The organism is Streptomyces sp. NPDC092369, from assembly GCF_044755245.1.
Lineage (GTDB): Bacteria > Actinomycetota > Actinomycetes > Streptomycetales > Streptomycetaceae > Streptomyces.
Map to the genome: position 1 here is coordinate 420663 of NZ_JBIVQP010000002.1, position 56114 is coordinate 476776.

Consider the following 56114-nt stretch of genomic DNA (forward strand, 5'->3'; position numbering starts at 1 on the left):
CTCGACACCGGCGCACCCCTTCGGCTCACTCGCCGACGTGTTACTGGCGCCGGTGCGAGGCGATCGCCTCGTACACCATGCCGACGAGCAGGTCGTCGGCGTCCCGGCGGCCGAACTCGGCGGCGGCGCGGGACATCTCGTACAACCGGTGCGGGTCGGCGAGCACGGGCAGCACGTTCGCCCGGATCCAATCGGGCGTCAGTTCCGCGTCGTCGACCAGCAGTCCGCCGCCGGCCTTGACCACCGGCTGGGCGTTCAGCCGCTGTTCGCCGTTGCCGATGGGCAGCGGGACGTAGGCGGCCGGCAGTCCGACGGCGGAGAGTTCGGCGACGGTCATCGCGCCCGCGCGGCAGAGCATCATGTCGGCCGCGGCGTACGCGAGGTCCATCCGGTCCACGTAACTTACCGGGATGTACGGGGGCATTCCCGGCATCTGCTGTACGTGCGGCAGTTCGTTCTTCGGGCCGACCGCGTGCAGGATCTGGATGCCGGCCTGCTGGAGCCAGGGAGCGACCTGCTGGACCACCTCGTTGAGGCGGCGGGCGCCCTGCGAGCCGCCGGAGACCAGCAGCGTGGGCAGGTTGGGGTCGAGGCCGAACAGCTGCCGGGCCTCGGGGCGGGCCGCGGCCCGGTCGAGGGTGGCGATCGTGCGGCGCAGCGGGATGCCGATGTAGCGGGCGTCCCGCAGCTTGCTGTCCGGAGTGGAGACGGCGACCTTGGCCGCGTAGCGCGAGCCGATCTTGTTGGCGAGGCCGGGACGGGCGTTGGCCTCGTGGATGATGATCGGCACACCCAGGCGCTTGGCGGCGAGATAGCCGGGCAGGGCCACGTAGCCGCCGAAGCCGACGACCGCGTCCGCCTTCGTGCGCTCCAGGATCTGCTCGGTCGCCTTGATCGTGCCGCGCAGCCGGCCCGGGACGGTGATCAGTTCAGGGGTGGGCTTGCGGGGCAGCGGGACGGCGGGGATCAGCGCCAGCTCGTAGCCCCGCTGCGGTACGAGCGTGGTCTCCAGGCCGCGCTCGGTGCCCAGGGCCGTGATCCCCACGGTCGGGTCCTGCCTGCGCAGGGCATCCGCGAGGGCGAGCGCCGGCTCGATGTGGCCGGCGGTCCCCCCACCGGCGAGTACGACATGCACCGAAATTCACCGCTCTCCGGACGAACGCGCCCCCGGGGCACGCCGTCGCATCGTGTTCCATCTCCGAGGCCCCCGGTCCCGCACGGTGCCTCCCGCCCGCTTTCTACCAAAGCGGGGTTGCCGCATGGAAAGCGCCGCCCGCGCAGCGGGATCGTCACGCGCGAACGCGATCAGCAGCCCGATGGCGAACATGGTCGGCAGCAGGGCGGATCCTCCGTAGGAGAACAGCGGGAGCGGGACTCCGGCGATCGGCAGCAGGCCGAGCACCGCACCGATGTTGATCACCGCCTGAGCGGTGATCCAGGTGGTCACGCCTCCAGCGGCATACCTGACGAAGGGATCCTCCGTGCGTCCGGCCACGCGGATACCCGCATAGCCTAGAGCCGCGAAGAGGGCGAGCACCGACAGCGTCCCCGCCAGACCCAGTTCCTCACCGGTGACGGCGAAGATGAAGTCCGTGTGCGCTTCCGGGAGTTGGCCCCATTTTTCCACACTCGCGCCGAGCCCCGATCCGAAGATTCCGCCGGAGGCCAGCGCGTAGATGCCGTGCACGGCCTGCCAGCAGTCCGCGACCCCGGTCTTCGGCTCGGTGGCGCCGATGCAGGACAGCCGGGCCATGCGGTTGGGGCTGGTCTTGATGAGGATGAAGCCCAGGGTGAGGGCGATCGACAGCACCCCGACGAAGAGCCGGGTGGGCGCCCCGGCCAGCCACAGCAGGCCGAACAGGATCGCCGTCAGGATGATCGCCGTGCCCATGTCGCCGCCGAGCATGATCAGACCGAGCAGCAGGAAGGCGACCGGGACCAGCGGCACCAGCATGTGCTTCCACTGGATCAGCATGCCCTTGTCCTGTTTGCGGGCCATCAGGTCCGCGCCCCACAGCACCAGCGCCAGCTTGCCGAACTCGCTGGGCTGGATCTGGAAGGAGCCGCCGAGCGAGATCCAGTTCTGGTTGCCGTTGACCGACATCCCTATCCCCGGCACCTGCACCAGGGCCATCATGAAGACGGCGCCCGCGAGGATCGGATAGGCCAGCGCCCGGTGCAGCTTGACCGGCATCCGGGAGGCCACCAGCAACAGCACCCCGCCGATGCAGGCCGCGAGGAACTGCTTGCGGAAGAAGAACGACCCGGGCAACGAAAGCTGCAGCGCGGTGATCTGGGAGGCCGAGTAGACCATCACCAGACCGAGCACGGTGATCAGCAGACTGCCGCCGAGGATCAGGTAGTACGCCGTCAGCGGCCGGTCCCAGGCGCGCCTGGCGTTGTCGTACAGGCGCTGTACGGGGTTCTCGCGGGGTGGCCGGGAGGCGGCGGGCCGCCGGACGGCCCGTTGGACCGGCGGACGGCCCGTACGGCTACTGGACATCACCGGCTCCTCGCACCCGCCGACCGAACCCGAGCCACATCCGCGTCATCCCGTCGTCCCTCCAAGGGTCCCGCAGCACCCTATGAGGCCGAGACCCGCCGTCAGGCGCCCGCGCCGAGTTCGCGAACCGCCGCCGCGAACGCGTCGCCGCGCTTGTTGTAGTTGGCGAACATGTCCATCGATGCGCAGGCGGGGGCCAGCAGCACCGTGTCGCCGGGGCGGGCGAGCGCCTGGGCCTCCTGGACAGCCGCGAGCATCGCCCCAGTGTCGGTCCGGTCGAGGTCGACGACGGGTACTTCCGGCGCGTGTCGCGCGAGGGCTTCGCGGATCAGGGCGCGGTCCCTGCCGATCAGCACGGCCCCCCGAAGTCGCTTTGCCGACTTGGCGACCAGTTCGTCGAAGGTCGCGCCCTTGGCGAGCCCGCCCGCGATCCACACGATCGACTCGTACGCCGCCAACGAGGCCTCCGCCGCGTGCGTGTTGGTCGCCTTGGAGTCGTCGATGTACGCGACTGAGTCGACATCCGCCACGTGGGCGATGCGGTGCGCGTCCGGCGTGAAGTTCCTGAGCCCGTCCCGTACGGCGCTCGCGGGCACCCCGAACGCGCGCGCGAGGGCCGCCGCGGCAAGGGCGTTGGCGATGTTGTGCGGGGCCGGCGGGTTGACGTCGGAGACCTCGGCGAGCTCCTGGGCGTTCTTCTGCCGGTTCTCCACGAAGGCGCGGTCGACCAGGATGCCGTCCACGACGCCGAGTTGGGAGGGGCCCGGTGTGCCGAGGGTGAACCCGATCGCCCGGCACCCCTCCTCGACGTCCGCCTCGCGCACCAGTTCCTCGGTGGCCTTGTCGGCCACGTTGTAGACGCAGGCGACGCGATTGCCTTCGTAGATACGGCCCTTGTCGGCGGCGTACGCCTCCATGGAGCCGTGCCAGTCGAGGTGGTCGGGGGCCAGGTTCAGCACGGCGGCCGAGTGGGCGCGCAGGGAGGGCGCCCAGTGCAGCTGATAGCTCGACAGCTCCACGGCGAGGACGTCGTAGGTCTCCTCGCCCAGCACCGCGTCCAGGAGCGAGACGCCGATGTTGCCGACGGCGGCCGTGCGCAGGCCCGCCGCCTTCAGGATGGACGCCAGCATCTGGACGGTCGTGGTCTTGCCGTTGGTGCCCGTGACGGCCAGCCAGGGGGCCGCGTCGGGGCCGCGCAGGCGCCACGCCAGCTCGACGTCGCCCCAGATCTCGACGCCGGCCGCGCGGGCCGCCGTGAACAGCGGCTTGTCCGGCTTCCAGCCGGGCGCGGTGACCACGAGTTCGGTGCCCTCGGGCAGGGTCGCCCCGTCGCCCAGGCGGACGGTGATGCCGAGCGCCTCCAGCTCCGCGGCCTGCTCACGCGCGCGTGCGTCGTCGCCGTCGTTGACGACGGTGACCTTCGCTCCGCGCGCGTGCAGCGCCTTGGCCGCGGGGAGTCCGGAGACGCCTAGTCCGGCGACGGTGACGTGCGTGCCCTGCCAGTCGGTCACTTGTCCGCTGCCCATCCCGCGTAGAAGAGGCCGAGGCCGACGATCACGCAGATGCCCTGGATGATCCAGAAGCGGACCACCACAAGGACCTCGGACCAGCCCTTGAGTTCGAAGTGGTGCTGGAGTGGCGCCATGCGGAAGACGCGCTTGCCGGTGAGCTTGAAGGAGCCGACCTGGATGACCACCGACATGGTGATCAGGACGAACAGGCCGCCCATGATGGCGACGAGGAGTTCCGTGCGGGACAGGATCGCGAGGCCCGTGACGACACCGCCGAGCGCGAGTGAACCGGTGTCACCCATGAAGATCTTGGCCGGCGAGGTGTTCCACCACAGGAAGCCGAGGCAGGAACCCATCAGCGCGGAGGCGATGACCGCGAGATCCAGCGGATCCCGTACCTGGTAGCAGGCGTTGGGGTTGGTCAGGGTCATCGCGTTGGCGCAGGACTCCTGGAACTGCCAGACGCCGATGAACGTGTAGGCGCCGAAGACGAGCACGGAGGCACCGGTGGCGAGACCGTCCAGGCCGTCCGTCAGGTTCACGCCGTTGGACATCGCAAGGATCATGAACAGCGCCCAGACCACGAACAGCACCGGGCCGATGGTCCAGCCGAAGTCCGTGATGAAGGACAGCTTGGTGGACGCCGGGGTGTTGCCGATGGCGTCCGGGAACTGCAGCGAGAGCACCGCGAAAGAGATGCCGACGATCAGCTGGCCGGCCATCTTCGCCTTGGCCCGCAGACCCAGCGAACGCCGCTTGACGATCTTGATGTAGTCGTCCAGGAAGCCGACCAGGCCCATCCCGCACATCAGGCCGAGCACCAGCAGGCCCGAGTAGGTCGGGGCGTAGCCGGTGATGACCTTGGACAGGAAGTAGGCGGCGACCGTGGCGAAGATGAAGGCGATACCGCCCATCGTCGGCGTACCGCGCTTGCTGGCGTGCTCGCGCGGGCCGTCGTCACGGATGTACTGGCCGTAGCCCTTGCGGGCGAGGAGCTTGATCAGCAGCGGGGTGCCGATCAGCGTCAGGAAGAGACCGATGACACCCGAGAAGAGGATCTGCTTCATCATCGGGCAGCGACCTCACCCTCGGCACCGGTCTCAAGGAGCGCCTGAGCGACACCCTCCAGGCCGACCGAACGGGACGCCTTCACGAGCACGACGTCTCCCGGGCGCAATTGGCTGCGCAACAGGTCGACCGCCGCCTGTGCGTCGGACACGTGCACCGACTCCTCACCCCACGAACCCTCGTTATATGCGCCCAGTTGGAGCCAGGACGCTTCCCTGCCCCCGACCGCGACGAGCTTGCTGACGTTGAGCCGGACGGCGAGCCGTCCGACCGCGTCGTGCTCGGCGAGCGCCTCGTCCCCGAGCTCGGCCATCTTGCCGAGCACCGCCCAGGTCCGCCGTCCCCGCCCCATGGCCACGAGCGCGCGCAGTGCGGCTCGCATGGACTCGGGGTTGGCGTTGTAGGCGTCGTTGACGACGGTGACGCCGTCCGGGCGCTCGGTGACCTCCATACGCCAGCGGGAGAGGGAGCCCGCCTCGGAGAGCGCGGTGGCGATCTCAGCTGCGGACATGCCCAGCTCATGGGCGACGGCGGCCGCGGCGAGCGCGTTCGACACGTGGTGCTCACCGTACAGGCGCATGGTCACTTCGCTGCACCCGGAGGGTGTGCGAAGGCTGAAGGCGGGCTGTCCGCTGTCCGTGAGTCGCACGTTCTCGGCGCGTACGTCCGCTTCGTCGCCCTCCCCGAACAGCAGCACCTTCGCCTTCGTCCGGGACGCCATGGCCCGTACGAGGGGATCGTCCGCGTTGAGGACCGCGACACCGTCCGCCGGCAGGGACTCCACCAGCTCGCCCTTCGCCTGCGCGATCTGCTCGCGCCCGCCGAACTCGCCGATGTGGGCGGTGCCGACGTTCAGGACGAGGCCGACCCTCGGCGGTGTCAGGTCCGTCAGGTAGCGGATGTGTCCGATGCCGCGGGCGCCCATCTCCAGCACGAGGAACTTCGTCTCCTCGGTGGCGGACAGGGCCGTCAGCGGCAGTCCGATCTCGTTGTTGAGCGAGCCGGGCGTGAACACGGTCGGCGCCTTGCGCGCCAGCACCTGGGCGATGAGGTCCTTGGTGCTGGTCTTGCCCGCGGAGCCGGTGAGGGCCACGAGGGTCGCGCCGAGCCGTTGCACGACGTGCCGTGCGAGGGCGCCGAGGGCCGTCTGGACGTCGTCGACGACGATCGCGGGCACCCCGACGGGGCGCTGCGCCAGCACGGCGACGGCGCCCGCGCGGACGGCCCCCTCCGCGTAGTCGTGGCCGTCGACGTGCTCCCCCACGAAAGCGGCGAACAGACTGCCGTCCGCCACCTTGCGGGAGTCGATGACGACGGGCCCGTGCACCTGCACCGACGGATCCGGTATGTCGTGAGTCCGCCCGCCGACGACTTCTGCGATCTCGGCGAGAGAGAGGGCGATCACAAGTTCATCCCTGGGTCTTCTGGATGGCTTCTCGAAGCACCTGGCGGTCGTCGAAGGGACGGACCACCCCGGCGATGTCCTGGCCCTGCTCATGGCCCTTTCCGGCCACCAGCACCGTGTCGCCCGGCTGCGCGCGGGCGACGGCCGCGGCGATCGCGGCGGCCCGGTCCTCGAAGACCTGGACCTCACCGCGCTCGTGTGCCGGTACGGACGCCGCGCCCTGGAGCATGGTTGCGAGGATCGCGAGGGGATCCTCGGAGCGGGGGTTGTCGGAGGTCAGTACGGCGGTGTCGGCGAGCCGGGCCACGGCGGCGCCCATCGGCTCCCGCTTGGTCGTGTCCCGGTCGCCGCCGCAGCCGAGCACGACGTGCAACTTGCCCTCGGTGACCTTGCGCAGGGCGCGCAGGACCGATTCGACGGCGTCCGTCTTGTGGGCGTAGTCGACGACCGCGAGATAGGGCTGTCCGGCGTCCACGCGCTCCAGGCGCCCCGGCACGCCCGGCACCGCGGCGACGCCGTCGGCGGCGGACTGCGGGTCGAGTCCGGCGGCGGCCAACGAGACGATCGCGGCGAGGGTGTTGGCCACGTTGAAGGGACCCGGCAGCGGCGCCCGGGCGTCGATCCGCTCGCCCTCGGGGCCGATCACCGTGAAGGTCGAGTCCAGTTGGCCGATCTCCACGTCCGCGGCGCGCCAGTCGGCGTCGGGGTGGCCCTCGGCGGAGTAGGTGACGACCGGGACGGTCGCCTCCCGGACCAGCCGACGGCCGTACTCGTCGTCGAAGTTGACCACGCCGAGTTTGCTGCGCTCCGGCGTGAACAGCCGCGCCTTGGCCCGGAAGTAGTCCTCCATGTCGGAGTGGAACTCCATGTGTTCCGGGCTGAGGTTGGTGAAGACGCCGATGTCGAAGACGCAGCCGTCGACCCGGCCGAGCACCAGTGCGTGGCTGGAGACCTCCATCGCGACCGCCTCGACACCGCGCTCGCGCATCACCGCGAACAGGGCCTGCAGATCGGTGGCTTCGGGGGTGGTGCGCTCGGACTTGATGCGCTCGTCGCCGATGCGCGTCTCGACCGTGCCGATGAGACCGGTGTTGTTCTTGGTCTTCAGACCGCCCTCGACGAGGTACGCGGTGGTGGTCTTGCCGGAGGTGCCGGTGATGCCGATCTGGAGCAGGTCGCGGCCGGGGTGGCCGTAGATCGTGGCCGCCAGTTCGCCCATCCGCCCGCGCGGGTCGTCGACCACCAGGACCGGTAGGCCGGTCGCGGCGGCGCGTTCGGCGCCGGTCGGGTCGGTGAGCACGGCGACCGCGCCGAGGCCGACGGCCTGCGTGACGAAGTCGGCTCCGTGCGCGCGGGCGCCCGGGAGGGCGGCGTACAGATCGCCGGGGCGGACGGCACGCGAGTCATGGGTGATGCCCGTGACGTCCGCGGTGCTGTCCGGCGTGGCGGCGGCCAGCTGATCGGCGAGCTCCGCGAGAGGTGTGGCGGAGACCTGGACCGGTCGTGGCGGCCCCGGATAGGTCACGGAAACGCCCTTCTGGGTGGTTTGGGACTGATCAGCGTGTGGCACGGCGGTGAGCGTACCGGGCGCACCGGCCCGGGAGCGAAGCGAGGGCGCGGGCGAAGCGTGGTTCCCGGGATCGGGGGTGATCATGGTCACGGAGCGTTCCTGGCTGGTAGCGCTGATCAGGGCATGGGGCGGTCGGTCAGGGCGTGAAACTGACGGGCAGGTTCGCGGCCTTGGCCCCGGTGGGCGGGACCTGAAGGGTCTTCAGCGCGAACTCCATCACCTCCTTGTAGATGGGGCCGCAGATCTGGCCGCCGAAGTAACTGCCCTTGGTGGCGTTCTGGATGGCGCAGTAGACGGTGATGCGAGGGTTGTCGGCGGGTGCGAAGCCGGCGAACGACGACGTATAGCCGCTGTACCTGCCGGTGGCCGGATCCACACGGTTGGCCGTACCCGTCTTGCCAGCGACGCGGTAGCCGGGGATGCGCGCCTTGGTGCCGGTGCCCTCCTGGTCGTCCACGACCGACTCCAGCATCTTGGCGAGCGTCTTCGCCGTCTTCTCGCTGACCACCCGGGTCTGCTTGGGCTTCGCGGCGGGCGTGAAGCGTCCGTCGGGGCCCTTCTCGCCGCGGACGAGGGTGGGTTCGACGCGGACACCGCCGTTGGCGATCGTCGAGTAGACGGAGGCCGCCTGCATCGCGTTGAGGGACACGCCCTGGCCGAAAGGAATCGTGTACTGCTGCGAGGTCGACCACTTGTCGGGCGGGGCGAGGATGCCTTTGGTCTCGCCGGGGAAGTCCAGCCCGCTGTAGCTGCCGAGGCCGAACTTGCGCAGGTAGGAGTAGAGGACCTGGTTGGCCTGCGGCTGGGTCTTGCCGAGCTGGCCGGTGGCCAGGATGGTGCCGATGTTGCTGGACTTGGCGAGCACGCCGTTGAGCGTCAGGTTCCAGGTGGCGTGGTCGATGTCGTCCTTGAAGAGGCGGTCGCCGCGGTGCAGCCGGTTGGGCACGACGACATGCGTCAGCGGGGTGGCGACGTTCTCCTCCAGGACGGCGGCCATCGACATGACCTTGGCGGTGGAGCCGGGCTCGTAGGCGTCCTGGAGGGCCGCGTTGCCGAGCGCGGCGGGGTTGGCGTCGGAGAGGTCGTTGGGGTCGAAGCCCGGTGAGTCGGCCATCGCGAGGACCTCGCCGGTGCGGGTGTCCTGCACTATCACGTAACCGCGGTCGGCCTTCGACTCCTTGACCTGCTTGGAGATGGCGTTCTGCGCGGCCCACTGGATGTCGCGGTCGATGGTGAGCTCGACGTCGCTGCCGGGCACGGCGGGCGTCTCCGTGGAGCCCACGGTGGGCACCAGACGGCCGCCGGACTGGGCGTAGCGGATCTTGCCGTCCTTGCCGGACAGCACCTTGTTGAGCTGCTGCTCGATGCCGCCGCCGCCCTTGCCCTCGTCGTTGACCCAGCCCAGTATCCCGGCGGCGAGGTCGCCGTTGGGGTACACGCGCTTGCTGCTGGGGTCGGCGAAGACGCCGGCGAGGACGTTGACGGTGGAGGAGTCGGTGTCCGCCTTCTCGTTGAGCGCGCTCTTCAGGTCCTTGATCTGCGTCCAGACCTGCGGGGTCTGACGGCGCGCCAGCAGGACGTAACGGCTCTCCTTGTTGGCGGGCCGCAGCTTCTTGACGAGGGTGGCCTGGTCCTGGCCGAGGATCGGGGCGAGCAGCGCGGCCGCCTGCTCGGGTCCGTCGTCGATGCCGAGCATCTTGCGGTTGAACATCGTCGGGTCGGCCGTGAGGTCGTAGGCGTCCACGCTGGCGGCGAGGGCGACGCCGTTGCGGTCGGTGATCCCGCCGCGCTCGGCGGCCAGCACATGGCCGACGTAACGGTTCTGGTCGGCCTTGGCGGCGTACGCGCTCGCGTCGACGGCCTGCACCTGGAGCAGGCGTACGACGAAGGCGATCAGCACCAGGGCCAGCGCCAGGCCGACCATGCGCAGCCGGGGCCGGGGGCTGCCCAGACGCAGGGCGTTGGGGGCCGCCGGGCGGGCCGGTGCCGGGCGCCGAGTCGGGCGGGCGCCGGGTCCCGGGCGCCGCCGGCCGGGGACGGGCCGCCCGGAGGAGGAGCGTGCGGGGCCGGGGACGCGTCGGCGCGGCGGTTCCCTGTCGGACACTTCCGTCACCTGCCGGGGGTCGTGGTCGGAGTCGGCGTCAAGGTCGGCGCGGCGGGAGTCGCCTCGGGCATCGCCGCGGGGGTGGTCGCCGTGGCCGGGGAGGTGGTGGCCGTGGCCGGGGAGGTGGTGGGCGCCGGTGAGTGCGTGATGGTCTCCGGCGGGCGCAGCACCAGCGGGATCTGTACGGCGGGCTCCCGGGCGGCGGCGGCCGAGGGGACGCCCTTCACGGTGCCGTCGCGGTTCAGGAAGGCGGGGTCGCCGCCGGGGACCATGCCCAGCTCGCGAGCGCGGCGCTGGAGGGCTTCCGGGGCGGAGTAGGAGTCGATGTCCCGCTGGAGGGCCTGCTCCTCGTCCGTGAGGTTCTTGGTGTCCTTCTGGAGGTCGTCCAGCTTGAACGAGCCTTCGCTGAGCGCCGAGTTCAGCACCAGGAGCCCGATCAGACCGCCGCCGAGGAGGAGGACGACGAGGAGGACGAAGGGTGTGCGGGCCGCCGCCCGGCCGCGGCCCGCGTTGCCCGGGAAGAGCCGCGCGAGCCGCGCGGCCCGCCCCCTCAGTTCGGGTTTCCTGCTCACTCGATGGCCTCCCTGATGCGCTCGGCGCCGCGCAGACGGGCCGGCGCTGCCCGCCGGTTGTCGGCGACCTCTTCCTCGGTGGGAAGTTCGGCACCGCGCGTGAGCAGCTTGAGCCTGGGCTGGTACTGCTCCGGGACGACCGGCAGCCCAGGGGGCGCGGTGTTGGCGGCGCCGGCCGCGAACACCTGCTTGACCAGGCGGTCCTCCAGCGAGTGGTACGACAGGACGGCGATCCGGCCGCCCACGGCGAGCGCGCCCACGGCGGCCGGGATCGCCCGCTCCAGCACGGACAGCTCGCCGTTGACCTCGATGCGCAGCGCCTGGAAGGTGCGCTTGGCGGGGTTGCCGCCGGTGCGCTTGGCGGCCTGCGGCAGCGCGTCGCGGATCAGCTCGACCAGCCGCGCGCTGTTGCTGAACGGCTCCTTCTCGCGCTCGCGCACCACGGCGGAGACGATCCGCTTGGCCTGCTTCTCCTCGCCGTAGGCGCGCAGGATCCGCACGAGTTCGCCCGCCGGGTAGGTGTTGAGGACCTCGGCGGCGCTGACGCCGGTCGTCTGGTCCATGCGCATGTCCAGGGGTGCGTCCTGGGCGTAGGCGAAGCCGCGGTCGGCCTCGTCGAGCTGCATGGAGGAGACGCCGAGGTCGAAGAGAACGCCCTGCACGCGCGCGATGCCGAGTCGGTCCAGCACCTCTGGCAGCTCGTCGTAGACGGCGTGCACGAGGGTGGCGCGCTCACCGAAGGGGGCGAGCCGCTCGCCGGACAGGCGCAGCGCTTCCTTGTCGCGGTCGAGGGCGACCAGGCGGGCCTCGGGGAACTGCTCCAGCAGGCCCTCGCTGTGGCCGCCCAGGCCCAGGGTGCAGTCGACGACCACCGCTCCGGGCGCCTCCAGGGCGGGTGCCAGAAGGTCCAGGCACCGCTGGAGCATCACCGGAACATGTCGACTCTGGCTCAAGGGGCCCTCTCAGGTCCGGCGCGGCCGGCCCGCACCGCCGGGTCCCCGCCCGCGGGGAGAATTCCGGCACTGCCGCCGGGCTCTCCTGGGGATTTCAGTCCAGCAGGGAACGCCTCGGCTCCCGCTTCGCGTCACTTTAGTCCACGGTCTCCCGCGGTCAATCAACCGGCCTGCGCGTCGCGGCCGGGCCGTCCGGTGAAGCCGCGAACCGGAAGAAATCACCCAACCGGGTCCAGCCGCCTCACCTGTGTGGCTTACCTCACACAAGGCGCGTGATGACGCTCTTTTTCCCTCCTCACCACAGGACCGGAACGGCCGTGACCAGTACCGTCGTAGTCATGACGACTTCCGCATCCCCTGCCCCCGCAACCGAAGGCGCCATATCCGGCAGCGGCACCGTGACCGACCGCCTCGTCGAGGCGAACGCACGGTACGCCTCCGCCTTCACCGACCCGGGTATGGACGCCCGTCCCGTCCTGCACGTCGCCGTCGTGGCCTGCATGGACGCCCGCCTGGACCTGCACGCCGCACTCGGCCTGGAGCTCGGCGACTGTCACACCATCCGCAACGCGGGCGGCGTGGTCACCGACGACGTGATCCGCTCGCTCACCATCAGCCAGCGCAAGCTCGGCACCAGCAGCATCGTCCTGATCCACCACACCGGCTGCGGCCTGGAGGCCCTGACCGAGGACTTCCGCACCGAACTGGAACTGGAGGTCGGCCAGCGCCCCGCCTGGGCCGTGGAGTCCTTCCGGGACGTCGACCAGGACGTACGCCAGTCCATGCAGCGCGTGCGCACCTCACCGTTCCTGCTGCACACCGAGGACGTGCGCGGATTCGTGTTCGACGTGAAGACCGGCCTGCTGCGCGAGGTCGACCCGGCGTAAATCCCCGGCATGCCGGATGCCAAGCACGGTAAAACCCGACATATCGCGGCCAGTTGTCCACAGTCGAGTGACACGAAACGGTAACGGCAGCAAGAATGCGGGTGTGGCGCCCCGGGGAACTTTTTTCGCGCGGTGTCCGTGTTTCGGGGTGGGCCGGTCCGCAGCACAGCGCGACGGCCCGGAGAAAGAACGGGCCGAGGAGGGCCGGGTGACGACCTATGACGATCGAGCGAGCCTCACTGATCTGACCGCCACTGTGGAGCGTGTCCGCAGTTCGGTGGAAGGAGTGATCGAGGGCAAGCCCGAGGTCGTACGGCTTTCGCTGACCGTGCTGCTCGCCGAGGGACATCTTCTGATCGAGGATGTCCCCGGCGTGGGCAAGACGATGCTGGCCAAGACGCTGGCACGGTCCATCGACTGTTCGGTACGGCGAATCCAGTTCACCCCTGACCTGCTCCCCTCGGACATCACAGGGGTGTCCATCTGGGATCAGCAGCGCCGGGAGTTCGAGTTCAAACCGGGCGCGATCTTCGCGCAGATCGTGATCGGCGACGAGATCAACCGGGCCTCGCCGAAGACCCAGTCCGCGCTCCTGGAGTCCATGGAGGAGCGTCAGGTCACCATCGACGGGACGACCTACGAGCTGCCCAGCCCCTTCATGGTGGTGGCGACCCAGAACCCGGTCGAGATGGAGGGCACCTACCCGCTGCCCGAGGCGCAGCGCGACCGCTTCATGGCACGGGTCTCGGTGGGCTACCCCAGCGTGGAGGCCGAGCTGCAGATGCTCGACGTGCACGGTGGGATCTCCCCGCTGGAGGACCTGCAGCCGGTGGCGCACGCGCACGACATCGTGAAGCTGATCGAGGCCGTCCGCGGCGTCCACGTGGCCGACACCGTCCGCAGGTACGCGGTGGACCTGGTCTCGGCGACGCGCACGCACCCCGACCTCAGACTCGGCGCCTCACCGCGCGCGACGCTGCATCTGCTGCGCGCGGCGAAGGCGTCCGCCGCCCTCAGCGGCCGTGAGTACGCCCTGCCGGACGACATCCAGGCGCTCGCCGTCGCCGTCCTGGCCCACCGGCTGCTGCCGACCGCCCAGGCCCAGCTCAACCGCCGCACGGCGGAGCAGGTGGTCCAGGAGATCCTCCAGCGCACCCCGGTGCCCGCGACGCCCCAGCAGCAGGGCGGCTACGGCATCGGCCACGGCTCGCCCGGATACGGCCAGCAGCCGCCGCGGAGGCTGTGATGTCCTCCGGGAGCACCGGGCATCCGGACGCCGAGCGCGACGAGAAGGGCGGCGTCCGTACGGCCCTCGCGGGTCTGACCACCCGCGGCCGCTCCTTCCTCGCGGCCGGGATCGCGGCCGCGATCTGCGCCTACGTCCTGGGCCAGAGCGACCTGCTGCGGGTGGGCCTGCTGCTCGCCGCGCTGCCCCTGGTCTGCGCGCTGTTCCTGTACCGCACCCGCTACCGGGTGGCCGGCAGCCGCCGGCTCTCCCCCGCGCGCGTGCCGGCCGGCAGCGAGGCCCGCGTCCACCTGCGGATGGACAACGTCTCCCGGCTGCCCACGGGCCTGCTGATGCTCCAGGACCGGGTGCCCTACGTCCTCGGTCCGCGCCCCCGCTTCGTGCTCGACCGGGTGGAGCCGGGCGGCCGCCGCGAGGTGTCCTACCGGGTCCGCTCCGACCTGCGCGGCCGGTATCCGCTGGGCCCCCTCCAACTGCGCCTGACCGACCCGTTCGGGATGTGCGAACTGACCCGCTCCTTCTCGACGTACGACACCCTGACGGTGATCCCGCGCGTGGAGGCGCTGCCCCCGGTGCGGCTGACCGGGGAGTCCAAGGGGTACGGCGAGGGGCGGCAGCGCTCGCTCGCCCTGGCCGGCGAGGACGACGTGATCCCGCGCGGGTACCGCTACGGCGATGATCTGCGCCGCGTCCACTGGCGGCTGACGGCCCGTTACGGCGAGCTGATGGTGCGCCGCGAGGAGCAGCCCCAGCGCTCGCGGTGCACGGTGCTGCTCGACACCCGGGGCCTCGCCTTCGAGGGGGCGGGCCCGGACTCGGCCTTCGAGTGGGCCGTCGCGGCCACCGCGTCGGTGCTGGTGCACATGCTCGAACGGGGCTTTTCCGTACGGCTGTTGACGGACACCGGCAACTCGGTGCCCGGCGAGGGCGCCGACGGGTTCGCGGGCGCCAGTCAGGAGACGGCCGACGCGGCCGGCCTGATGATGGACACGCTCGCGGTGATCGACCACTCGGACGGCACGGGCCTGTCCCGCGCCTACGACGTGCTGCGCGGTGGCAACGAGGGACTGCTGGTGGCCGTCTTCGGCGACCTCGACGAGGAACAGGCCGCGGTGGCCGCCAAGATGCGCCAGCGCAGCGGCGGCGCGGTCGCCTTCGTGCTCGACAGCGACGCCTGGGTGCGGGAACCGACCGATGTGCCCGGGGCGTTGGACAGGAGCGAGGACCGGCTGCGGATGCTGCGGGAGGCGGGCTGGACGGCCCTGCGGGTGCCGCGGGCGGCCTCGCTGAGCGAGCTGTGGCGCCAGGCCGACCGTGAGCGCACGGGCCTGACCGCCGCCGGCGGGACGATCGGTGAGGGGACGGGATCATGAGCGGACGGGCACGACTGGCGGTGTTCGCCTGGGCGGCCACGCTGCTGGCCTCCTGCGCCCTGCTGCCGTTGGTCGAGCCGGCCACCTGGATCCTCCAGGTGGCCTTCCTGCTGGCCGTGCAGAGCGGCGTGGGCGCGGCGACCCGGCGGGTGCCGCTGGCCCGGCCGCTGACCGTGGCCGCGCAGGCCCTGGTCACGCTGCTGATGCTGACCCTGATCTTCGCCCGGCAGCAGGCCCTCCTCGGGATCGTGCCCGGTCCGCAGGCCTTCCAGCACTTCGCGGACCTGCTGCGGCTGGGCGGCGACGACATCTCCCGGTACTCGATCCCGGCCCCGCTGGCGTCCGACGGCATCCGGCTGATGATCCTCGGCGGTGTCCTGGTGATCGGGCTCGCGGTGGACACCCTCGCGGTGACCTTCCGCAGCGCGGCCCCGGCCGGTCTGCCGCTGCTCGCGCTGTACTCCGTCGCCGCCGGGCTGTCCGAGGGCGGCGCCGACTGGCTGTGGTTCCTGGTCGCGGCGGCCGGCTATCTGATGCTGCTGCTGGCCGAGGGCAGAGACCGGCTCTCGCAGTGGGGCCGGGTTTTCGGCGCGGCGGCCCGCGCTCCGGGCGGCGAGCCCGGCGCGGTGGCGCCCGTCCGCGCGGGGCGGCGCATCGGCGTGGTCGCGCTCGGCCTCGCCCTGGTGGTGCCCGTCGCGCTGCCGTCGATGGACGGCGGCCTGCTGGACGGCGCCGGCGCCGGAGTCGGCGCGGGCAACGGCAGCGGGGGCACGATCTCCGCGGTCAACCCCCTCGTCTCGCTGCGCGACAATCTGAACGTGGACGAGGACCGCCAGGTCCTGACCCTGAAGACCAACAGCGACGACCTCTCGGACATGTACCTGCGGATCGTGTCGCTGGACGACTTCGACGGCAGCACCTGGAAGCCGGCCAAGCGTCACATCACCTCCGTACCGGACCAGTTGCCCACCCCGACCGGCCTCAGCGGCGACGTGAAGCGGGCGGAGATCGAGACCCGCGTCTCGGCCGCGGGCTGGTACCAGCAGGACTGGCTGCCGATGCCCTATCCGCCCAGCGGCGTGGACATCACGGGCAACTGGCGCTACGAGCCGGTGGGCATGACGCTAGTCGGCGACCACGGCCAGACCACCGGCGGAGAGACGTACACGGTCAAGAGCCTGGACGTGCAGCCGACGGCCGAGCAGCTCGCCGACGCGCCGGAGCCGCCCGCCGCGCTGAAGCGCGACTACACCAAGGTGCCGGACTCGGTGCCCGCGGTGGTCGCGAAGACGGCGCGCGAGGTCACCAAGGGGGCGACGAACCATTACGAGCAGGCGGTCAAGCTCCAGGACTACTTCACCCTCGACGGCGGCTTCGAGTACGACACCCAGGTGGACGTCGGCACCGGACCCAACGCGATAGCCAAGTTCCTCAAGGACAAGCAGGGCTTCTGCGTCCACTTCTCCTTCGCGATGGCGGCCATGGCCCGCAGCCTGGGCATCCCGGCCCGCGTCGCGGTGGGCTTCGCGCCCGGATCCCCGCAGGCGGACGGTTCGGTGACGGTGGGTCTGAAGGACGCGCACGCCTGGCCCGAGCTGTACTTCGAGGGCGTGGGCTGGACCCGCTTCGAGCCGACCCCGAACCGCGGTACGACTCCCTCGTACACCCAGACGGAGGCGCCCGGCAGCTCGCTCCCGGACGTGGCACGGCCCTCGACGTCCGCGGGCGCGTCCACCTCGGCGGCGCCCTCGGCGAGCACGAGCTGCGACGCGGCGGACAAGAAGCTGGAGGCCTGCGCGGCCGCGCTCCCGCTGGACACGTCGACGCCGGGCGACTCGGGCCCGCACTGGTACGAGATCGCGAGCTGGACGCTGCTCGGCCTGTTGGCGGTCGTGGCACCGCTGCTGCCCATGCTGTGGCGGCTGAGAAGGCGCCGGGTGCGGCTGGCCTCGGCCCAGCACGCCTCGTCCGGCCCGGGGCTGCCCCAGGGCCGGCGCAAGGCGGGAGCCCGGGGCACGGGCACCGCCGACGGTGTCGGTGTGGCGGTCCTGCCGGGCGAGGTCGTGCCCGCGTACTCCGCCGAGGTGGCCGCCGGGCATGTTCTGGCGGTCTGGCGCGAGCTCACGGACACGGCCTGGGACTACGGCATCGAGCCGGACGACGCGCTGACCCCCCGCAAGGCGGCCGCGCGGATCGTGCGGCTCGGGCAGCTGGAGCAGGAGCCAGCCGAGTCGGTGCAGCGGGTGGCGCATGCCGTGGAACAGGTGCTGTTCGCGCCGCAGCCGCGGGCCGTGCCAGGCCTGGCCGACGATGTGCGCAGGCTCCGGGTGGCCCTGCGGTCCAGGGCGAGCCGGTCGACGCGGCTGCGTGCGGTCCTGGCGCCCCGTTCGGCCGTCCGTGCGCTGTGGGACGCCTCGGACCGCTGGACGGCGCTCAAGGCCCGCTGGGCCGAACGGTGGGCGACCGCGCTGCGACGCCCGTCCGGACAAGAGCAGGGCGGCTGAACCGTCCGTGTGAGCGACACGGCCCCGGCCCTCCGGAGGAGATCCTCCGGAGGGCCGGGGCCGTCTGCTGTCAGCAGCAGCCCTGTGCCGCTGCCCGGGGCACGTTCCCGCGGCGCGGGGCACGGTCGTCGGCAGTCACCCGCAGGCGCCGGCCGCTGTTGCCCGGCCGCATGCCGCCGGCCGCATGCCGCGGGGCGAGCGCCGTCACTCGGCATCTGCCGTCGCAAGGCCTTGCCGCCCCGCTCCCGGCCGTCCCTCCGGATCGCCCTGCCCGCTAGCCGTGCCTGTCCCCGCGGACGCGTCACGCCGGGCCCACCGGCGTCAGGGCGTGCGTGAGGGGGTGACCACCCGTTCGGTGGTCACCCCCTCAACCGCGTGGTGAAGAGCGGCTCTAGAGCTATTGGCCCTGCTGTTCGTCGCGGCGCTTCTGCCAGCGCTGCTCGATCCTGTCCATCATGGAGCGCTTCTGCCGTCCCTGACGGCGCGCCTGCGGGGCACCGGCGGGCTGCTCACCTGGCTTGGGGGCCTTGCGCCAGCCGGTCACGGCGAGTACCGCACAACCCAGCATGACGAGGAATCCCACCACGCTGAGCCAGACCTGCTTGGCGACCATTCCAGCCATGAGGAGCGCGATACCCACGAGGAAGCCCGCGACCGCCTGGTAGACCCGTCGCCGGGTGTACGTGCGCAGCCCGCTTCCCTCAAGCGCTGTCGCGAACTTGGGATCTTCGGCGTACAGCGCTCGCTCCATCTGCTCGAGCATTCGCTGCTCGTGCTCCGAGAGCGGCACGGAGTCCTCCTCATCGTGCAGTCGCCGGGGCGACTAGGGGGTCCCTTCAGGATAGGCAGGGAATCGCCCCCGTGAAACCCGCCCCTCTGCGCCAATTGGCCAACCGGAATCCGCCATGAGCGTCCCGGTCCGCTGAATCTTCCATTCCCCAGCAGCCGACCCGTCATGCCGGGTGGTCTCCCTCGATCATACGGCGACGAGCGCCCGATCGGGGGGCCTGTGGCGTACTCCATGTGCAGCCAAGTCCCTGATCAGCGCCGCGGCACAGGAGGCCGCTCAGGCCTCGTCGGCCCCTCGCGTCTCACCGAGCACGTGGAGCTGGGTGGCGACCGAGTGGAAGGCCGGCAGCGCGGCGGCCGCCTCCTCCAGTTTGAGCAGCGCTTCAAGGGCGCCGGGCTCGGTGTCCACGAGCACGCCGGGGACCAGGTCGGCGAAGACCCGCACGCCGTGCACGGCACCGACCGTGAGGCCCGCGCCCTCGACCAGCGCGGTGAGCTGCTCGGCGGTGAAGCGGTGCGGGACGGGGTCACCCGTGCCCCAGCGGCCGTTCGGGTCGGTGAGGGCCTGGCGGGCCTCGTTGAAGTGGCCGGCGAGGGCGCGCGCGAGCACGGCTCCGCCGAGTCCGGCGGCGAGCAGGCTGAGGACGCCCTCCGCGCGCAGGGCGGCCACCACGTTGCGGACGCCCTCGGCCGGGTCGTCCACGTACTCCAGGACGCCGTGGCACAGCACCGCATCGTAGCCGCCGCGCTCGACCACGTCGAAGAGTCCGTGGGCGTCGCCCTGGACGCCCTGGACGCGGTCGGCGACACCGGCCTCGGCGGCGCGGCGCTCCAGCGCGAACAGGGCGTTGGGGCTGGGGTCGACGACGGTGACGCGGTGGCCGAGGCGGGCGACGGGCACCGCGAAGTTGCCGCTGCCGCCGCCGGTGTCGAGGACGTCCAGCGCCTCCCGGCCGGTGGCCTTGACCCGCCGGTCGAGGGCGTCCCGGAGGACCTCCCACACCACGGCGGTACGGAGGGAGGCGCGGGGCCGGGAGGGGTCGGAGCGCAGCGGCGTCGTTTGCGGGCGGTCTTGGGAGACGGGCGGGCGCATCGGGTCCGACACGGCAGTTGACTCCTCGGCGCGGCACCGCCTCTTGCGCGGCGGAGCGAACGGAACGCCTCCCCTGCCGGGGGCATGCGGGAGGCTTCAGGCGCCCTCCACCCTATTGCCTCCCATGCCGGACCCGGTCCCACGACGGCGCCCCCGGACGACCCGTCTCACGAGCCGGACCTGGGGGCATCACGCCCGGCCTTCATCCCGCGTCCGGGTAGTCGCGTTGCCTGTCGACGTCCGAGGCCGCCTCCTGGTGATCGGTGTCCTGGCGCGGTTGTGGGAGGACCGGCTGGAGGACGAGCATGCGCTCGACGAGGCGCAGGAACATCGCCACGTCGCGTATCAGGTCGTCGGCGTCGCGGCGGCTGGCCGCGCCCTGGATGCCGGCCTCCGCGCGAGCACGGCGGGTGGCACCGGAGGCGAACAGGGCGCTCCACTCGGCGAGTTCGGGCACGATCTCGGGGAGCACTTCCCAGGCGCTCCGTATGCGGGCCCGCCGTCGGGAGGTCGGCTCGGGGCGTCCGCGCGCGGCGAGCACCGCGGCGGCGGTGCGCAGGGCGGCGAGATGGGCCGTGGCGTAACGCTCGTTGGACGTTTCCAGGACGGCGGCCTCGTCGAGTCCGGCGCGGGCCTGGGCGAGCAGGTCGAGGGCGGCAGGTGGGGCCGTGGTCCGGCGCAGTACGGGGTGCACATCGCTCGCCGGTCCGGTCAGTGAGGGGGCAGGGCCGGTGGCGCGGCGCCGGCGGGCGGCGGCTGCGTGGTAGCTGGCCATGACGAACCTCCTGTCGTCTGCGTGACGGCTGTGTGGCCGTATGTGTCCATCGTGCGGTATGGCACTGACAATCCGATCTGACCTGCGCTTTTGCTTCGATCTAAGGTTCGGGATAGTTTTTGCACTGACCAGTCAGTTCAAAAATGGTGGGGATGGGGACGGGTGCAGGGGATGGGGGAAACCGTGACCGGTGTCGGCGTCACGGCCCGGGATCTCGGGCTGAAAGGGCCGCGCGGCTGGGCCTTCCGCGGTGTCTCGCTCGACGCGGAACCCGGCTCGCTGATCGCGATCGAGGGACCGTCGGGGTCCGGCCGTACGTGTCTGCTGCTCGCGCTCACCGGGCGGATGAGGGCTACGGAGGGTTCGGCGGCCGTGGGCGAGTGGCGGCTGCCGAAGCAGTTGGCGGCCGTCCGGCACGTCAGCGGGCTCGCCCATGTCCCCGGCGTCACCGACCTCGACCCGGCGCTGACCGTCGCCGAGCACCTGCGTGAACGGGCGCTGCTGCAACGGCGGTTCGGCGACTCCCTGCGCGGGCTGCTGCGGCCCCGGGCCGAGCGGGCGACGGAGACGCGGCTGCGGATCGACAGCGCGCTGGCCGCCGCCGGGCTGGACCTGGACGCCCTGCCCAAGGGCACCCGGACCGCCGTACGGGATCTGGAGCGGCTGGAGGCGCTGCGGCTGTCCGTGGCCCTCGCCCTCATCAGCCGGCCGCGACTGCTCGGCGTCGACGACACCGACCTCAAACTCACGGACGCCGAACGGGCGGAGGTCTGGGCGCTGTTGAGGTCGATCGCCGCGTCCGGCACGACCGTCCTCGCCGTGTGCGGCGAGGCGCCCGAAGGCACCGTCGCGGTGTCCACGCACGCGTCCCCGCAGTCGTCCACGAACGAGTTCCCGAAGACATCCGCGAAGACGTCCCCGAAGGCATCCACGAAGGAGGAGCAGGCCGATGCGCTCGCCGAGACTCGCCGCCCTTGAACTGCGCCGCTTCGGCCGGGGCAAGCTGCCCCGCGCCGCCCTGGTCGCCCTCCTGGTGCTGCCGTTGCTGTACGGCGCGCTGTACCTGTGGTCGTTCTGGGATCCGTACGGGCGGCTCGACCGCATCCCCGTGGCGCTCGTGAACGACGACAAGGGGGCGCGCGCCGACGGGAAGGAGGTCTCGGCGGGCGCCGACATCACCGAGGGGCTGCGCGAGAGCGACGTCTTCGACTGGCACGAGGTGAGCGCCGACGAGGCACGCGCGGGCGTGGAGGACGGGACGTACTACCTGTCGCTGACCATGCCGGCCGACCTCAGCCGGCGGATCGCCTCCAGCGCGGGCGACTCCCCCGAGACGGGCGCACTCCAGGTGCGTACGAACGACGCGAACAACTACATCGTCGGGCAGATCTCGCGCACGGTCTTCGGCGAGGTGCGCCGGGCCGCGTCCACCAAGGCGTCGCGGTCCTTCCTGGACAAGATCTTCATCTCGTTCTCCGACATCCACGGCCAGACCGTGAAGGCCGCGGACGGAGCCGACCGGCTCAAGGGCGGCATCGGGAAGGCGGAGAAGGGCTCGCAGGACCTCGCGGACGGGCTGAAGGACGCCAAGGACGGCAGCGGCAAGCTGTCCAAGGGGCTGAAGAAGCTCGACCAGGGCGCCGGTGACCTGGCGGACGGCTCCGCGCGCGTGGCGGACGGTACGCAGACGCTCGCCGACAAGGTCAACGGGGTCGACGCGAAGGTGGGGCCCTTCCTCAAGGACAACGAGAAGACCATCGGCGACACGGCCCAGCTGGTCGCCGACTCCTCGAAGGCCGTCCGCGCGAACCTCGGCACCCTGGTGAAGGCGGCCCCGATCGCGGCCAAGGGCGCCCACACGGCCGCCGACACGCTGAACGACATCTACAAGGCGCGCTGCGTGAACCCCGTACTCCCGGACGCGGCCTGCTCCGACCTGAAGAAGGCCAAGGACGCCGCCGCCCAGGTGGCCACGGTCGCCGACGACCTGAACACGCTGATCGGCGACCAGGACGGCGACCTGAGGAAGCTCGACAAGAACCTGGCCACCCTCCAGGAGCAGGCCCAGGCGCTCGCCGACCGCGCGCCGCACCTCTCCGAGGACCTGGCCGGCGCCGTCGCCAAGATCAACAAGCTCAACGAGGGCGCGGGGAAGGTCGCCGCGGGGGCGAAGAAGCTGAACAAGGGGCTCGGCACGGCCAGTTCGGGCGCGACGGAGCTGGACACGGGCGTCGGCAAGCTCAGGACGGGCGCCGAGGATCTCAACGGCGGTATGTACAAGCTCGTCGACGGCTCCGGGAAGCTCGCGGGCGGGCTGCACGACGGCGCCGGGCAGATCCCCGACTACGACAAGCAGGACCGCGACGCGCGCACCGACGTGATGGCCGACCCGGTCCAGCTGGTCTCCAAGGACATGCACAAGGCACCCAACTACGGCACCGGTTTCGCCCCGTACTTCATCCCGCTGTCCCTGTGGGTGGGCGCGATGGTGGCCTACATGCTGATCGCGCCGATGAACCGGCGCGCGCTGGCCGCGGGTGCCTCCGCGTGGCGGATCGCGCTGGCGGGCTGGCTGCCGGTGGTGGCGATCGGGGTGCTGCAGACGGTGGCTTTGATGTCCGTGCTGCACTGGGCGATCGGCCTGGAGATGGCCCACGCGGCCGGAACCGTTGGCTTCCTGTTCCTGGTCACGGCATGCTTCGCGGCGCTCGTGCAGTGGCTGAACGCACGCTTCGGTCCGGCCGGCCGGATCCTCGTACTCGCCCTCCTGATGCTGCAGTTGACGTCCGCGGGCGGCACCTACCCCGTCCAGACCAGTCCGGACTTCTTCAACGCGATCCACCCCTTCCTGCCGATGAGTTACATCGTCGAGGCCCTCAGGAGGCTCATCACGGGCGGCGGCCTGGGACCGGTGTGGCACGCGTGCGTGGTGCTCGTCGCCTTCACCGCGGGCGCCCTCGCGCTGACCGCGCTGTCGGCCCGCCGCCGCCAGGTGTGGACCCTCGACCGTCTGCACCCGGAGCTGAGCCTGTGAGAATCGGGACCATGGAAAGCAGCAGCATCCCGTCGGGCGGCAGCACCCGCCGCGAGGCCACCCGACAGAAGCTCTACGAGGCGGCCGTCACGCTCATCGCCGAACAGGGCTTCTCCGCCACCACGGTGGACGAGATCGCCGAGCGTGCCGGGGTCGCCAAGGGCACGGTGTACTACAACTTCGCCAGCAAGTCGGTCCTCTTCGAGGAGCTGCTGCGACACGGCGTCGGCCTCCTCACCGCCTCCCTCCGCGAGGCCGCCGAGCAGACGGCGCGGGACGGCGGCAGCAAGGTGGACGCCCTGGACGCGATGATCCGCGCGGGACTCGGCTTCATCGCCCGCTACCCGGCCTTCACCCAGCTGTACGTGGCGGAGCTGTGGCGCACCAACCGGACCTGGCAGTCCACGCTCATGGTGGTGCGCCAGCAGGTCAACACCGTCGTCGAGGACGTGCTGAGCGACGGCGTGGCGGGCGGCGAGTTCAGCGACGAGATCGACATCCGGCTGACCGCGGCCGCGCTGGTCGGCATGGTCCTGGTGGTCGCCCTGGACTGGCAGTCCTTCCAGCCGGAGCGTTCCCTGGACGACGTCCACGCGGCGCTGTCCCGACTGCTCCAGGGACGCGTCAGCGGCCACCCGGGCTGACCCCGGAGACACACGAAAGCGCCGGTCCGCTGTGGCCGCGTCCCCCGCGGGCCACCTCGAACCGGCGCCTTCTCGTGCTCCCCCGTGTTTCCCGTTCCCCCCTGTTGGGACCCCGTTCCGGTCATTCCCCCGGGTTCCCCCGTGCCTCGCTCCCGCCGACAGTGCCGGCGGAAGGAGCGGATCGTGGGCGGCTCCGTTCCGGCGCCCCGTGTCGCCGGTGCCGGAGCCGATCCCCTTTCCGTGCCTCCACTCTCTCGTTCACGCAGGTCGGGCCCCATCCGCGCGCGTACTCAACTCACCCACTAGGTACGCATACTCAGCCATCCGCGCTCAGCCCCAGGACGCCGGTTCGCCGACTGGTTACGATCGCCCCCGTGTCCGTACTTCCCCTGGTCTTCACCAGCGGCTGGGCCAGCGGCATCAACGCCTACGCGGTGGTGCTGCTGCTCGGCGTGTTCGGTGCCACCGGACTGACCGACGACGTGCCCGAGGCGATGCAACGCCCCGAGGTCCTCGTCATCGCCGGCGTGCTGTTCCTGATCGAGGCCGTCGCCGACAAGATCCCCTACCTCGACTCGGCCTGGGACTCGGTGCACACCGTGGTCCGGCCGGTCGCCGGCGCCTGGGTGGGCGCGCTGCTCGCCGGGCAGAGCGGGTCGATGAACGATGTGGTGGCGGGTCTGGTCGGCGGTTCGACGGCGCTGGCCAGCCACACGGTCAAGGCCGGGACGCGGATGGCGATCAACACCTCGCCGGAGCCGTTCAGCAATGTCATCGTGAGCCTGGCCGAGGATCTCGGGGTCGGCGGGCTCGTCACGTTCGCGATGTTCCATCCGCAGGCGGCGGCGATCATCGCGGCCGTGCTGCTGGCGGCCGGACTGACGGTGCTGATCTTCCTGATCTCCCGGATCCGCCGTTACCTGCGCCGCCGGGCCCAGCGCCGGGAGGAACGCAGACTCGTCTCGCGGGTGGACCGGCCCCCGGACTGACCGCGTGACCCCCCGCCCGTGCCGGGATTGTCAGTGGCGGTCGATAAAGTCGCGGGCATGGGACGGATCACGGTGATCGGCGCCGGAATGGGCGCACTGGCGGCCGCCGCCCGGCTGGCCGTCGCGGGCCACCGGGTGGCGGTGTACGAGCGTGGGGAGACGTACGGCGGAGCGCTGGGCCGCGTCGAGCGGGACGGCTTCGCCTTCGACACCGGCCCCGGTCTGCTGCCGTTGCCCGCGGTCTGGCGCGACCTGTTCGTGAAGACCGGCAAGGAGCCGCTGGAGGCGTGCGTCGAGCTGGTCCAGGTCGACCCGTCCGCGCGGCACCTCTTCGCGGACGGCACCGAGGTCACGCTGCCGAACGCCTCGCGCGCGGGAGCGGTCACCGCCCTCGACGAGGCGCTCGGCGCGGGCGCGGGCGACCGCTGGGGCGACTTCCTGGTGCGGGCCCGCGAGGCCTGGGACCGCACCCGCCGGCCCCTCCTGGAGGAGCCCCTGTGGTCCGACTGGTCGGTGCTGGGCGAGCGCGAGCCCTACCCCTCGGTCCCCCACAAGCGGCTGCTGCGCACCCGGCGGGCGGCCACGCTCGCCGAGATCGGCGCCTGGGAGCTGCGCGACCCCCGGCTGACCGCCCTGCTGGAGAGCCACGCGCTCGCCTACGGCCTGGATCCGCGGGTCGCTCCGGCGAGCGCGGCCGTCCTGCCGTACCTCGACCATGCCTTCGGCACCTGGTATGTCCGGGGCGGGCTGCGGGAGTTGGCGCGCGCGGTGTACGAGCGGTGCCTGGCCCGCCGGGTCGAGTTCCACTTCGGCAACGAGGTCACCGGGATCCTGGAGAAGGACGGCCGGGCGGCGGGCGTGGAGTTGGCGGACGGGTCGGTGGCGGAGGCCGACTTCGTGGTCGCCGGTGTCGCGCCCGACGTGCTGGACCGGATGCGGGGTACGGCGGTTCGGGGTGACGGCGAGGTCCCGCCGCAGCGCGGGCTGCCGAGCCGCCTGTCGGTCCTGCTGGCACTGCGGGGCGGGCGGCCGGAGGGGACGGCGCATCGGACCGTCGTGCACGCGGAGGACCGCGAGCGGGAGCTGGAGCTGCTGTTCGGCACGGGCGCGGGCACCAACACCGGCACGTCGTCCGGGCCGGTCACCAGACCCACGGTCACCGTCCTGCGCCCCGACGATCCAGCCCTGGTCCCGGACGCCGACCATGAGGCGATCACGCTCACGGCAGTGGTACCGGCCCAACTCGACGCCGTCCAAGCGGAGTTCGAGGGCTACGAGCCGCACGCCCAGCACCTGATCGACGTCGCCGAGCGGGTCGTACCGGAGCTGCGAGAGCGTCTGCTGTGGCACGAGGTGCGCACCCCTGCCGACATAGCAGACGCGACCGGCGTGGCAGACGGAGCCGTACCGGCGCCCGCGCTGGCCGCTGCCGGCGGCGCGTTGCTGCACCCCGCCAACACCACCGCCCTGCCCGGTCTGTTCACCGTCGGCGGCTGGTCGCATCCGGGCGGCGGGCTCGCGCATGCGGGCATGTCGGGCGCGCTGGTGGCCGGACTGATCGTGGAGGGACCGGAGTTCCGGGGCTCGCAGTGAGGTGAGCCCCGGAAGGCAGCGCTGCTGAGACGTCAGAAACGGTACTGCTGCTCGTCGTACCCGTGCTGCTGCTGGCCCTGGCCGTCGTGCTGACCCTGGCCGCTGTCTTGGTAGCCGTACCCCTGCTCAGGCGGGAGTTCGCCGCCGTAGGACTCGTCGGTGCGCTGCTGCGGGACCCACACTCCGTTGCCCGGGGTGTCCGTGCCGTAGCTGGTGTTGCCGTACTGGTCCTGGCTGTAGCCCTGCTGCTGGCCGTACTGGTCGTAGCCGGCGTCGTACCCGCCGCCGTAGGCCTGGGTGCCGATGTACGGGTCGGAGTAGGCGGCGTACTGCTGCTGCCCTGTGGTGTCGTAGCCGTACTGCTGCTGGTCGTAGCCGGAGTAGTCGTACGCGTAGTTCTGGTCGGCGCCCTGGGCGGCCGTCGCGTACTGGTCCTGGCCGGGGTAGGCGCCGGACTGGTCGTTGTTGTTGGCGGCGGCGTACGCGGCGTCGCTGTAGACACCGTAGGAACCGGTGTCGTCGGGCAGCGGCTGCGGCTCGTAGACCGCGGTGGACTCGGCGGCCGTGGGCTGCGCGGAGCGGGCCGGTGCGAAGACGTCGTCGCGGTCGAAGTCGTCGGCGTCCTGGCGGTAGGCCGCCCGCTCGTCGCCGTAACCGCCGTCCCCGTAACCGCTGTCGGCCGACTGCAGGTCGGAGACCTCCAGGTTCGGGTCCAGGTCGGGCTCGCCGCGGCGGCGCTTGGAGTCATCACCGGCGCCCGGTCGGCTGACCGCCCAGCCGGAGGCGAAGCCGCGGCGGAACGACAGCGTGACGTAGGTCTGCCCGACCGCGAACGCGGCGGCACCCAGTCCGATGACGATGACCGAGGGGATCAGCACCCCGAGCACGACGCCGAGGAAGCCGACGAAGGCGAGCAGTCGCCAGCGCAGCCGCGCCTTGTACTGCAGCAGCACCTCGCCAAGAAGCCATAGCGCGACGATGCCGAACGCGATGTAGAGGACCGTCCAGCCCATGTACGCCCCTCTCCCAGTGGCCGCTACGCAGTGTGTCGTATGTCTGTGCGGCCGGTCTAGGCCCGCGGGGGGTGGTGCAGGCCCAGGTTTTCGTAGATTTCCAGGGACGCCGTGGAGTTGTTGAGCGTGATGAAGTGCAGTCCTGGCACGCCTTCGTCCAGCAACCGCGCGCAGAACTCCGTGGCGAATTCGATCCCAATGGAGCGTACAGCGGCCGGATCGTCTTTTGCTGTGAGGATCCGCTCTTTCAGGACGGAGGGGATCGCCGCGTTGCTGAGCTGTGGAAGCCGTTCGAGCATCTTCACGCTGGTGACCGGCATCACCTCGGGGATGACGGGGGTGGCACAGCCTGCGGCGGCCACCCGGTCGCGCAGGCGTAGGTACGACTCCGGTTCGAAGAACATCTGCGTGATGGCGTAGTCGGCGCCGGCCCGGCACTTGTCGACGAAGTGCTCGACATCACTGTCCCAGTCGTCGGAGCGCGGGTGCATCTCCGGGAAGGCGGCGACGCCGACGCAGAAGTCGCCGGACTCCTTGATGAGCCGCACCAGTTCGGCCGCGTAGGTCAGGCCCCGCGGGTGCGGCACCCACTCGGCCATGGGGTCGCCGGGCGGATCGCCGCGCACCGCGAGGATGTTGCGGATCCCCGCGTCGGCGTACTGGCCGATGATGTTGCGCAGTTCGGCGACGGAGTGGTTGACCGCGGTGAGGTGGGCGACCGGGGTGAGCGTGGTGTCGGCCTCGATCTGCTGGGTCTCCTTGACGGTGCCCGCGCGGGTGGAGCCGCCGGCGCCGTACGTCACGGAGACGAAGTCCGGGGCGACCGCCTCGACCCTCCGCAGCGCGCCCCACAGGTTCCGCTCCCCCTTGGGGGTCTTCGGCGCCGAGAACTCGAACGAGTACGTCGTCTTGCCGGACGCCAGGATGTCGCGCACGGTGCGTGCGTGGTCCGTCCTGGTGGATGCGGTTCCGAGAGCCATACCCGCAGGTTAACCAGGGGGCGGCGGTCACCCAACCGGATGCCGGATATTTGCCCGGATTGTCTGCCGGTTGTCCACCCATCGGACAACCGAACGGACACCCGGGCAGGCAATCGGGCGGGCGACCGGGCAACGGCCGGGCGGCCCCGCGGTCTCCCGCGGACCACCCGTCCCCTCACGCCTCCCGCAGCCGCTTCGCGAACTCCGCCGCCGCTGCCCCGGGATCGTCGGCCTCGGTGATCGCCCGCACGACGACCACCCTGCGGGCGCCGGCCGCCAGCACCTCGTCGAGGTTGCCGAGGTCGATGCCGCCGATGGCGAACCAGGGGCGGTCTGTGCCGAGGGCGGCGGTGTGCCGGACCAGGTCGAGTCCTGGGGCGTGCCGGCCGGGCTTGGTGGGGGTGGGCCAGCAGGGGCCGGTGCAGAAGTAGTCGACGCCCTCCTGGACGGCGGCGGCCTCGGCCTCCGGCTCCGCGTGCGTGGAGCGGCCTATGAGGACGTCGTCACCGAGGATCGCGCGGGCCGCGGGGACCGGGAGATCGCCCTGGCCGAGGTGGAGGACGTCGGCACCTGCGGCATGGGCGACGTCCGCGCGGTCGTTCACCGCGAGGAGCCTGCCGTGCCGGGCACAGGCCTCGGCGAGGACCGCCAGGTGCTCCAGTTCCTCGGCCGCCTCCATGCCCTTGTCGCGCAACTGCACGATGTCCACGCCGCCTGCCAGCACGGCGTCGAGGAACTCCGGCAGATCGCCCTGGCGCTTGCGGGCGTCCGTGCAGAGGTAGACACGGGCGTCGGCTAGCTCTGCGCGTGCGGTGTCGGACATGTGCGGGTCCCTCCCGGGGTTCGGCGGCATGCGGTGCGGAGCGGCGACCGTCGGACGAGGTCGCCGCCGCGCACCGAGGCCGCGGTCGGCCACGGCCGTGGCCCCTTGCCCGCCCCGGCCCGTCGGTCAGTAGTGCCCGTCAGACGGCGAGCGCCTGGGCGCGGCGCTTCACCTCCGTACCGCGGTTCTCGGCGAGGGCCTGTGCGGGGGTGCCGGGCAGGCTCGGGTCGGGCGTGAAGAGCCACTCCAGCATCTCTTCGTCCGTGAAGCCGTCGTCCCGCAGCAGCGTCAGGGTCCCGGTCAGGCCCTTGACGACCTTCTGCTCGACCGTGTCGATGAAGGCGGCGGGGACGTGCAGCGCGCGGTTCTCACCACGGCGTACGGCGATGAGCTGGCCGTCCTTGACCAGCTGCCGCACACGCGTCACCTCGACGCCGAACTGCTCGGCGATGTCGGGGAGCGTGAGCCACGCGGGGACGAGAGCATCGATCTTTGCGTCAATCTCGGTCACGACGACAAGCCTGCCATCCCGGACTGACAGTCGGAAGCCAGCCGCCTTCCACCTGCGGTTTTCCAACGGCCTCGGGCCGACGCACTCTCCGGACCGACACAGCTCCGGACCGGCGCGGCTCCGGACCGACGCACTCTCCGGACCGGAGCTGCTCCGGACCGGCAGGACCCCGGAAAGGGCAGGACCCCAGACCGACACGGCCTCAGACCGACACGGCCTCAGACCAACGCGGCCTCAGACCAACGCAGCCTTCAGCGGGCGCCCCGCGTCCGCGAGTAGTCCCGGGTCCATCTCGGCCCCCGCCTCGATCAGCCGCCGCCCCTGCGCCAGGTCCCGCGGCCTGCCCACCGCCAGCAGGGCGACCAGGCGGTTCTCGCGCAGCCAGCACACCGACCAGGCGGGTCCGGACGGGTCGCCGCGCCACAGCAGCGTGTCGGCGGACGGGTGGTGGCCGGCGTACTGGACGAAGCGGCCGAACTGCTCCGACCAGAAGTACGGGACGGGGTCGTACACCACGGGCGCCTCGCCCACGATGTTCGCGGCGACCGTGCGCGGGCCCTGGAGGGCGTTGTCCCAGTGGTGGACCAGCAGGCGCTCGCCGTACCGCCCCGAGGGGAAGGACGCGCAGTCGCCGACCGCGTAGACGTCCGGCGTGGAGGTGCGCAGGCGGTCGTCGGCGAGGACCTCGCGGTGGGCGCCGAGTGCGATGCCGGAGCCGGTGAGCCAGCCGGTGGCGGGACGGGCGCCGATGCCGACGACGACCGCGCCCGCGGGCAGCCGGGAGCCGTCGGAGAGGACCACCTCCCCGGGCTCGACGCGCTCCACGCGTGCGTGCGTACGCAGCGTGACGCCCGCGTCGGCGTACCAGGCGGCCATCGGCTCCGCGACCTCGGCGGGCAGCGCGCCCGCGAGCGGCCGGTCGGCGGCCTCGACGACGGTCACCGCACAGCCCGCCTCGCGCGCGGCGGTGGCGAACTCCGCGCCGATCCAGCCCGCGCCGACGACCACGATGTCGTGCTGCCGGGCGAGCACCGGGCGCAGCCGCTCGGCGTCGTCCAGGGTGCGCAGCAGGTGCACGCCGGGCACGCCGTCGGTGCCGGGCAGCCGGATCGGTTCGGCGCCGGTGGCCAGGACCAGGACGTCGTACGGGACCGGTCCTGCCTCCGTGTCCAGTTCCCGGTCGGCGGGGCGGACGCCCAACACCTCGCGGCCCAGGCGCAGTTCGATGCCGAGCGCCTCAAAGTCGACGTCGAAGGCGGAGCCCTCGGCCTTGCCCAGCAGGACGGCCTTGGACAGCGGCGGCCGGTCGTAGGGCTGATGGGGTTCGGCGCCGAGCACGGTGACAGCGCCGGTGAAGCCCTGTTCCCGGAGGGCGACCGCGGTCTGCACCCCGGCCATGCCCGCGCCGACGACGACCACGCGCCGCTTCGGTGACGCGCCCTCTTCCCGCGTCCGCTCGCTGTCCCGCGTCTGCTCGCTCACCTGATCACCATAGACACCTGACAAATCGTCAGTCAGGAGTCGTGCTCAGTGACCTGCTCCACAACACTCGTCCCGCTGCCCGCCGCCGACTCCCATTCCCAGGTCTCCTCAAGGCGCACGCGCCCGTCCCGCGTCTCCACCACCGTCGACACGCAGTGCCCCGAGGCCGTCGTCCCGTCCGTCCTCAGCTGCACGTACCGGAAGTCCAGCCGGTCACCTGACCGAGTGCCCACGAGGTGCCCGCGCACGACGTCGCCGCCCGCGTACTCGGCCCAGATCTCGCCGTCCTTCTCGTGGTAGGTGAAGCGGGTGCGGGTACCCACCTGACCTGCGGACTGGTCGGCGACGGGGGCGAGGACGAGGCCGTCCAGCGAGCGGGCCATGGCGGAAGGCTCCCTTACAGAGGCGCGGAATCAAGGGCTAGGCTGGCCAACGTACAAGCACTCGCGGGAGCCCGGACGCACCGGGCTGAGAGGGAGGCTGGCGGCCTCCGACCGTACGAACCTGATCCGGGTCATGCCGGCGAAGGGAGGGGCTGGACGCCCATGTCGTCACGTACGTCAGACGTCCTCGTCATCGGGGGCGGAATCATCGGCCTGGTCACGGCGTGGCGGGCCGCGCAGCGCGGCTTCGCGACGGCCGTCGTGGACCCCGAACCCGGCGGCGGGGCCGCCCAGGTGGCCGCCGGCATGCTGGCCGCCGTCACGGAGCTGCACTACGGCGAGCAGACCCTGCTGGGCCTGAACCTCGCCTCGGCCCGCCGCTATCCCGACTTCGCGGCCGAGCTGACCGACCTCACCGGCCACGACCTCGGCTACCGCCGCTGCGGCACGCTCGCCGTCGCGCTGGACGCCGACGACCGCGCCCATCTGCGCGAACTGCACGCCCTGCAACGGCAGTCGGGCCTGGAGTCCGAGTGGCTGTCGGGGCGCGAATGCCGGCGCCTGGAGCCGATGCTCGCGCCGGGCGTGCGCGGGGGTCTGCGTGTCGACGGCGACCACCAGATCGACCCCCGGCGCCTGGCAGGCGCGCTGGTGACCGCCTGCGAGCGGGCCGGCGTGACCTTCCACCGCACCTGGACCGAGCGCCTGCGGGTCGTACGGGACCGGGCCGCCGGGGTCACCACCGCGGACGGCACCGAACTGGACGCGGACCAGGTCGTGCTGGCCGCCGGCAGCCTCAGCGGGCGGCTCGCGGGGGTGCCGGACGAGGTGCTGCCGCCGGTGCGCCCGGTGAAGGGCCAGGTGCTGCGGCTCACCGTGCCGCGGCGCTACGCGCCCTTCCTGAGCCGTACCGTGCGCGCGATGGTCCGCGGCAGCCACGTCTATCTGGTGCCGCGCGAGAACGGCGAGCTGGTCGTCGGCGCCACCAGCGAGGAGCTGGGCTGGGACACGACGGTCACCGCGGGCGGGGTGTACGAGCTGCTGCGGGACGCGCACGAGCTGGTCCCCGGCATCACCGAGCTGCCGCTGACGGAGACCCGCGCGGGACTGCGCCCCGGCTCCCCCGACAACGCCCCGCTGCTCGGCCCGACCGCCCTCGCCGGGCTGCTGCTGGCCACCGGGCACTACCGCAACGGCGTGCTGCTGACCCCGGTCACCGGCGACGCCCTGGCGCACGCCCTCGCCACCGGTGAACTCCCGGACGAGGCCCGCCCCTTCACCCCGAAGCGTTTCGCGCTCCTGGAGCAGCCCGCATGAACATCTCCGTCAACGGGGAGTCCCGGGAGTTCGCTCCCGGCACGGCCCTCGACACCGTCGTACGCGCCCTCACCCCGGCCCCCTCGGGAGTGGCCGCCGCCCTGAACGAGACCGTCGTCCCGCGCGGGCAGTGGTCCTCGACGTCCCTCGCCGAGGGGGACCGCGTCGAGGTCCTCACCGCCGTCCAAGGAGGCTGACCCATGGCCGACGACCCCTTCGTCCTCGGCGGTACGTCCTTCACCTCCCGCCTGATCATGGGCACCGGAGGCGCCCCCAGCCTGGACGTCCTGGAACGGTCGCTGGTGGCCTCCGGCACGGAGCTCACGACGGTCGCGATGCGCCGCGTGGACCCCTCGGTGCACGGCTCGGTGCTGTCGGTCCTGGACCGGCTCGGCATCCGGGTGCTGCCCAACACGGCCGGCTGCTTCACCGCGGGCGAGGCCGTCCTCACCGCCCGCCTCGCGCGCGAGGCGCTCGGCACCGATCTGGTCAAACTTGAAGTCATCGCCGACGAGCGCACCCTGCTGCCCGACCCGATCGAACTGCTCGACGCGGCCGAGACCCTGGTCGACGACGGCTTCACGGTGCTGCCCTACACGAACGACGACCCGGTCCTCGCCCGCAAGCTGGAGGACGTCGGCTGCGCGGCGGTCATGCCGCTCGGCTCGCCCATCGGCTCCGGGCTCGGCATCCGCAACCCGCACAACTTCCAGCTGATCGTCGAGCACGCGCGCGTGCCGGTGATCCTGGACGCGGGCGCGGGCACCGCCTCGGACGCGGCGCTCGCGATGGAGCTGGGCTGCGCGGGTGTGATGCTCGCCTCGGCGGTGACCCGCGCGCAGGAGCCCCAGCTGATGGCCGAGGCGATGCGGCACGCGGTGGAGGCGGGGCGGCTGGCCCGCCTCGCGGGGCGCATTCCCCGGCGCCATTTCGCGGACGCCTCGTCCCCGACGGAGGGGCTGGCGCGGCTGGATCCGGAGCGCCCCGCGTTCTGAACACACGTTCGAGCATGGCCGGAATCCGGTGGGACGTCCGTCACAGCTCGGCTGCAGTAACGCCCCGAAATCGCCCGAACCGAGAGGCCTGTCGGTCCCGGCTCGTACACTCACCTGCGTGGATACGACCCTTCAGGACCCTCTGGTCGGGCAGGTGCTCGACGGGCGCTACCGCGTGGACGCGCGGATCGCGGTCGGCGGGATGGCCACGGTCTACCGGGCCGTGGACACCCGCCTCGACCGCGTGCTCGCGCTGAAGGTGATGCACCCCGCGCTCGCGGCCGACGTCTCGTTCGTCGACCGGTTCATCCGCGAGGCCAAGTCGGTCGCCCGGCTGGCCCACCCGAACGTGGTGCAGGTCTTCGACCAGGGCGCCGAGGGATCGTACGTCTATCTCGCCATGGAGTACGTCGCCGGCTGCACCCTGCGCGACGTGCTGCGCGAGCGCGGGGCGCTGCAGCCGCGCGCCGCCCTGGACATCCTGGAGCCGGTGCTGGCGGCGCTCGGCGCCGCGCACCGCGCGGGGTTCGTGCACCGGGACATGAAGCCGGAGAACGTGCTCATAGGGGACGACGGCCGGGTCAAGGTCGCCGACTTCGGGCTCGTCCGTTCCGTGGACACGGTCACCAGCACCACCAACGCCGTCCTCGGCACCGTCTCCTACCTCGCGCCCGAGCAGATCGAGCGCGGCACCGCCGACCCCCGCGTCGACGTGTACGCGTGCGGTGTCGTCCTGTACGAGATGCTGACCGGCGAGCGCCCGCACTACGGCGACTCCCCCGCCACCGTCCTCTACAAGCACATCCACGAGGACGTGCCCCCGCCCTCGGCCGTCGTGCCGGGTCTGGCGTACGAGCTGGACGAGCTGGTCGCCACGGCCACCGCCCGCACCCCCGAGCTGCGCCCCTACGACGCGGTGGCGCTGCTCGCGCACGCCCGTGAGACGCGCGCCGCCCTCCGCGAGGACCAGCTCGACGCGATCCCGCCCCAGGCGCTCACGACGGACCGGGACATCGCCGAGGACCGTACGAGCGTGATCCCGCGCTCGCTGACCGTGCCACGCCGGCTGCCGGTGAACGAGGACGAGGAACGGCGGGACCTGCACCACACCAGCGTGCTGGCCTCGCCCCCGCCCCTGCCGCCCAGGCGGCGCACGGGCCGCGGTGTCCGGCGCGGGCCGCTCGCGATCGTCGTCGCGATCCTGCTGGTCCTCGGCGTCGGCACGGGCCTCTGGTACATCAACTCCGGCCAGTTCACCAAGGTCCCGGCGGTGCTGGCGAAGACACAGGTCCAGGCGAGCGAGCAGCTCAGCGACGCCGGTCTGGACCTCGGGTCGGTCAAGCACGCCTACAGCGACACGGTGAAGCGGGGCACGGTCATCAGCACGGACCCCGTGCCCGGCACCCGGATCCGCGACAACGCCTCGGTGTCCCTGACGATCTCCGACGGCCCGGAGATCGTGCCGGTCCCCTCGCTGAAGGGCTACGCCCTCGACAAGGCGAAGGCCCGGCTGAAGACGGACGGCCTCGAACCGGGCATGGTCACCCGGGAGTTCGACGACGACGTCCCCAAGGGTGCCGTGATCTCCACGGACCCGGCGGAGGGCACCGAGCGGCACGCCGGCGCGGCGATCGCGCTGAAGGTCAGCAAGGGCAGCGCGGTCGACGTCCCGGACGTCACCGGCGAGGACTTGGACGACGCGAAGGCCGACCTGGAGGAGGCGGGCCTGAAGGTCGAGGTCGCCGCCGAGCGGGTCAACTCCGAGTACGACGAGGGCCAGGTCGCCGCGCAGACCCCGGAGGCCGACAGCCAGGCCGGCGAGGGCGACACGGTGACGCTGACCGTGTCCAAGGGCCCGGAGCAGGTCGAGGTCCCGGACGTCACCGGCGACAGCGTCGACGACGCGAAGCAGGCACTGGAGGACGCCGGCTTCCAGGTCGACGAGGACCGTGGTCTGCTCGGCCTGTTCGGTGACACCGTCAAGAGCCAGTCCGTGGAGGGTGGGGAGACGGCGCCCAAGGGGTCGACGATCACCATCGAGATCCGCTGATCATCGCGGGCGGCCCGGCGCAGGACGAGGGCCGCCCGCCCAAGGACGCGGTGCCGGAACGGGTCGTACCGCATGACACCCTGGACCGGTGAAGAGCCCGTTCCCCTCCCGCAACCCCGTCGGCGGTCACGTGCCCGTGGCCGGCGGTCTGAACTCCGTAGGGCTGTCCTACGCCCGTGAGGTGCAGGCCGAGACCGTGCAGGTCTTCGTCGCCAACCCGCGCGGCTGGGCCACGCCGGACGGCAATCCGCGCCAGGACGAGGAGTTCCGCGCGGCCTGCGAGGCCGAGTCGATCCCGGCGTACGTCCATGCCCCGTATCTGATCAACTTCGGCTCGCACACCGAGGCCACCGCCGAGAGGTCGGTGGAGTCGCTGCGGCACTCGCTGCGCCGGGGGCGGGAGATCGGGGCGCTCGGCGTGGTCATGCACACGGGCAGCGCGACCGGGGGCCGGGAGCGGTCCGTGGCCCTGCGTCAGGTGCGCGAGCACATGCTGCCGCTGCTCGACGAACTCACCCACGACGACGACCCGTTCCTGCTGCTGGAGTCGACGGCCGGACAGGGTTTCTCGCTGTGCTCGCGGACCTGGGACTTCGGGCCGTACTTCGAGGCGCTGGACGCGCACCCGAAGCTGGGCGTCTGCCTGGACACCTGCCACATCTTCGCGGCGGGCCACGACCTGACCGGCCCGTCCGGCATGCACCAGACCCTCGACCTGCTGGTGGACACCGTCGGCGAGGGCCGCCTCAAGCTGATCCACGCCAATGACTCCAAGGACGTCGTGGGCGCGCACAAGGACCGGCACGAGAACATCGGCTCCGGCCACATCGGCGAGGAGCCGTTCCGCGCGCTGACGACCCACCCGGCGACCGAGGGCGTTCCCCTGGTCATCGAGACACCCGGCGGCAAGGAGGGCCACGCGGCGGACGTGGAACGGCTGAAGAAACTCCGGGACGCGTAGCCGGCGCGACCTGTCGGAAATACCCCCTGGGGGTATACGGTTCCCGCGTGAGGCAGGAACCGCTACCTGACGTTGGGGGCACTCATGGAGCACGAGGCACACGCACACCACGACCAGCAACGCGACCAGCACCACGGCCACGAGCAGCACCACGGCCATGACCAGCAGCACGACCACGGCCGGCACGAGCATCAGCACCAGCCGACCGGCGGCGCCAGTTGGCAGACCGCCGTCCAGGCCACCCTCCACTGCCTCACGGGCTGTGCCATCGGCGAGGTGCTCGGCATGGTCATCGGCACGGCGTTCGGCTGGGGAAACCTGCCGACCACGATCCTCGCGATCGTCCTGGCGTTCTTCTTCGGCTACTCGCTCACCCTGCGCGGAGTGCTGAAGGCGGGCCTCGGCTTCCGCGCCGCGTTCCGGGTGGCGCTGGCCGCCGACACCCTGTCGATCGCGGTCATGGAGCTGATCGACAACGGCGTCATCGTGCTGTGGCCGGACGCGATGGACGCGGACCTGGCCGACGCGTTGTTCTGGGTCTCGCTGGCGCTCTCCCTGGTGATCGCCTTCGTGGTCACCGTGCCGGTCAACAAGTGGATGATCGGCCGGGGCAAGGGGCACGCGGTGGTGCACCAGTACCACCACTGAGCGTCAGACCTCGGGCCCGTCCCCCAGCTCCTCCTGATAGGAGTACCGCTGCTCCCGCCACGGGTCACCGACGTTGTGGTAGCCGCGCTCTTCCCAGAAACCCCGGCGGTCGGCGGTCATGTACTCCACGCCGCGGACCCATTTGGGTCCCTTCCATGCGTACAGATGGGGGACGACCAGGCGCAGCGGGAAGCCGTGCTCCGCGGTCAGCAGTTCGCCGTCCTTGTGGGTGGCGAAGATCGTGCTCTCGGCGGCGAAGTCGGCGAGGCGGAGGTTGGAGCTGAAGCCGTACTCGGCCCAGACCATCACATGCGTGACCGCCTGCGCGGGCGGGGCGATGTCCAGGATCGCCCGGGCGGGAATGCCGCCCCATTCGGCGCCGAGCATGCTGAACTTCGTGACGCAGTGCAGGTCGCCCACGACGGTGTCGTACGGCAGAGCCGTGAACTCCTCGTGGTTCCAGCAGTGTTTCTCGCTGTCCGCGGTGGCGCCGAAGACCCGGAACTCCCAGCGCTCGGGCCGGAACTTGGGGACGGGGCCGTAATGGGTGACCGGCCAGCCGCGTTGCAGTCGCTGACCCGGCGGTAGCTCGAAGTGGGCCGCTTCACCGCTTCCCCGCTGCACCGACTGACCCATGCCCTCCATCCTGACAGACCGGAGGCGGTGCATCGGACCAACATCCTCTCAATCCGCCCGAAATCGGACTAAGCCTGCCCTTACTTACTAAGTGAAGACTTACTGGACGATCTTCCGTTCGCGGTGCAAGGATGCGGCGCAACCCGCCAGTTCCCCTTGTTTTGGAAGGAGCCTCTGCGATGCAGGGCGACCCCGAGGTCCTCGAGTTCCTGAACGAGCAGCTCACCGGTGAGCTGACCGCGATCAACCAGTACTGGCTGCACTACCGCATCCAGGACAACAACGGCTGGACCAAGCTCGCCAAGTACACGCGTGAAGAATCCATCGACGAGATGAAGCACGCGGACAAGATCACCGAGCGCATCCTGATGCTCGACGGTCTGCCGAACTACCAGCGGCTGTTCCACGTCCGGGTCGGTCAGACGGTCACCGAGATGTTCCAGGCGGACCGGCAGGTGGAGGTCGAGGCGATCGACCGCCTCAAGCGCGGGATCGAGGTGATGCGCGCCAAGGGCGACATCACGTCGGCGAACATCTTCGAGGACATCCTCGAGGACGAGGAGCACCACATCGACTACCTCGACACCCAGCTCCAGCTGATCGAGCAGCTCGGCGAGGCGCTCTACATCGCGCAGCAGATCGAGCAGCCCAGCTGAGACCTCTCGGATCCCAGGGCAAGTCCCAGGTGTGCCCTAGGCGGCGTCCTCCAGCTCGGCCCGCGCGGCCGGCGCCGTGGCGGCCAGCCCCGTGAGCACCGGCTCGCCCCGGTCGGCAGGCTCGCTGCGCGGACAGGCACCCCGGCCCAGCAGCGCCTGGATACGGCGTACGCACGACCCGCAGTCGGTGCCCGCCTTGCAGGCCGACGCTATCTGCCGGGGGGTGCAGGCACCGCCCTCCGCGTGCTTCGCGACCTGCGCCTCGGTCACACCGAAGCAGTTGCAGACGTACACGCGGGTCACCTCCCGGGCGGGTTCGAAATCAGTCGTGCCATCCCGACAATCGGTGAGGCTAACCTAACCTTACCCGCCGCGCACGTGCCACAAAAGTGCCGTGGGGCGGGGATCGTATGTGATCCCCGCCCCACGGCACACTGCTGTAACAGGTGAATCCGATACTGATCTGCTACTGGTCCCTGTACATCTCGGCGACGAGGAAGGCCAGGTCAAGCGACTGGCTGCGGTTGAGCCGCGGGTCGCAGGCCGTCTCGTAGCGCTGGTGCAGGTCGTCGACGAAGATCTCGTCGCCGCCGCCCACGCACTCGGTGACGTCGTCGCCGGTGAGCTCGACGTGGATGCCGCCCGGGTGGGTGCCCAGGCCCTTGTGGACCTCGAAGAAGCCCTTGACCTCGTCGAGCACGTCGTCGAAGCGGCGGGTCTTGTGACCGGAGGCCGCCTCGTAGGTGTTGCCGTGCATCGGGTCCGTGATCCAGGCCACCACCGCGCCGGACGCCGTGACCTTCTCCACCAGCTCGGGGAGCCGGTCGCGGACCTTGTCGGCGCCCATGCGGACGATGAAGGTCAGCCGGCCGGGCTCACGGTCGGGGTCGAGGCGCTCGATGTACTGCAGCGCGTCCTCGGCCGTCGTCGTCGGGCCCAGCTTGATGCCGATCGGGTTGCGGATCCGCGAGGCGAACTCGATGTGCGCGCCGTCCAGCTGACGGGTGCGCTCACCGACCCACACCATGTGCCCGGAGACGTCGTACAGCTGCCCGGTGCGGGAGTCGACCCTGGTCAGAGCGGACTCGTAGTCGAGCAGCAGCGCCTCGTGCGAGGAGTAGAACTCGACGGTCTTGAACTCCTCCGGGTCCGTGCCGCAGGCCCGCATGAAGTTCAGCGCGCTGTCGATCTCGCGCGCGAGCTGCTCGTAGCGCTGGCCGGACGGGGAGGACTTCACGAAGTCCTGGTTCCAGGCGTGCACCTGGCGCAGATCGGCGTAGCCGCCGGTGGTGAACGCGCGGACCAGGTTGAGCGTCGACGCCGAGGCGTTGTACATCCGCTTGAGGCGCTCGGGGTCCGGGATGCGGGACTTCTCGTCGAAGGCGAAGCCGTTGACCGAGTCGCCGCGGTAGGTGGGCAGCGTCACGCCGTTGCGCGTCTCGGTGCTCTTGGAGCGCGGCTTGGAGTACTGGCCGGCGATGCGCCCGACCTTGACCACCGGCACCGAGGCGGCGTACGTCAGCACGGCGCCCATCTGGAGCAGGGTCTTGAGCTTGTTACGGATGTGGTCGGCGGACACCGCGTCGAAGGCCTCGGCGCAGTCGCCGCCCTGGAGGAGGAACGCCTCTCCCTTGGCGACGGCAGCCAACCGGGCGCGCAGCTGGTCGCACTCGCCCGCGAAGACGAGCGGCGGATACGACTCGAGGTCCGCGATCACTGCGCGCAGAGCCTCGGTGTCGGGGTACTCGGGCTGCTGCGCCGCGGGCAGATCTCGCCAGGTGTTGCCAGCGCTCGCGCTGGTCTTAGCGTTCACGGTCACGCCTCAACATTACGGGGTCGTGTCCAACTGCTTCCGCGCGGCTCGACAGATGAGACACCTCGCGCTCGGGTGCACGTGGGGTAAGGTGCGTCGCATGTTCGCGCACTCGACCCAGAACTGGTGGTGGACCGCTCATCCGGCGGCCCACTGACTGCGCGTACGCAAGACTTCGCGAAGGCCGCCCGAGGGCGGCCTTCGGCGTTTCCGGGGTCGTTCCTCACCGATCAGATGGCAGAGGAACCATGGACCTGACACAGCTGCTGCACGACGACCGCCCTTTCGCCCTGCTGCGCCGGCGCACACCGGGCCACGACGAGAACACCGTCGAGGTGTTCCGCGGCCCGGTCACCACCTACGACCGCCTCGCCGACCTCCCCGACGAGGGCCTGGCCCTGATCCCCTTCCGGCAGATCCGGGAACGCGGCTTCGACGTCCGCGACGACGGCACGCCACTGGCGGTCCTGGTTCCCGAGGAGTCGTACGGGATCCCGCTCACCGACGCGCTGGCCCAACTCCCGGCGCACGACGTGCGCGTCGAGGACGGCGGTTTCGACGTGGCCGACGAGGAGTACGCCGGGATCGTCGGGCGCGTGCTGCGCGAGGAGATCGGCAGCGGCGAGGGCGCCAACTTCGTGATCCGGCGGACGTACGAGGGCGCGATCCCGGGATTCGGGCGGGCCGACGCGCTCGCGCTGTTCCGGCGGCTGCTCCAGGGCGAGCGGGGCGCGTACTGGACGTTCGTCGTGCACACCGGGGAGCGCACGCTGGTCGGCGCGAGCCCCGAGGTGCACGTGCGGATGTCCGGCGGCACGGTCGTGATGAACCCGATCAGCGGCACGTACCGCTATCCCGCCGAAGGACCCACCCCCGAGCACCTGCTGGGCTTCCTCGCCGACGGCAAGGAGATCGAGGAGCTGTCGATGGTCGTCGACGAGGAGCTCAAGATGATGTGCACCGTCGGCGACATGGGCGGGGTCGTGATCGGACCGCGGCTGAAGGAGATGGCCCATCTCGCGCACACGGAGTACGAGTTGCGCGGCAAGTCGTCCCTGGACGCGCGGGAGGTCCTGAAGGAGACCATGTTCGCGGCGACCGTCACCGGGTCGCCCGTGCAGAACGCCTGCCGGGTCATCGAGCGGTATGAGCCCCTCGGGCGGGACGGTGTGGGCCGCGGCTACTACGCGGGCGCGCTCGCGCTGCTCGGCCGGGACTCCGGCGGAGCCCAGACCCTCGACTCCCCCATCCTCATCCGCACCGCCGACATCTCCGCCGACGGGCGCCTGCGCGTGCCGGTCGGCGCGACCCTCGTGCGCGGTTCGGACCCGGCGAGCGAGGTCGCGGAGACCCACGCGAAGGCGGCGGGTGTGCTGGCGGCCCTGGGCGTACGTCCCGCACGGCCGCGCGAGGAGCACGCGCGCGTGAGTCTCGCCGACGATCCACGCGTGCGTGCCGCGCTCGACGGGCGCCGGGCCTCCCTCGCCCCCTTTTGGCTGCGGATGCAGGAGCGGACGGACGCCCTGGAGGGACACGCCCTGGTCGTCGACGGCGAGGACACGTTCACGGCGATGCTCGCGCACGTGCTGCGCTCCGGCGGGCTCGATGTCACCGTGCGGCGGTACGACGAGCCGGGACTGCGGGAGGCGGTGCTCGCGCACGAGGGCCCGGTCGTCCTCGGCCCCGGTCCCGGCGACCCCTCCGACACGGCCGACCCCAAGATGAGGTTCCTGCGGGACCTGACCGCGCGGGTCCTTCAGGACAACCGGCACGGCGTGCTCGGCGTCTGCCTCGGGCACGAGCTGATCGCGGCCGAGCTGGGCCTGGAGATCGTACGGAAGGAAGTCCCGTACCAGGGCGCGCAGACGGCGATCGACCTGTTCGGACGGACCGAGACCGTCGGCTTCTACAACAGCTTCGTGGCGCGCTGCGACGACGAGGAGCTGACCGAGCTGGCCGCGCACGGGATCGAGGTGAGCCGGGCCGCGGGCGGTGAGGTGCACGCCCTGCGCGCACCCGGATTCGCGGGCGTGCAGTTCCACCCGGAGTCGGTGCTGACGCTCAACGGGGCAGCGGTGGTAAGGGAGTTGATCGGTCAGCTGCGCGGCACGAGGACCCCCTCGGCGAAGTAGGCGGCCTGATGGGTCATGGGCGCGATGCGGCGCATTCGCGACCCATGACCCACCCGCGCCGGTCGGTCGAGGAGGTCAGCCGAAGAAGACCCCCACCTCCTCGTACAGCGCCGGATCCACCGTCTTCAGCTGGGCCGTGGCCTCCGCGATCGGGACGCGGACGATGTCCGTGCCGCGCAGGGCGACCATCTTGCCGAAGTCACCGTCGTGGACGGCGTCGATGGCGTGCAGGCCGAAGCGGGTGGCGAGCCAGCGGTCGAAGGCGCTGGGCGTGCCGCCGCGCTGGATGTGTCCGAGGACGGTGGTGCGGGCCTCGTGGCCGGTGCGCTTCTCGATCTCCTTGGCCAGCCACTCGCCGACCCCGGAGAGCCGGACGTGCCCGAAGGAGTCCAGCGTCCCGTCCTTGAGCACCATGTCGCCGTCCTTGGGCATCGCGCCCTCGGCGACGACCACGATCGGGGCGTACGTGGCCTGGAAACGGGAGGTGATCCAGGAGCACACCTGCTCGACGTCGAAGCGCTGTTCGGGGATGAGGATGACGTTGGCGCCGCCGGCGAGGCCGGAGTGGATCGCTATCCAGCCCGCGTGGCGGCCCATCACCTCGCAGACCAGGACGCGCATATGGGACTCGGCGGTGGTGTGCAGGCGGTCGATGGCCTCGGTGGCGATGCCGACCGCGGTGTCGAAGCCGAAGGTGTAGTCGGTGGCGGAGAGGTCGTTGTCGATGGTCTTGGGCACGCCCACACAGGGCACGCCGTGGTCGTCGGACAGTTTCGCGGCGACGCCGAGGGTGTCCTCGCCGCCGATCACGATGAGCGCCTCGACCTCCTGCTCGGCCAGGTTCTCCTTGACCCGGCGGATGCCGTCCTCCTGTTTGAGGGGGTTGGTGCGGGAGGAGCCGAGGATGGTGCCGCCGCGGGGCAGGATGCCGCGCACGGCGGGGATGTCGAGACGCACGCTGTCGTTCTCCAGTGGACCCCGCCAGCCGTCCCGGAAGCCGACGAAGTCGTAGCCGTACTCCTGAACGCCCTTGCGGACGATGCCCCGGATGACGGCGTTGAGCCCGGGGCAGTCGCCGCCTCCGGTCAGTACTCCGACGCGCATGGAAGATTCCCTTCGCCGCAGTTTCCTGTGACAGCCACGCTAATGGTGATCCAGGTCACAGCGGGATGGGTGGGAAGGTCAATTCCGCTGAAGCGTCGGCCTGTTCGGCCGTTTCTCGGCGCGCGCGTGCCGCTACTCGTCGTCCAGACCGCGCTCGATGGCGTACCGGACCAGCTCGACCCGGTTGTGCAGCTGGAGCTTGCCGAGGGTGTTCTGTACGTGGTTCTGGACCGTGCGGTGGGAGATGACCAGGCGTTCGGCGATCTGCTTGTAGCTCAGGCCCTTGGCGACCAGGCGCAGCACCTCGGTCTCGCGGTCGGTGAGCTGCGGGGCCTTGGGCTCGTCGCTGCCGGCGGCCGGTGCCGGGTCGGAGGCGAGGCGGCGGTACTCGCCGAGGACCAGTCCGGCCAGGCCCGGCGTGAACACCGGGTCGCCGACGGCCGTGCGGCGCACCGCGTCCAGCAGTTCCTCGGTCGACGCGGACTTGAGGAGGTAGCCGGTCGCGCCGGACTTCACGGCCTCCAGGACGTCGGCGTGCTCGCCGCTCGCGGACAGGACCAGGACGCGCAGGGCGGGGTTGTGGCCGACCAGCTCCTTGCAGACCTGGACCCCGGGCTTCAGCGGCAGGTTGAGGTCGAGGACGAGGACGTCGGGGCCGACGGCCTTCGCGCGGCGTACGGCCTGGTCGCCGTCGCCCGCGGTGGCGACCACCTCGAAGCCGGACGCGGCCAGGTCGCGGGCGACGGCGTCGCGCCACATCGGGTGGTCGTCGACCACCATGACCCTGATCGGGCCCTGCTCACTCATCGCCGCTCCGCCTTCCCGTCCTTCGCACGGTCCGTCTTGGGTTCTTTGGGCACCTTCAGCTCGACCTCCGTGCCCTGGCCGGGCACCGAGATCAGTTCGGCGCTGCCGCCGAGTTCGCGCAGCCGGCCGCGGATCGACAGGGCGACCCCCAGCCGGCCCTCCCCCTCGGCCTGGGCGAGCCGTCCCTCGGGGATGCCGGGTCCGTCGTCCCGTACGGTCACCACGACCTCGTCGGGTTCGTCCTCGATCAGGATCCACGCGCGCGCGTCCTCGCCGGCGTGCCGGTGGACGTTGTCCAGGGCGGCCCCGACGGCGGCGGCCAGTTCCCGCGCGGCCGGCGCGGGCAGCGGCACGGGCGCGCCGGGCTCGGCGAAGCCGACCTTCGCGGCGGCGTAGGGGGCGAGCAGGGTCCGCAGATCGACGGGACCGTCGTCCTCCTCGGGCGCCTCCACCGCTCGTACGACCGCGCCCTGGGCCGCGTCCTCCGAAGCGTGCGATACGGGCACCAGGCCGCCGGAGACCAGCATGCGCAGCGCGACCTCCTGCTCGCCGGCCATCCGGCCCAGCTCGGCCGCCTCGCCGCCCAGGCTCAGACTGCGCCGCTGCACCATGGCCAGCACCTGGAGCACACCGTCGTGGATGTCCCGGGCCAGCCGCTCCCGCTCCCGGGTGGCGGCCTCGATCTCCAGGGCGCGGGCGAGGGTGCGCTCGGAGGCGCGGGCGACCTCGACGACGTAGCCGATGGCGATGGAGGCGACCCAGACGAGGATCACGTTGTGGACGGTGTCGCGGGCGGGGGAGCCGCGCTCGATCAGGTTGGCGACGGCGACGGGCGTGGAGGCGAAGGCGGCCCAGCGCCAGCCGCCTTTGATGGCGAACGCGAGGACGGATCCCGCGGTCCATATCGAAGGCAGGGTGGGTCCGCCGCTGTTGACGTGGTGGTCGTCGGCGACGAGCGGGGTGAGCAGGATGCCGATGAGCGCGATGGAGAGGTCGACGGCGAGGAAGCGCTTGGTGCAGGCGACGGCGTTCTGGATGCGGGGCAGGGTGGCGAGGGTCCAGACGAACAGGACGACGAAGTACGCGATGGCGATCCCGGCCCGGTCGTACTCGTCGTAGGCGGTGGCGAACAGGCCGACCGCGTACAGCATCGTGAGCACCCGGTACGCGGTCAGCGCGCGCCACAGCGGCTGCTCGACCGACATCCTCATCACTTGCTCGCGCTTGGCCATGCCCTGTCCCCCTCCACGCACTCCCGCGCGCCCTTGCGCAACCACCCGCACGCCCCCAGCCTGCCGTGTCCCGACGCCCAGGACCCGGACTTCTACCGATCGGCTTCGGCGGGTTTCCCGGCCGACGACGGCTTGGGGGCTGCCGGGGTGTCTGCCGACGGCTCGCTCGGTACGGGTGGGTCCGTCGGCAGCTCGCGCGCGGACGCCGCTGCCGGCTCGCCCACCGCGGTCGTGTCGCCGGCGTGCGCCGAGCCGGCTGCCGCGTCATCAGCCGAGGGCTCGACCGCCACGGACTCGCCCGCCTCGGGCTCGTCCGATGCCGCAGCGTCGACCTGCGCCGAATCCTCCGCCGCTGCTGCCTTTCCGGCTGCCGACTCGTCCGCCGCGACCTCGGCTGCTGCCGGCTCGCCCGCTGCCGTACCCTCTGCGGACTTGTCCGGGTCGGCCTCGTCCGGTGCCACAGTGTCGGCCGGCGTCACACCCGCTGCCGCCGCACCGGACCGGACCTCGCCCGCCGCCGCCCTCTGTTTCTCGGACTGGGTCAGTGCCGCCTTCGCGGCCTTCTCCGCTTCCTTGACCGCCTTCGTCGCCTCCGCGAGCTGGCGTTTGGCGGCGGTGGCGTAGATGTCGACGTACTCCTGGCCGGAGAGCTTCATGATCTCGTACATGACCTCGTCGGTCACGGCGCGCAGGACGAAGCGGTCGTGTTCCATGCCCTGGTAGCGGCTGAAGTCGAGGGGCTTGCCGATGCGGATGCCCGGGCGCATCAGCTTGGGCATGACCTTGCCCGGCGGCTGGATCTTCTCGGTGTCGATCATCGCGACCGGGATCACCGGGGCGCCGGAGGCGAGCGCCACGCGCGCGAGGCCGCCGGGCTTGCCGCGGTAGAGACGGCCGTCGGGCGAGCGCGTGCCCTCCGGGTAGATCCCGAACAGCTCACCGCGCGCCAGGACGTCCAGACCGCTCTGGATCGCCGCCTCACCCGCGCCGCGCGCGCCTGAGCGGTCCACCGGGAGCTGGCCGACGCCCTTGAAGAAGGCGGCCGTCAGCCGGCCCTTGATGCCGGGGGTGGTGAAGTACTCGGCCTTCGCGATGAAGGTCACCTTGCGGTCCAGGACCGCGGGCAGGAAGAACGAGTCGGAGAAGGACAGGTGGTTGCTCGCCAGGATCGCGGGGCCCTCGGCCGGAATGTTCTCCAGGCCTTCCACCCAGGGTCTGAAGGCGACCTTCAGCGGTCCCCCGATGGCGACCTTCATCGTGCCGTACAACAACCGAGTGCCTCCTGTGTCTGTAGATCAGACCTTAACGCGGCCTGCCGCCAAAGGAGCCGACGACCCTGGTCGGTGTCAGTGCGGTCGCGTACGGTGAATCACCTGGACTTCACGTGACGTCGATGAACCGCCACTCCCATGAACCGCCACTCTCATGAACAGGAGACCGAAGGTGCCGGTCCTTCCTGGAGCCGAGCCGTACCGCCACGAGGGCGGTCAGGCAGGGGTCCTCCTCTGTCACGGTTTCACCGGTTCCCCCCAGTCGCTGCGCCCCTGGGCACAGCATCTCGCCGCGCACGGACTCACGGTCTCGCTGCCGCTGCTGCCCGGCCACGGCACCCGCTGGGAGGACATGCAGCTCACCGGCTGGCAGGACTGGTACGCGGAGGTGGACCGCGAGCTGCGGGCCCTGCGCGAGCGCTGCGCCGAGGTGTTCGTGGCCGGCCTCTCCATGGGCGGCACCCTCGCGCTGCGCCTCGCGGCCAAGCACGGGGACGCGATCAGCGGCGTGATCGTCGTCAACCCGGCGAACAGGATGCACGGCGTCGCGGCCCACGCCCTTCCGGTGGTCCGCCATCTCGTGCCGTCGACGAAGGGCATCGCCAGCGACATCGCGAAGGAGGGCAGCGAGGAGCTGGGCTACGACCGGGTGCCGCTGCACGCCGCCTATGCCCTGCGGAACCTGTTCCGGCAGGTCGACCGCGAGCTGCCGCAGGTCACCCAGCCGCTGTTGCTGCTGCGCAGCCCGCAGGACCACGTGGTGCCGCCGGCCGACTCGGCCCGGATCCTCGGCCGCGTCTCCTCACGGGACGTGACGGAGATCCTGCTGGAACAGAGCTACCACGTCGCGACGTTGGACCACGACGCGGACCGGATCTTCGAGGAGAGCCTCGCGTTCATCGGCCGGCTCGCACCCAGTGTCGGCAAGGAAGGGACGGCCGCAGGTGGCTGAGCACGACTCGGATCGCGAGGACCGCGAACCCGAAGAGCAGGGCGTCCCGTTCGACGAGGCCGCCGCGTGGGCGGCGATCGTCGAGGGGTACGGCGAAGAGCCCAAGGACCCTCCGGGTGCCAAACCCTTCAAGTCCATCGAGGATCTGGCCCTGTTGGAGCCGGAGACCAATGACGCGCCGTCGGCCGAGCCTTCCTCCAAACCGCCGAAGGCGGAGGAGAAGAAGCCTGCGGAGCCGCTCGGCGGCTCCGTCTCCTTCGCCCCCGGCGTCGGCCCGCGCGACTACCCGGCGCCCGAGCCGGCCGAGTCGGACTTCGACGAGGACGACGAGGGCCACTTCGTCCCGCCGGAGCCGCCGCCCCTGCCCGCCGCCGACGTGACCGCCAAGTTCGCCTGGCTCGGGGTGATCGGTGGCCCGCTGCTCCTTCTCCTGGCGGTCCTGCTCGGCTGGGAGATGACCTGGTGGCTGACCACGGTCGGCATCGGCGGCTTCCTGGGCGGGTTCGCCACGCTGGTGATGCGCATGAAGACGGACGACGAGGACGAGGGGGACCCGGGGCGCGGAGCGGTCGTCTAGCTCACGCGGTCCACCACGTCCCGGCGGGCGACTAACTCGCGGGGATCCGGAGGGCGGCCAGGACCGGCAGATGGTCCGTGGCCGCCCTCAGGTCTGTCTCCGTCACACCCGGTTGGCCCAGCGGGACACCACAACCCAGTACCTCGACCCCCTTCGTCGCGAAGATCGCGTCGATGCGCTGGAAGGGGGTGACGGGGTTGAACGTGTACTCACCGCCCCACGGGACGGTGGTCCGGCAGTCCTGAAGGCCCTCGGTCAGCCGCTGGAAGGCGGGGCCGCCGGGACGTTCGTTCATGTCGCCCCCCGCGATCGCGTGGTCCGTGCCGAGGCCGGCGAGCCGGTCCAGGAGCAGGCCGCTCTGCTCGTACCGCTCGTCCTTCTGCAGGGAGAGGTGACAGCTCAGGACGCCCAGCCGGACGCCGCCGAAGCGGACGACGGCGGTGGCGAACCCGCGCCGGTGCTGGCCGGGGGTGAGCGGCAGCAGGACGTCCTCGGTGCGCTCGACGGTGGCGCGGAGGGTGCACAGGATCGCCGGTCCCGCGGCGGTGCCGCCGCCGGTGAGGACCACCTGGCCGGAGGCGGCCGCGAGCCGGGCCAGCTTCTTGCGCCAGCGGAAGAAGCGGGGGGCCTCCTGGACCAGGACCAGATCGGGTGCGCAGGCGCTGATCACACGGGCCAGTGCGGCGGTGTCGTCGCGCATCGAGCGGATGTTGTAGCTGAGGACCCGGATGACGGCGGAACCGTCCGATTCGGTCCGGGAGTTGGGCAGCAGCGGGGTCGAAATCGCCATGGTCGCCAACATACGACGAAGCCCGCCGTCCCGGGGTGCGGGCTCGGCGGGCGCGGCCGTGCGGACAGCGATGTCACCGGACCGGCGTCACATGATCGGGTCGGGCTCCCGGGCCAGGTCCGCGGCACCGACGAGGCCCGCCTTGTTGCCGAGCTGGGCCGCGATCACGTCGGCGACCGGGCGCCAGTTGCCGCCCACCAGCCAGCGCTTGTACGACTTGCGGATCGGGTCGAGGACGAGTTCGCCCTCGTCGGAGAGGCCGCCGCCGACGATGAACGCGGAGGGGTCGAAGAGCGAGGCGAGGTCGGCGAGACCGGCGCCTGCCCAGCGGGCGAGCTCACGGTAGGAGTCGACGGCGACCGGGTCGCCCTGCCGGGCGGCCATGGAGATGTGCTTTCCCTCGATGCTGTCGGGATTGCCGTCCCCGAGTCCGAGCAGGATCTCGGCGTTCTCGGGGGTGGCGTTGGCGCGCTGCTTGGCGTATCTGACGAGGGCGCGGCCGGAGGCGTACTGCTCCCAGCAGCCCTGCGAGCCACAACCGCACAGCAGGCCGTCCGGCACCATCCGGATGTGGCCGAACTCGGCGGCCACCCCGAAGTGTCCGCGGCGCAGCTTGTTGCCGATGATGATGCCGCCGCCGAGGCCGGTGCCGAGGGTGATGCAGATGACGTTGCGGTGGCCCTTGCCCGCACCGAACTTGTACTCGCCCCACGCGGCCGCGTTGGCGTCGTTCTCGACCACGACGGGAAGGCCGACGCGGCCCTCGACCTTCTCCTTCAGCGGCTCCTGGCGCCAGTCGATGTTCGGCGCGAAGTAGACGGTGGAGCGCTGCCTGTTCACGTAACCGGCCGCACCGATACCCACGCCGACGATCTCGTGCCCGGCCCGAGCGCCCTCCACCGCGGAGGCGATGGCGTCCACGATGGCCTCGGGCGTACTCGGGGTCGGCACCTTGTGCGTCGAGAGGATGTTGCCTTCCTCATCGACCACGCCGGCCGCGATCTTCGTGCCGCCGATATCGACGCCGATGGTGAGTCCCATGAATCCCTCAGTTTCGGTCGAGCCCCGCTATGGGCCACCGTACCTGAGGGGGCAATCAGTCTAGGTCGATGCGCTGGCCGGGGCCGGTACCGTCCCCGTCCTCGTCCCGCTCGTCGTGCTGTTCGTCGAGGTCCTTGTGGAGGCCGGTCGTGCGGGTGGTCCAGCGCTGTTCCTGGGCCTGGACCGCGGAGCGGTAGGCGGCGAGGAGTTCGTTGCCGGCGGCGGCGAGGTGGTCGAAGACGTCCGGGTTGCGTTCGATGACCGGCTCGACTGCGGCCTTCGCCTGCTGGACGACCTGCTTCACCACCTGCTGGGCGGCCGGTCCGGCGACCGCGCCGAGCAACGGCGAGTTGAGCGACGACAGCTTGTCGCCGACGGCGTCGACGAGCTTGCGCAGTTCCTCGGCGGCCGACACCGGCGGCTGGCCGTACTGGACGCGGCGGCGGGCCTTCTCCGCGGCGAGATCCTCGGCGCACGCGGTGGCCCACGCGTCGGCGTCGGTGGCCCTCACCTCGTCCACGGCGTCCTCCGTACCGGCCTGGGACGGAGGGAGCTCTTCGCTCATGACGGACTCCTGACTACGGTTCGTCTCTACGACGTTACCCGAACGGGCGTAAGTCGTTCACGGCCTCTGCGGCCACAGATCGCGGTCCGGCGCGAAGCGGATCCGCAACTCCCCCTCGCGCAGCGAGGCCCCGTCGACGGTGCACCGGCGCAGGGCGGACGGCAGCGGCACGATCCGGCGGAAGGCGCCCGCGGCGACGACGAGTTCGTCACCGCGCCGGATGAGGTCGAGTTCGTCGCGTATCGCGCCGGGCAGCGGCAGCTGCCAGACGAGCACCCCGTCCTCGGCGAGCCGGTCCTCGACGGGCCACTCGACGGCGGAGACGGTGTCGTCGACGCCCGGAACGGCGAGCGCGACCAGATCGTCCGCGCCCCGCGGGTCATGCCCCAACTGCCGGACCGCCCGCACGTCGTACGACTCCTGCCACTCCTCCAGCACCTTGCGCTGCTGGACGACTTGGCCGGGCAACGCGTCCGCGACCGCCTCGGGCAGCACCCGGTTGGCGACCAGCACATCGGGCCGCAGCCCGCGCAGCGCAAGGGCGAGAACGGTGTCGCGCACGGCGTCCGCCCCGGCCGGACCGGGCTCCGCGACCACCCGTACGACGGTGTCCCGGTCGGCGAGCACGGCCTCGACGGCACCCAGCTCCAGGTCCCAGCGCCCGGCGGTCTCGTACAGCCACTCCGAGGGCATCGGCACGCCGGCCAGCCGCCCGAGCACCGGCCGCAGCGCACGGGCCGCCTGCCGTTCGGCCGGCAACAGTCGCCGCAGATAACGCCGCAGCTCCTCCGGCAGGGCGAGCAGCGCGAGGGCCTGCGGGGCGGCGGGAAGATCGACGACCAGCAGATCGTGCGCCTCGGCGAGCGCGGCATCGCGCAGGGCCCGCAGCAGGGTCAGTTCCTCGGCCCCGGGAAGGGGCGTGACCTCCTCGGCCTCCAGCCGGGAGGCACCGAGCAGATCAAGGACGTTCGCCGCACGCTCCTGAAAGGCACCGAGGTCGTCCCGGAAACGGGCGGTGGCATCGGGACGCCAGGCGGTGAGGTTCGCAGCGACCTCCGTCGGAACCGGGCCGGTCGCGACGCCGAGAACCGCACCGAGGGTGTCGGTCCGGTCGGCACTGAGCACCAGAGTGCGGGTTCCCTCACGGGCTGCGTGGAGCGCGGTGGCGGCGGCGACGGTCGTACGACCGCTGCCGCCAGGGCCGGTGATCAGGAGGGTACGCATGATGGTGAACGGTAACCGAGACCGGCCGGGGGGCCCTGCGGCCAGGACCCTACTTCTCTCCCGACTCCACGCGCTTCTTCAGTCCGGCCAGCGCCCGATCGATGATGACCTTCTCGGCCTTGCGCTTGATCATCCCCAGCATCGGAATCTTGACGTCGACCGTCAGGAGATACGTGACCTGGGTCGAACCGTCACCCGCCGCCTTCAGGATGTACGACCCGTCGAGGGACCGCAGCATCTGGGACTTGACCAGCGTCCAGGACACCTCGTTGGCCCCGGTCCAGGTGTACGCCAGCGTCTGGTCGTCCTTGATGGCGCCCGCGTCCATGACGAGCCGCACCTGTTCGGCGCGCCCCTGACCGTCGGTCGCGAGGACCTCCGCCTCCTTCACCTCGCCGGTCCAGTCGGGGTAGCGGGCGAAGTCGGCGATCACCTCCATGACATCGGCCGGTGCCGCCTCGATCGTGATGCTCGAACTGGTGTGTTCCGCCATCGCTGTGGCTCCTCCAGATGCGGACCGGCAGGGCGTCGTCATGCGGCTGTGCGTGCAGCGTGAAGGCTACCGTGCGGTCGACCGCCCCACTTCACCCCCTACCTGCGGTCTCTCACCACTCCAGCACCCAGGGCTTCCCGCTCCCGGCGAAGTGCCCGACGTTCACGCACTCGGTCGCCCCCACCCGCATCCGCCGCACCAACGGCTGGTGAACGTGGCCGAACAGCGAATAGCGGGGCCGGGTGCGGCGGATCGCGTCCAGCAGCGCCCGGCTGCCGCGTTCGAAACGGCGCGCGACGGTGTCGTAGACCAGCTCCGGGACCTCCGGCGGGATGTGCGTGCACAGCACGTCGACCTCGCCCACGGCCTCGATCTTCGCCGCGTACTCCTCATCACTGATCTCGTACGGCGTGCTCATGGGGGTGCGCAGGCCGCCGCCGACGAAGCCGAAGGTCCGGCCGCCGATCTCGACGCGTTCGCCGTCGAGCACGGTGGTGCCGGGCCCGGCGTACTCCGCCCACAGCGGCGGCATGTCGACATTGCCGTAGGTGGCGTACGTCGGTGTGGGGAACGCGGCGAACATCTCGGCGTACTGCTTGCGCACCGCTTTCTCGATCGCCGTCCGCCGGTCGGTGCCGATGCCGCTCCACAGCTGGGCGCCGAGTGCGCGGGCCTCCTCGAAGCGGCGGGCGGTGCGCAGCTCGACGAGACGGTCCGCGTTCTCCTCGCCGAACAGGTCGGGGAAGATGCCGCGCGAGTGGTCGGCGTAGTCGAGGAAGAGGATGAGGTCGCCCAGACAGATCAGGGCGTCGGCACCCTCGCCGGCTCTGGCCAGGTCACGGGCGTTGCCGTGCACGTCACTGACCACATGAACGCGTGTCCTGCTGTTACCGGCTGGTGTGGGTGCCATGACGATCAAGGGTAAGCGTGTGCGGTGTACGTGAACAGTGGCGACGGGCCTTGCGGTTACTGGCCAGTCAGTTTGCGGGTGGACTACCGTACGGACTGGAACACCAATCTGTGTGACACGGCGAACATCTCCCCCCGACCCCCTGTCGCAGCAGCCATACCGACGGGTAACGTCCGGGCAGTCCAGTCTTGGACCGCACCGTCGCATCGCACGACGTCGTGGCGCCGGCGCCCTATGAGGAGCAGCAGTCTTGCGCGAGTTCAGCCTTCCGGCTTTGTACGAGGTCCCTGCGGACGGCAATCTCACCGACATCGTCCGGAGAAACGCCGCGCAGCATCCCGATGTGGCGGTGATCGCCCGCAAGGTCGGCGGCGTCTGGCAGGACGTGTCGGCGACGGCCTTCGCGGCCGAGGTGCACGCGGCCGCCAAGGGGCTCATCGCCTCGGGCGTGCAGCCGGGCGACCGGGTCGGCCTGATGTCCCGCACCCGCTACGAGTGGACGCTGCTGGACTTCGCGATCTGGAGCGCGGGCGCGGTCACCGTGCCGGTGTACGAGACCAGTTCGCCGGAGCAGGTGGAGTGGATCCTGTCCGACTCGGGCGCCACCGCCTGTGTCGTGGAACTGGACGGCCACGCGGCCGCCGTGGAGTCGGTGCGCGACCGGCTGCCCGCCCTCAAGCAGGTCTGGCAGATCGAGGCCGGCGCGATCGAGGAGCTGGGCCGGCTCGGCAAGGACGTCAGCGACGCGACGGTCGAGGAGCGCGGCTCGCTGGCGAAGGCCGACGACCCGGCGACCATCGTCTACACCTCGGGCACCACCGGCCGCCCCAAGGGCTGTGTGCTGACCCACCGCAGCTTCTTCGCCGAGTGCGGCAACATCGTGGAGCGGCTGCGCCCGCTGTTCCGCACGGGCGAGTGTTCCGTCCTGCTCTTCCTGCCGCTGGCACACGTCTTCGGGCGGCTGGTGCAGATCGCGCCGATGATGGCGCCGATCAAGCTGGGCAACGTCCCGGACATCAAGAACCTCACCGACGAGCTCGCCTCCTTCCGCCCGACGCTGATCCTGGGCGTCCCGCGGGTCTTCGAGAAGGTCTACAACTCGGCCCGCGCCAAGGCGCAGGCGGACGGCAAGGGCAAGATCTTCGACAAGGCCGCGGACACCGCGATCGCGTACAGCAAGGCGCTGGACACACCGTCCGGCCCCTCGCTCGGCCTGAAGATCAAGCACAGGACCTTCGACAAGCTCGTCTACAGCAAGCTGCGCGCGGTGCTCGGCGGCCGGGGCGAGTACGCCATCTCCGGCGGCGCCCCGCTGGGCGAGCGGCTGGGGCACTTCTTCCGCGGTATCGGCTTCACGGTCCTGGAGGGCTACGGCCTGACCGAGTCCTGCGCGGCCACCGCCTTCAACCCCTGGGACCGTACGAAGATCGGCACGGTCGGCCAGCCGCTGCCCGGCTCGGTGATCAGGATCGCGGACGACGGCGAGGTGCTGCTGCACGGCGAGCACCTGTTCACGGGGTACTGGAACAACCCGGGCGCGACCGCCGAGGCGCTGACCGACGGCTGGTTCCACACCGGTGACATCGGCACCCTCGACGAGGACGGCTACCTCAGGATCACCGGCCGCAAGAAGGAGATCATCGTCACCGCGGGCGGCAAGAACGTCGCGCCGGCCGTGATCGAGGACCGGATCCGCGCGCACGCGCTGGTCGCGGAGTGCATGGTGGTCGGTGACGGGCGGCCCTTCGTGGGCGCGCTGATCACGATCGACGACGAGTTCCTGGACCGCTGGGCGGCCGAGCACGGGAAGCCTGCGGGTTCCACCGCGGCGTCGCTGCGCGAGGACCCGGATCTGATCGCCGCGATCCAGGACGCGGTCGACGACGGGAACGCCGCGGTGTCGAAGGCGGAATCGGTACGGAAGTTCCGCATTCTCTCCTACCAGTTCTCGGAGGAGTCGGGCCACCTGACGCCGTCCCTGAAGCTCAAGCGCAATGTGGTGGCGAAGGACTACGCGGCCGAGATCGAGGCCATCTACCAGAAGTAGCAAGGCCTTTGACGGTGTGTCATGGCGCGGTGTCCTCAACGAGGGCCCGCGCCACCTCCGGCTAGAGGAGCTTCTTCAACCTCTCCGC

The 56114-nt window shown here is 71.3% G+C and carries 52 protein-coding genes, 1 pseudogene and 1 riboswitch (1 of these 54 only partly in view); of the genes and pseudogenes, 21 read left to right on the top strand and 32 right to left on the bottom strand.

Going from position 1 to position 56114, the window contains the following annotated elements; genetic code table 11:
• Positions 1 to 40: 40 nt before the first annotated feature.
• The 9 genes from murG to rsmH all read right to left on the bottom strand — a co-directional run bounded on the left by murG (position 41) and on the right by rsmH (position 11686).
• Positions 41 to 1135, bottom strand: coding sequence for an undecaprenyldiphospho-muramoylpentapeptide beta-N-acetylglucosaminyltransferase (gene murG / locus ACIQI8_RS11560; RefSeq protein WP_402347593.1), 1095 nt, complete (start codon positions 1133 to 1135; stop codon positions 41 to 43).
• A 6-nt stretch (positions 1136 to 1141) separates the two neighbouring features.
• The gene (gene ftsW / locus ACIQI8_RS11565; protein ID WP_124004269.1) at positions 1142 to 2503 is read right to left on the bottom strand and encodes a putative lipid II flippase FtsW; all 1362 of its coding nucleotides are present in this window, start codon (positions 2501 to 2503) and stop codon (positions 1142 to 1144) included.
• A gap of 101 nt (positions 2504 to 2604) precedes the next feature.
• Positions 2605 to 4029 (bottom strand): UDP-N-acetylmuramoyl-L-alanine--D-glutamate ligase, encoded by a 1425-nt coding sequence (gene murD, locus ACIQI8_RS11570; protein ID WP_402347597.1) that lies wholly within the window; start codon positions 4027 to 4029, stop codon positions 2605 to 2607.
• Entirely contained in the window at positions 4011 to 5084 is a 1074-nt protein-coding gene (mraY, locus tag ACIQI8_RS11575; protein WP_402347600.1) for a phospho-N-acetylmuramoyl-pentapeptide-transferase, read from the bottom strand. Before mraY ends, murD begins: the two co-directional genes overlap by 19 nt.
• Positions 5081 to 6487 carry a UDP-N-acetylmuramoyl-tripeptide--D-alanyl-D-alanine ligase gene (gene murF / locus ACIQI8_RS11580; RefSeq protein ID WP_402347603.1) on the bottom strand — a complete coding sequence of 469 codons (1407 nt, stop codon included), beginning with the start codon at positions 6485 to 6487 and terminating at the stop codon, positions 5081 to 5083. Before murF ends, mraY begins: the two co-directional genes overlap by 4 nt.
• Before the next feature lie 4 nt (positions 6488 to 6491).
• The gene (locus tag ACIQI8_RS11585; RefSeq protein ID WP_402347606.1) at positions 6492 to 8012 is read right to left on the bottom strand and encodes a UDP-N-acetylmuramoyl-L-alanyl-D-glutamate--2,6-diaminopimelate ligase; all 1521 of its coding nucleotides are present in this window, start codon (positions 8010 to 8012) and stop codon (positions 6492 to 6494) included.
• Between the two features lie 181 nt (positions 8013 to 8193).
• Positions 8194 to 10161, bottom strand: coding sequence for a peptidoglycan D,D-transpeptidase FtsI family protein (locus ACIQI8_RS11590; RefSeq protein WP_402347609.1), 1968 nt, complete (start codon positions 10159 to 10161; stop codon positions 8194 to 8196).
• Positions 10162 to 10166: 5 nt separating this feature from the next.
• Positions 10167 to 10733: a septum formation initiator family protein gene (locus tag ACIQI8_RS11595; RefSeq protein ID WP_402347611.1), complete on the bottom strand. Its 567-nt coding sequence runs from the start codon at positions 10731 to 10733 to the stop codon at positions 10167 to 10169.
• Positions 10730 to 11686 carry a 16S rRNA (cytosine(1402)-N(4))-methyltransferase RsmH gene (gene rsmH, locus ACIQI8_RS11600; RefSeq protein WP_402347614.1) on the bottom strand — a complete coding sequence of 319 codons (957 nt, stop codon included), beginning with the start codon at positions 11684 to 11686 and terminating at the stop codon, positions 10730 to 10732. The genes ACIQI8_RS11595 and rsmH overlap by 4 nt, the downstream gene beginning before the upstream one ends.
• Before the next feature lie 338 nt (positions 11687 to 12024).
• Between rsmH and ACIQI8_RS11605 the strand changes: the two genes are divergently transcribed.
• The 4 genes from ACIQI8_RS11605 to ACIQI8_RS11620 all read left to right on the top strand — a co-directional run bounded on the left by ACIQI8_RS11605 (position 12025) and on the right by ACIQI8_RS11620 (position 17696).
• On the top strand, positions 12025 to 12573 hold the full coding sequence (locus ACIQI8_RS11605; protein WP_402347616.1) for a beta-class carbonic anhydrase: 549 nt from the start codon (positions 12025 to 12027) through the stop codon (positions 12571 to 12573).
• A gap of 208 nt (positions 12574 to 12781) precedes the next feature.
• Positions 12782 to 13819, top strand: a complete 1038-nt coding sequence (locus ACIQI8_RS11610; protein WP_402347619.1) for an AAA family ATPase — start codon at positions 12782 to 12784, stop codon at positions 13817 to 13819.
• Positions 13819 to 15192, top strand: coding sequence for a DUF58 domain-containing protein (locus tag ACIQI8_RS11615; RefSeq protein ID WP_402347622.1), 1374 nt, complete (start codon positions 13819 to 13821; stop codon positions 15190 to 15192). Before ACIQI8_RS11610 ends, ACIQI8_RS11615 begins: the two co-directional genes overlap by 1 nt.
• Positions 15189 to 17696 carry a DUF3488 and DUF4129 domain-containing transglutaminase family protein gene (locus ACIQI8_RS11620; RefSeq protein ID WP_402347625.1) on the top strand — a complete coding sequence of 836 codons (2508 nt, stop codon included), beginning with the start codon at positions 15189 to 15191 and terminating at the stop codon, positions 17694 to 17696. Before ACIQI8_RS11615 ends, ACIQI8_RS11620 begins: the two co-directional genes overlap by 4 nt.
• 397 nt (positions 17697 to 18093) lie before the next feature.
• Here ACIQI8_RS11620 and ACIQI8_RS11625 read toward each other — a convergent pair whose 3' ends face one another.
• From ACIQI8_RS11625 to ACIQI8_RS11635, 3 genes are all read right to left on the bottom strand, one after another.
• The gene (locus ACIQI8_RS11625; RefSeq protein ID WP_124004258.1) at positions 18094 to 18486 is read right to left on the bottom strand and encodes a DUF3040 domain-containing protein; all 393 of its coding nucleotides are present in this window, start codon (positions 18484 to 18486) and stop codon (positions 18094 to 18096) included.
• Positions 18487 to 18762: 276 nt separating this feature from the next.
• Positions 18763 to 19590 carry a methyltransferase gene (locus ACIQI8_RS11630; protein ID WP_402347628.1) on the bottom strand — a complete coding sequence of 276 codons (828 nt, stop codon included), beginning with the start codon at positions 19588 to 19590 and terminating at the stop codon, positions 18763 to 18765.
• 190 nt (positions 19591 to 19780) lie between these two features.
• On the bottom strand, positions 19781 to 20353 hold the full coding sequence (locus ACIQI8_RS11635) for an SAV_6107 family HEPN domain-containing protein (RefSeq protein WP_402347631.1): 573 nt from the start codon (positions 20351 to 20353) through the stop codon (positions 19781 to 19783).
• Between the two features lie 171 nt (positions 20354 to 20524).
• On the opposite strand from ACIQI8_RS11635, the gene ACIQI8_RS11640 reads away from it, so the two are divergent.
• From ACIQI8_RS11640 to ACIQI8_RS11660, 5 genes are all read left to right on the top strand, one after another.
• Positions 20525 to 21331, top strand: a complete 807-nt coding sequence (locus ACIQI8_RS11640; protein ID WP_402347634.1) for an ATP-binding cassette domain-containing protein — start codon at positions 20525 to 20527, stop codon at positions 21329 to 21331.
• Entirely contained in the window at positions 21303 to 23387 is a 2085-nt protein-coding gene (locus ACIQI8_RS11645) for a YhgE/Pip family protein (RefSeq protein ID WP_402347636.1), read from the top strand. The genes ACIQI8_RS11640 and ACIQI8_RS11645 overlap by 29 nt, the downstream gene beginning before the upstream one ends.
• A gap of 11 nt (positions 23388 to 23398) precedes the next feature.
• The gene (locus ACIQI8_RS11650; RefSeq protein ID WP_402347640.1) at positions 23399 to 24031 is read left to right on the top strand and encodes a TetR/AcrR family transcriptional regulator; all 633 of its coding nucleotides are present in this window, start codon (positions 23399 to 23401) and stop codon (positions 24029 to 24031) included.
• Positions 24032 to 24405: 374 nt separating this feature from the next.
• Positions 24406 to 25020, top strand: a complete 615-nt coding sequence (locus tag ACIQI8_RS11655; RefSeq protein ID WP_402347642.1) for a DUF4126 domain-containing protein — start codon at positions 24406 to 24408, stop codon at positions 25018 to 25020.
• Between the two features lie 57 nt (positions 25021 to 25077).
• Positions 25078 to 26613: a phytoene desaturase family protein gene (locus ACIQI8_RS11660; RefSeq protein WP_402347644.1), complete on the top strand. Its 1536-nt coding sequence runs from the start codon at positions 25078 to 25080 to the stop codon at positions 26611 to 26613.
• Between the two features lie 32 nt (positions 26614 to 26645).
• On the opposite strand, the gene ACIQI8_RS11665 is transcribed toward ACIQI8_RS11660, so the two are convergent.
• The 6 genes from ACIQI8_RS11665 to ACIQI8_RS11690 form a co-directional block, all read right to left on the bottom strand.
• Positions 26646 to 27626: a hypothetical protein gene (locus tag ACIQI8_RS11665; RefSeq protein WP_402347647.1), complete on the bottom strand. Its 981-nt coding sequence runs from the start codon at positions 27624 to 27626 to the stop codon at positions 26646 to 26648.
• A 56-nt stretch (positions 27627 to 27682) separates the two neighbouring features.
• Positions 27683 to 28606, bottom strand: a complete 924-nt coding sequence (metF, locus tag ACIQI8_RS11670) for a methylenetetrahydrofolate reductase [NAD(P)H] (RefSeq protein WP_402347650.1) — start codon at positions 28604 to 28606, stop codon at positions 27683 to 27685.
• A gap of 175 nt (positions 28607 to 28781) precedes the next feature.
• Positions 28782 to 29429: a thiamine phosphate synthase gene (gene thiE, locus ACIQI8_RS11675; protein ID WP_402347653.1), complete on the bottom strand. Its 648-nt coding sequence runs from the start codon at positions 29427 to 29429 to the stop codon at positions 28782 to 28784.
• A 139-nt stretch (positions 29430 to 29568) separates the two neighbouring features.
• A complete protein-coding gene (locus tag ACIQI8_RS11680) occupies positions 29569 to 29940 on the bottom strand; it encodes an Rv2175c family DNA-binding protein (protein ID WP_402347656.1) in 372 nt (123 codons plus the stop codon).
• A 234-nt stretch (positions 29941 to 30174) separates the two neighbouring features.
• Entirely contained in the window at positions 30175 to 31422 is a 1248-nt protein-coding gene (locus ACIQI8_RS11685) for an NAD(P)/FAD-dependent oxidoreductase (protein WP_402347659.1), read from the bottom strand.
• A 32-nt stretch (positions 31423 to 31454) separates the two neighbouring features.
• Positions 31455 to 31805, bottom strand: a complete 351-nt coding sequence (locus tag ACIQI8_RS11690) for a hypothetical protein (protein WP_402347662.1) — start codon at positions 31803 to 31805, stop codon at positions 31455 to 31457.
• Between the two features lie 53 nt (positions 31806 to 31858).
• A riboswitch (TPP riboswitch) is annotated at positions 31859 to 31970 on the top strand.
• Between ACIQI8_RS11690 and thiO the strand changes: the two genes are divergently transcribed.
• The 6 genes from thiO to ACIQI8_RS11720 all read left to right on the top strand — a co-directional run bounded on the left by thiO (position 31968) and on the right by ACIQI8_RS11720 (position 37776).
• Positions 31968 to 33122 (top strand): glycine oxidase ThiO, encoded by a 1155-nt coding sequence (gene thiO / locus ACIQI8_RS11695; protein ID WP_402347665.1) that lies wholly within the window; start codon positions 31968 to 31970, stop codon positions 33120 to 33122. Its footprint overlaps the riboswitch before it by 3 nt.
• Positions 33119 to 33319: a sulfur carrier protein ThiS gene (thiS, locus tag ACIQI8_RS11700; protein WP_402347668.1), complete on the top strand. Its 201-nt coding sequence runs from the start codon at positions 33119 to 33121 to the stop codon at positions 33317 to 33319. Before thiO ends, thiS begins: the two co-directional genes overlap by 4 nt.
• 3 nt (positions 33320 to 33322) lie before the next feature.
• Positions 33323 to 34117, top strand: coding sequence for a thiazole synthase (locus ACIQI8_RS11705; RefSeq protein ID WP_402347671.1), 795 nt, complete (start codon positions 33323 to 33325; stop codon positions 34115 to 34117).
• A 118-nt stretch (positions 34118 to 34235) separates the two neighbouring features.
• Positions 34236 to 36167: a Stk1 family PASTA domain-containing Ser/Thr kinase gene (pknB, locus tag ACIQI8_RS11710; protein WP_402347674.1), complete on the top strand. Its 1932-nt coding sequence runs from the start codon at positions 34236 to 34238 to the stop codon at positions 36165 to 36167.
• Between the two features lie 88 nt (positions 36168 to 36255).
• Positions 36256 to 37128, top strand: coding sequence for a deoxyribonuclease IV (locus ACIQI8_RS11715; RefSeq protein WP_402347677.1), 873 nt, complete (start codon positions 36256 to 36258; stop codon positions 37126 to 37128).
• An 84-nt stretch (positions 37129 to 37212) separates the two neighbouring features.
• Positions 37213 to 37776, top strand: a complete 564-nt coding sequence (locus ACIQI8_RS11720) for a DUF4396 domain-containing protein (RefSeq protein WP_402347680.1) — start codon at positions 37213 to 37215, stop codon at positions 37774 to 37776.
• 3 nt (positions 37777 to 37779) lie between these two features.
• Here the strand turns inward: ACIQI8_RS11720 and ACIQI8_RS11725 are convergent, their stop codons facing one another.
• Entirely contained in the window at positions 37780 to 38412 is a 633-nt protein-coding gene (locus ACIQI8_RS11725; protein ID WP_402347683.1) for a sulfite oxidase-like oxidoreductase, read from the bottom strand.
• A gap of 179 nt (positions 38413 to 38591) precedes the next feature.
• On the opposite strand from ACIQI8_RS11725, the gene bfr reads away from it, so the two are divergent.
• Positions 38592 to 39068, top strand: coding sequence for a bacterioferritin (bfr, locus tag ACIQI8_RS11730; protein WP_318015804.1), 477 nt, complete (start codon positions 38592 to 38594; stop codon positions 39066 to 39068).
• 36 nt (positions 39069 to 39104) lie between these two features.
• Here bfr and ACIQI8_RS11735 read toward each other — a convergent pair whose 3' ends face one another.
• Together ACIQI8_RS11735 and ACIQI8_RS11740 are read right to left on the bottom strand one after the other, a co-directional pair.
• A complete protein-coding gene (locus tag ACIQI8_RS11735) occupies positions 39105 to 39371 on the bottom strand; it encodes a bacterioferritin-associated ferredoxin (protein WP_402347687.1) in 267 nt (88 codons plus the stop codon).
• A gap of 163 nt (positions 39372 to 39534) precedes the next feature.
• A complete protein-coding gene (locus ACIQI8_RS11740; RefSeq protein ID WP_402347690.1) occupies positions 39535 to 40887 on the bottom strand; it encodes a class II 3-deoxy-7-phosphoheptulonate synthase in 1353 nt (450 codons plus the stop codon).
• Positions 40888 to 40981: 94 nt separating this feature from the next.
• On the opposite strand from ACIQI8_RS11740, the gene ACIQI8_RS11745 reads away from it, so the two are divergent.
• Positions 40982 to 41038, top strand: a complete 57-nt coding sequence (locus ACIQI8_RS11745; RefSeq protein ID WP_071528813.1) for a trp operon leader peptide — start codon at positions 40982 to 40984, stop codon at positions 41036 to 41038.
• A gap of 91 nt (positions 41039 to 41129) precedes the next feature.
• Positions 41130 to 43013: an anthranilate synthase family protein gene (locus ACIQI8_RS11750; protein ID WP_402347693.1), complete on the top strand. Its 1884-nt coding sequence runs from the start codon at positions 41130 to 41132 to the stop codon at positions 43011 to 43013.
• Positions 43014 to 43088: 75 nt separating this feature from the next.
• On the opposite strand, the gene ACIQI8_RS11755 is transcribed toward ACIQI8_RS11750, so the two are convergent.
• From ACIQI8_RS11755 to ACIQI8_RS11770, 4 genes and pseudogenes are all read right to left on the bottom strand, one after another.
• Complete coding sequence (locus ACIQI8_RS11755; protein WP_402347696.1) at positions 43089 to 44117, bottom strand: 6-phosphofructokinase; 1029 nt, start codon at positions 44115 to 44117, stop codon at positions 43089 to 43091.
• Positions 44118 to 44249: 132 nt separating this feature from the next.
• The gene (locus tag ACIQI8_RS11760) at positions 44250 to 44924 is read right to left on the bottom strand and encodes a response regulator transcription factor (RefSeq protein ID WP_124004233.1); all 675 of its coding nucleotides are present in this window, start codon (positions 44922 to 44924) and stop codon (positions 44250 to 44252) included.
• Positions 44921 to 46156, bottom strand: coding sequence for a MacS family sensor histidine kinase (macS, locus tag ACIQI8_RS11765; RefSeq protein WP_402347699.1), 1236 nt, complete (start codon positions 46154 to 46156; stop codon positions 44921 to 44923). Before macS ends, ACIQI8_RS11760 begins: the two co-directional genes overlap by 4 nt.
• A 518-nt stretch (positions 46157 to 46674) precedes the next feature.
• A pseudogene (locus tag ACIQI8_RS11770) lies at positions 46675 to 47412 on the bottom strand (lysophospholipid acyltransferase family protein); the annotation flags it as partial.
• Positions 47413 to 47599: 187 nt separating this feature from the next.
• Here ACIQI8_RS11770 and ACIQI8_RS11775 point away from each other — a divergent pair.
• Together ACIQI8_RS11775 and ACIQI8_RS11780 are read left to right on the top strand one after the other, a co-directional pair.
• Positions 47600 to 48379: an alpha/beta hydrolase gene (locus tag ACIQI8_RS11775; protein ID WP_402347702.1), complete on the top strand. Its 780-nt coding sequence runs from the start codon at positions 47600 to 47602 to the stop codon at positions 48377 to 48379.
• Positions 48372 to 48956 carry a hypothetical protein gene (locus ACIQI8_RS11780; RefSeq protein WP_402347705.1) on the top strand — a complete coding sequence of 195 codons (585 nt, stop codon included), beginning with the start codon at positions 48372 to 48374 and terminating at the stop codon, positions 48954 to 48956. Before ACIQI8_RS11775 ends, ACIQI8_RS11780 begins: the two co-directional genes overlap by 8 nt.
• 31 nt (positions 48957 to 48987) lie before the next feature.
• On the opposite strand, the gene ACIQI8_RS11785 is transcribed toward ACIQI8_RS11780, so the two are convergent.
• The 6 genes from ACIQI8_RS11785 to ACIQI8_RS11810 all read right to left on the bottom strand — a co-directional run bounded on the left by ACIQI8_RS11785 (position 48988) and on the right by ACIQI8_RS11810 (position 53979).
• Positions 48988 to 49746, bottom strand: a complete 759-nt coding sequence (locus tag ACIQI8_RS11785; RefSeq protein WP_402347708.1) for an endonuclease/exonuclease/phosphatase family protein — start codon at positions 49744 to 49746, stop codon at positions 48988 to 48990.
• A gap of 87 nt (positions 49747 to 49833) precedes the next feature.
• Positions 49834 to 50787, bottom strand: coding sequence for an ROK family glucokinase (locus tag ACIQI8_RS11790; protein WP_402347711.1), 954 nt, complete (start codon positions 50785 to 50787; stop codon positions 49834 to 49836).
• A 55-nt stretch (positions 50788 to 50842) separates the two neighbouring features.
• Complete coding sequence (locus ACIQI8_RS11795; RefSeq protein WP_402347714.1) at positions 50843 to 51352, bottom strand: DUF5304 domain-containing protein; 510 nt, start codon at positions 51350 to 51352, stop codon at positions 50843 to 50845.
• Positions 51353 to 51409: 57 nt separating this feature from the next.
• Positions 51410 to 52576 carry an ArsA family ATPase gene (locus ACIQI8_RS11800; RefSeq protein ID WP_402347717.1) on the bottom strand — a complete coding sequence of 389 codons (1167 nt, stop codon included), beginning with the start codon at positions 52574 to 52576 and terminating at the stop codon, positions 51410 to 51412.
• A gap of 49 nt (positions 52577 to 52625) precedes the next feature.
• The gene (locus ACIQI8_RS11805; protein WP_402347719.1) at positions 52626 to 53069 is read right to left on the bottom strand and encodes an SRPBCC family protein; all 444 of its coding nucleotides are present in this window, start codon (positions 53067 to 53069) and stop codon (positions 52626 to 52628) included.
• Between the two features lie 112 nt (positions 53070 to 53181).
• The gene (locus tag ACIQI8_RS11810; protein ID WP_402347722.1) at positions 53182 to 53979 is read right to left on the bottom strand and encodes a metallophosphoesterase; all 798 of its coding nucleotides are present in this window, start codon (positions 53977 to 53979) and stop codon (positions 53182 to 53184) included.
• A 250-nt stretch (positions 53980 to 54229) separates the two neighbouring features.
• Between ACIQI8_RS11810 and ACIQI8_RS11815 the strand changes: the two genes are divergently transcribed.
• On the top strand, positions 54230 to 56026 hold the full coding sequence (locus tag ACIQI8_RS11815) for an AMP-dependent synthetase/ligase (protein ID WP_402347725.1): 1797 nt from the start codon (positions 54230 to 54232) through the stop codon (positions 56024 to 56026).
• 61 nt (positions 56027 to 56087) lie between these two features.
• Here the strand turns inward: ACIQI8_RS11815 and ACIQI8_RS11820 are convergent, their stop codons facing one another.
• Positions 56088 to 56114, bottom strand: the 3' end of a protein-coding gene (locus ACIQI8_RS11820; RefSeq protein ID WP_402347727.1) for a glycosyltransferase family 4 protein. It continues 1116 nt past the right edge of the window; the window shows 27 of its 1143 coding nt (coding positions 1117-1143); the start codon falls outside the window, past its right edge; it ends in the stop codon at positions 56088 to 56090.

Excerpts from the sequence above, each read along its gene's own strand:
- ACIQI8_RS11605 (WP_402347616.1), top strand. The coding sequence starts at position 12,025 with ATGACGACTTCCGCATCCCCTGCCCCCGCAACCGAAGGCGCCATATCC.
- ACIQI8_RS11645 (WP_402347636.1), top strand. The coding sequence starts at position 21,303 with ATGCGCTCGCCGAGACTCGCCGCCCTTGAACTGCGCCGCTTCGGCCGG.
- ACIQI8_RS11785 (WP_402347708.1), bottom strand. The coding sequence starts at position 49,746 with ATGGCGATTTCGACCCCGCTGCTGCCCAACTCCCGGACCGAATCGGAC.
- ACIQI8_RS11810 (WP_402347722.1), bottom strand. The coding sequence starts at position 53,979 with ATGGCACCCACACCAGCCGGTAACAGCAGGACACGCGTTCATGTGGTC.
- ACIQI8_RS11620 (WP_402347625.1), top strand. The coding sequence starts at position 15,189 with ATGAGCGGACGGGCACGACTGGCGGTGTTCGCCTGGGCGGCCACGCTG.
- ACIQI8_RS11755 (WP_402347696.1), bottom strand. The coding sequence starts at position 44,117 with ATGCGCGTCGGAGTACTGACCGGAGGCGGCGACTGCCCCGGGCTCAAC.
- ACIQI8_RS11725 (WP_402347683.1), bottom strand. The coding sequence starts at position 38,412 with ATGGGTCAGTCGGTGCAGCGGGGAAGCGGTGAAGCGGCCCACTTCGAG.
- ACIQI8_RS11635 (WP_402347631.1), bottom strand. The coding sequence starts at position 20,353 with ATGGCCAGCTACCACGCAGCCGCCGCCCGCCGGCGCCGCGCCACCGGC.
- ACIQI8_RS11705 (WP_402347671.1), top strand. The coding sequence starts at position 33,323 with ATGGCCGACGACCCCTTCGTCCTCGGCGGTACGTCCTTCACCTCCCGC.
- thiS (WP_402347668.1), top strand. The coding sequence starts at position 33,119 with ATGAACATCTCCGTCAACGGGGAGTCCCGGGAGTTCGCTCCCGGCACG.
- ACIQI8_RS11690 (WP_402347662.1), bottom strand. The coding sequence starts at position 31,805 with ATGGCCCGCTCGCTGGACGGCCTCGTCCTCGCCCCCGTCGCCGACCAG.
- ftsW (WP_124004269.1), bottom strand. The coding sequence starts at position 2,503 with ATGTCCAGTAGCCGTACGGGCCGTCCGCCGGTCCAACGGGCCGTCCGG.
- murD (WP_402347597.1), bottom strand. The coding sequence starts at position 4,029 with ATGGGCAGCGGACAAGTGACCGACTGGCAGGGCACGCACGTCACCGTC.
- bfr (WP_318015804.1), top strand. The coding sequence starts at position 38,592 with ATGCAGGGCGACCCCGAGGTCCTCGAGTTCCTGAACGAGCAGCTCACC.
- ACIQI8_RS11795 (WP_402347714.1), bottom strand. The coding sequence starts at position 51,352 with ATGAGCGAAGAGCTCCCTCCGTCCCAGGCCGGTACGGAGGACGCCGTG.
- ACIQI8_RS11750 (WP_402347693.1), top strand. The coding sequence starts at position 41,130 with ATGGACCTGACACAGCTGCTGCACGACGACCGCCCTTTCGCCCTGCTG.
- ACIQI8_RS11790 (WP_402347711.1), bottom strand. The coding sequence starts at position 50,787 with ATGGGACTCACCATCGGCGTCGATATCGGCGGCACGAAGATCGCGGCC.
- thiE (WP_402347653.1), bottom strand. The coding sequence starts at position 29,429 with ATGTCCGACACCGCACGCGCAGAGCTAGCCGACGCCCGTGTCTACCTC.
- ACIQI8_RS11615 (WP_402347622.1), top strand. The coding sequence starts at position 13,819 with ATGTCCTCCGGGAGCACCGGGCATCCGGACGCCGAGCGCGACGAGAAG.
- metF (WP_402347650.1), bottom strand. The coding sequence starts at position 28,606 with ATGGCTCTCGGAACCGCATCCACCAGGACGGACCACGCACGCACCGTG.
- mraY (WP_402347600.1), bottom strand. The coding sequence starts at position 5,084 with ATGATGAAGCAGATCCTCTTCTCGGGTGTCATCGGTCTCTTCCTGACG.
- ACIQI8_RS11800 (WP_402347717.1), bottom strand. The coding sequence starts at position 52,576 with ATGCGTACCCTCCTGATCACCGGCCCTGGCGGCAGCGGTCGTACGACC.
- ACIQI8_RS11760 (WP_124004233.1), bottom strand. The coding sequence starts at position 44,924 with ATGAGTGAGCAGGGCCCGATCAGGGTCATGGTGGTCGACGACCACCCG.
- ACIQI8_RS11650 (WP_402347640.1), top strand. The coding sequence starts at position 23,399 with ATGGAAAGCAGCAGCATCCCGTCGGGCGGCAGCACCCGCCGCGAGGCC.
- ACIQI8_RS11665 (WP_402347647.1), bottom strand. The coding sequence starts at position 27,626 with ATGGGCTGGACGGTCCTCTACATCGCGTTCGGCATCGTCGCGCTATGG.
- ACIQI8_RS11660 (WP_402347644.1), top strand. The coding sequence starts at position 25,078 with ATGGGACGGATCACGGTGATCGGCGCCGGAATGGGCGCACTGGCGGCC.
- ACIQI8_RS11805 (WP_402347719.1), bottom strand. The coding sequence starts at position 53,069 with ATGGCGGAACACACCAGTTCGAGCATCACGATCGAGGCGGCACCGGCC.
- ACIQI8_RS11720 (WP_402347680.1), top strand. The coding sequence starts at position 37,213 with ATGGAGCACGAGGCACACGCACACCACGACCAGCAACGCGACCAGCAC.
- macS (WP_402347699.1), bottom strand. The coding sequence starts at position 46,156 with ATGGCCAAGCGCGAGCAAGTGATGAGGATGTCGGTCGAGCAGCCGCTG.
- thiO (WP_402347665.1), top strand. The coding sequence starts at position 31,968 with ATGTCGTCACGTACGTCAGACGTCCTCGTCATCGGGGGCGGAATCATC.
- ACIQI8_RS11640 (WP_402347634.1), top strand. The coding sequence starts at position 20,525 with ATGGGGGAAACCGTGACCGGTGTCGGCGTCACGGCCCGGGATCTCGGG.